The 56476-nt window shown below is 57.0% G+C and carries 56 protein-coding genes (1 of these 56 running past the window's edge); 21 read left to right on the forward strand and 35 right to left on the reverse strand.

The genetic code is table 11. The annotated features are described in order from the left end of the window. The 5 genes from cyoB to ACMWJS_RS12610 form a co-directional block, all read left to right on the forward strand. Positions 1-1185: the 3' portion of a cytochrome o ubiquinol oxidase subunit I gene (cyoB, locus tag ACMWJS_RS12590; RefSeq protein WP_014168864.1), read on the forward strand. Its footprint begins 807 nt before the window's first position; 1185 of the gene's 1992 nt are visible here — the last part of the coding sequence; its start codon lies beyond the left edge, outside the window; the stop codon is at positions 1183-1185. Then, complete coding sequence (locus ACMWJS_RS12595) at positions 1175-1789, forward strand: cytochrome o ubiquinol oxidase subunit III (protein ID WP_008503324.1); 615 nt, start codon at positions 1175-1177, stop codon at positions 1787-1789. The genes cyoB and ACMWJS_RS12595 overlap by 11 nt, the downstream gene beginning before the upstream one ends. Then, positions 1789-2115 carry a cytochrome o ubiquinol oxidase subunit IV gene (locus tag ACMWJS_RS12600; RefSeq protein WP_006176899.1) on the forward strand — a complete coding sequence of 109 codons (327 nt, stop codon included), beginning with the start codon at positions 1789-1791 and terminating at the stop codon, positions 2113-2115. Before ACMWJS_RS12595 ends, ACMWJS_RS12600 begins: the two co-directional genes overlap by 1 nt. A gap of 11 nt (positions 2116-2126) precedes the next feature. Continuing rightward, a complete protein-coding gene (gene cyoE / locus ACMWJS_RS12605; RefSeq protein ID WP_013095848.1) occupies positions 2127-3014 on the forward strand; it encodes a heme o synthase in 888 nt (295 codons plus the stop codon). Between the two features lie 149 nt (positions 3015-3163). Beyond that, positions 3164-4525, forward strand: a complete 1362-nt coding sequence (locus tag ACMWJS_RS12610) for an MFS transporter (protein ID WP_262821209.1) — start codon at positions 3164-3166, stop codon at positions 4523-4525. A gap of 31 nt (positions 4526-4556) precedes the next feature. On the opposite strand, the gene ACMWJS_RS12615 is transcribed toward ACMWJS_RS12610, so the two are convergent. Continuing rightward, positions 4557-5048: a YajQ family cyclic di-GMP-binding protein gene (locus ACMWJS_RS12615; protein ID WP_414747149.1), complete on the reverse strand. Its 492-nt coding sequence runs from the start codon at positions 5046-5048 to the stop codon at positions 4557-4559. A gap of 121 nt (positions 5049-5169) precedes the next feature. Between ACMWJS_RS12615 and panE the strand changes: the two genes are divergently transcribed. Both panE and yajL read left to right on the forward strand, forming a co-directional pair. Further along, positions 5170-6081 (forward strand): 2-dehydropantoate 2-reductase, encoded by a 912-nt coding sequence (gene panE / locus ACMWJS_RS12620; protein ID WP_023616113.1) that lies wholly within the window; start codon positions 5170-5172, stop codon positions 6079-6081. Continuing rightward, entirely contained in the window at positions 6044-6637 is a 594-nt protein-coding gene (gene yajL / locus ACMWJS_RS12625) for a protein deglycase YajL (protein ID WP_048225880.1), read from the forward strand. Before panE ends, yajL begins: the two co-directional genes overlap by 38 nt. Before the next feature lie 120 nt (positions 6638-6757). Here yajL and thiI read toward each other — a convergent pair whose 3' ends face one another. Next, complete coding sequence (gene thiI, locus ACMWJS_RS12630; protein WP_414747150.1) at positions 6758-8206, reverse strand: tRNA uracil 4-sulfurtransferase ThiI; 1449 nt, start codon at positions 8204-8206, stop codon at positions 6758-6760. A 191-nt stretch (positions 8207-8397) separates the two neighbouring features. Here thiI and xseB point away from each other — a divergent pair, with 191 nt between their 5' ends. The 4 genes from xseB (at position 8398) to ACMWJS_RS12650 (ending at position 12463) form a co-directional block, all read left to right on the forward strand. Then, positions 8398-8640 (forward strand): exodeoxyribonuclease VII small subunit, encoded by a 243-nt coding sequence (gene xseB, locus ACMWJS_RS12635; protein ID WP_045909783.1) that lies wholly within the window; start codon positions 8398-8400, stop codon positions 8638-8640. Continuing rightward, positions 8641-9540 carry a (2E,6E)-farnesyl diphosphate synthase gene (ispA, locus tag ACMWJS_RS12640; RefSeq protein WP_045909784.1) on the forward strand — a complete coding sequence of 300 codons (900 nt, stop codon included), beginning with the start codon at positions 8641-8643 and terminating at the stop codon, positions 9538-9540. A 24-nt stretch (positions 9541-9564) separates the two neighbouring features. Continuing rightward, on the forward strand, positions 9565-11427 hold the full coding sequence (gene dxs, locus ACMWJS_RS12645) for a 1-deoxy-D-xylulose-5-phosphate synthase (protein WP_048030083.1): 1863 nt from the start codon (positions 9565-9567) through the stop codon (positions 11425-11427). 61 nt (positions 11428-11488) lie between these two features. Continuing rightward, entirely contained in the window at positions 11489-12463 is a 975-nt protein-coding gene (locus tag ACMWJS_RS12650; RefSeq protein WP_414747151.1) for an aldo/keto reductase, read from the forward strand. Positions 12464-12525: 62 nt separating this feature from the next. On the opposite strand, the gene thiL is transcribed toward ACMWJS_RS12650, so the two are convergent. The 5 genes from thiL to nrdR all read right to left on the reverse strand — a co-directional run bounded on the left by thiL (position 12526) and on the right by nrdR (position 16131). After that, positions 12526-13497 carry a thiamine-phosphate kinase gene (thiL, locus tag ACMWJS_RS12655; protein ID WP_048030082.1) on the reverse strand — a complete coding sequence of 324 codons (972 nt, stop codon included), beginning with the start codon at positions 13495-13497 and terminating at the stop codon, positions 12526-12528. 77 nt (positions 13498-13574) lie between these two features. Beyond that, positions 13575-13994 carry a transcription antitermination factor NusB gene (gene nusB, locus ACMWJS_RS12660; protein ID WP_006809908.1) on the reverse strand — a complete coding sequence of 140 codons (420 nt, stop codon included), beginning with the start codon at positions 13992-13994 and terminating at the stop codon, positions 13575-13577. Between the two features lie 21 nt (positions 13995-14015). After that, positions 14016-14486 (reverse strand): 6,7-dimethyl-8-ribityllumazine synthase, encoded by a 471-nt coding sequence (ribE, locus tag ACMWJS_RS12665; protein WP_006176874.1) that lies wholly within the window; start codon positions 14484-14486, stop codon positions 14016-14018. Between the two features lie 87 nt (positions 14487-14573). Then, entirely contained in the window at positions 14574-15677 is a 1104-nt protein-coding gene (ribD, locus tag ACMWJS_RS12670; RefSeq protein ID WP_196345861.1) for a bifunctional diaminohydroxyphosphoribosylaminopyrimidine deaminase/5-amino-6-(5-phosphoribosylamino)uracil reductase RibD, read from the reverse strand. Between the two features lie 4 nt (positions 15678-15681). Continuing rightward, positions 15682-16131, reverse strand: coding sequence for a transcriptional regulator NrdR (gene nrdR / locus ACMWJS_RS12675; RefSeq protein WP_008503337.1), 450 nt, complete (start codon positions 16129-16131; stop codon positions 15682-15684). A gap of 152 nt (positions 16132-16283) precedes the next feature. Between nrdR and ACMWJS_RS12680 the strand changes: the two genes are divergently transcribed. Together ACMWJS_RS12680 and ACMWJS_RS12685 are read left to right on the forward strand one after the other, a co-directional pair. Continuing rightward, on the forward strand, positions 16284-16823 hold the full coding sequence (locus ACMWJS_RS12680; RefSeq protein WP_045909789.1) for a DUF3251 domain-containing protein: 540 nt from the start codon (positions 16284-16286) through the stop codon (positions 16821-16823). 270 nt (positions 16824-17093) lie between these two features. Next, entirely contained in the window at positions 17094-17972 is an 879-nt protein-coding gene (locus ACMWJS_RS12685; protein ID WP_025912622.1) for a nucleoside-specific channel-forming protein Tsx, read from the forward strand. Between the two features lie 110 nt (positions 17973-18082). Here ACMWJS_RS12685 and ACMWJS_RS12690 read toward each other — a convergent pair whose 3' ends face one another. The 7 genes from ACMWJS_RS12690 to queA form a co-directional block, all read right to left on the reverse strand. Next, positions 18083-18763, reverse strand: a complete 681-nt coding sequence (locus tag ACMWJS_RS12690) for a helix-turn-helix transcriptional regulator (protein ID WP_063620949.1) — start codon at positions 18761-18763, stop codon at positions 18083-18085. Positions 18764-18777: 14 nt separating this feature from the next. Further along, positions 18778-19143 carry a VOC family protein gene (locus ACMWJS_RS12695; RefSeq protein ID WP_024906804.1) on the reverse strand — a complete coding sequence of 122 codons (366 nt, stop codon included), beginning with the start codon at positions 19141-19143 and terminating at the stop codon, positions 18778-18780. A 142-nt stretch (positions 19144-19285) separates the two neighbouring features. Further along, entirely contained in the window at positions 19286-20257 is a 972-nt protein-coding gene (secF, locus tag ACMWJS_RS12700) for a protein translocase subunit SecF (protein WP_048225871.1), read from the reverse strand. Positions 20258-20267: 10 nt separating this feature from the next. Continuing rightward, positions 20268-22115, reverse strand: coding sequence for a protein translocase subunit SecD (gene secD / locus ACMWJS_RS12705; protein WP_072052285.1), 1848 nt, complete (start codon positions 22113-22115; stop codon positions 20268-20270). Positions 22116-22142: 27 nt separating this feature from the next. Further along, positions 22143-22475, reverse strand: coding sequence for a preprotein translocase subunit YajC (yajC, locus tag ACMWJS_RS12710; protein WP_003859109.1), 333 nt, complete (start codon positions 22473-22475; stop codon positions 22143-22145). Positions 22476-22497: 22 nt separating this feature from the next. Then, positions 22498-23625, reverse strand: coding sequence for a tRNA guanosine(34) transglycosylase Tgt (gene tgt / locus ACMWJS_RS12715; protein ID WP_003859110.1), 1128 nt, complete (start codon positions 23623-23625; stop codon positions 22498-22500). A gap of 53 nt (positions 23626-23678) precedes the next feature. Further along, complete coding sequence (queA, locus tag ACMWJS_RS12720) at positions 23679-24749, reverse strand: tRNA preQ1(34) S-adenosylmethionine ribosyltransferase-isomerase QueA (RefSeq protein ID WP_414747152.1); 1071 nt, start codon at positions 24747-24749, stop codon at positions 23679-23681. A 92-nt stretch (positions 24750-24841) separates the two neighbouring features. Here queA and acpH point away from each other — a divergent pair, with 92 nt between their 5' ends. Continuing rightward, on the forward strand, positions 24842-25423 hold the full coding sequence (acpH, locus tag ACMWJS_RS12725) for an ACP phosphodiesterase (RefSeq protein ID WP_414747153.1): 582 nt from the start codon (positions 24842-24844) through the stop codon (positions 25421-25423). A 251-nt stretch (positions 25424-25674) separates the two neighbouring features. Then, on the forward strand, positions 25675-26277 hold the full coding sequence (locus ACMWJS_RS12730) for a peroxiredoxin (RefSeq protein WP_008503347.1): 603 nt from the start codon (positions 25675-25677) through the stop codon (positions 26275-26277). A 43-nt stretch (positions 26278-26320) separates the two neighbouring features. Here the strand turns inward: ACMWJS_RS12730 and ACMWJS_RS12735 are convergent, their stop codons facing one another. The 7 genes from ACMWJS_RS12735 to phoB form a co-directional block, all read right to left on the reverse strand. Further along, positions 26321-27706 (reverse strand): DUF3999 domain-containing protein, encoded by a 1386-nt coding sequence (locus ACMWJS_RS12735; protein ID WP_414747154.1) that lies wholly within the window; start codon positions 27704-27706, stop codon positions 26321-26323. Further along, positions 27703-30318, reverse strand: a complete 2616-nt coding sequence (locus ACMWJS_RS12740) for a DUF2339 domain-containing protein (RefSeq protein ID WP_414747155.1) — start codon at positions 30316-30318, stop codon at positions 27703-27705. The genes ACMWJS_RS12735 and ACMWJS_RS12740 overlap by 4 nt, the downstream gene beginning before the upstream one ends. A gap of 86 nt (positions 30319-30404) precedes the next feature. Beyond that, positions 30405-32222: a maltodextrin glucosidase gene (gene malZ / locus ACMWJS_RS12745; RefSeq protein ID WP_334762028.1), complete on the reverse strand. Its 1818-nt coding sequence runs from the start codon at positions 32220-32222 to the stop codon at positions 30405-30407. 162 nt (positions 32223-32384) lie between these two features. After that, complete coding sequence (gene proY / locus ACMWJS_RS12750) at positions 32385-33758, reverse strand: proline-specific permease ProY (RefSeq protein ID WP_008503261.1); 1374 nt, start codon at positions 33756-33758, stop codon at positions 32385-32387. An 81-nt stretch (positions 33759-33839) separates the two neighbouring features. Next, a complete protein-coding gene (gene brnQ, locus ACMWJS_RS12755) occupies positions 33840-35159 on the reverse strand; it encodes a branched-chain amino acid transporter carrier protein BrnQ (RefSeq protein ID WP_045909798.1) in 1320 nt (439 codons plus the stop codon). Between the two features lie 409 nt (positions 35160-35568). Beyond that, positions 35569-36864, reverse strand: a complete 1296-nt coding sequence (phoR, locus tag ACMWJS_RS12760; protein WP_045909799.1) for a phosphate regulon sensor histidine kinase PhoR — start codon at positions 36862-36864, stop codon at positions 35569-35571. A gap of 21 nt (positions 36865-36885) precedes the next feature. After that, a complete protein-coding gene (gene phoB / locus ACMWJS_RS12765; protein WP_008503265.1) occupies positions 36886-37575 on the reverse strand; it encodes a phosphate response regulator transcription factor PhoB in 690 nt (229 codons plus the stop codon). Positions 37576-37762: 187 nt separating this feature from the next. On the opposite strand from phoB, the gene sbcD reads away from it, so the two are divergent. Next, entirely contained in the window at positions 37763-38968 is a 1206-nt protein-coding gene (sbcD, locus tag ACMWJS_RS12770) for an exonuclease subunit SbcD (protein ID WP_196345855.1), read from the forward strand. Next, on the forward strand, positions 38965-42096 hold the full coding sequence (gene sbcC, locus ACMWJS_RS12775) for an exonuclease subunit SbcC (protein ID WP_414747156.1): 3132 nt from the start codon (positions 38965-38967) through the stop codon (positions 42094-42096). Before sbcD ends, sbcC begins: the two co-directional genes overlap by 4 nt. Before the next feature lie 66 nt (positions 42097-42162). On the opposite strand, the gene mak is transcribed toward sbcC, so the two are convergent. Then, positions 42163-43068, reverse strand: a complete 906-nt coding sequence (mak, locus tag ACMWJS_RS12780; RefSeq protein WP_235400239.1) for a fructokinase — start codon at positions 43066-43068, stop codon at positions 42163-42165. Positions 43069-43191: 123 nt separating this feature from the next. Here mak and rdgC point away from each other — a divergent pair, with 123 nt between their 5' ends. Continuing rightward, complete coding sequence (rdgC, locus tag ACMWJS_RS12785) at positions 43192-44106, forward strand: recombination-associated protein RdgC (RefSeq protein WP_023310540.1); 915 nt, start codon at positions 43192-43194, stop codon at positions 44104-44106. Positions 44107-44154: 48 nt separating this feature from the next. Here rdgC and ppnP read toward each other — a convergent pair whose 3' ends face one another. From ppnP to ACMWJS_RS12810, 5 genes are all read right to left on the reverse strand, one after another. Further along, positions 44155-44442 (reverse strand): pyrimidine/purine nucleoside phosphorylase, encoded by a 288-nt coding sequence (gene ppnP / locus ACMWJS_RS12790; RefSeq protein ID WP_008503270.1) that lies wholly within the window; start codon positions 44440-44442, stop codon positions 44155-44157. A 71-nt stretch (positions 44443-44513) separates the two neighbouring features. Next, positions 44514-45191: an AroM family protein gene (locus ACMWJS_RS12795; protein ID WP_045909804.1), complete on the reverse strand. Its 678-nt coding sequence runs from the start codon at positions 45189-45191 to the stop codon at positions 44514-44516. A 237-nt stretch (positions 45192-45428) separates the two neighbouring features. Further along, on the reverse strand, positions 45429-45620 hold the full coding sequence (yaiA, locus tag ACMWJS_RS12800; protein ID WP_023334675.1) for a protein YaiA: 192 nt from the start codon (positions 45618-45620) through the stop codon (positions 45429-45431). A gap of 44 nt (positions 45621-45664) precedes the next feature. Further along, positions 45665-46189, reverse strand: coding sequence for a shikimate kinase AroL (aroL, locus tag ACMWJS_RS12805; protein ID WP_045909805.1), 525 nt, complete (start codon positions 46187-46189; stop codon positions 45665-45667). A gap of 144 nt (positions 46190-46333) precedes the next feature. Further along, the gene (locus ACMWJS_RS12810) at positions 46334-46792 is read right to left on the reverse strand and encodes a YaiI/YqxD family protein (protein WP_010428006.1); all 459 of its coding nucleotides are present in this window, start codon (positions 46790-46792) and stop codon (positions 46334-46336) included. Between the two features lie 97 nt (positions 46793-46889). Between ACMWJS_RS12810 and proC the strand changes: the two genes are divergently transcribed. Continuing rightward, on the forward strand, positions 46890-47699 hold the full coding sequence (gene proC / locus ACMWJS_RS12815; protein ID WP_032656527.1) for a pyrroline-5-carboxylate reductase: 810 nt from the start codon (positions 46890-46892) through the stop codon (positions 47697-47699). Between the two features lie 16 nt (positions 47700-47715). On the opposite strand, the gene adrA is transcribed toward proC, so the two are convergent. The 6 genes from adrA to ACMWJS_RS12845 all read right to left on the reverse strand — a co-directional run bounded on the left by adrA (position 47716) and on the right by ACMWJS_RS12845 (position 53384). Beyond that, positions 47716-48819, reverse strand: coding sequence for a diguanylate cyclase AdrA (adrA, locus tag ACMWJS_RS12820; protein WP_045909806.1), 1104 nt, complete (start codon positions 48817-48819; stop codon positions 47716-47718). A gap of 102 nt (positions 48820-48921) precedes the next feature. Then, a complete protein-coding gene (psiF, locus tag ACMWJS_RS12825) occupies positions 48922-49242 on the reverse strand; it encodes a phosphate starvation-inducible protein PsiF (protein ID WP_008503278.1) in 321 nt (106 codons plus the stop codon). Positions 49243-49332: 90 nt separating this feature from the next. Further along, entirely contained in the window at positions 49333-50748 is a 1416-nt protein-coding gene (gene phoA, locus ACMWJS_RS12830; RefSeq protein WP_045909807.1) for an alkaline phosphatase, read from the reverse strand. 99 nt (positions 50749-50847) lie between these two features. After that, the gene (gene iraP / locus ACMWJS_RS12835) at positions 50848-51108 is read right to left on the reverse strand and encodes an anti-adapter protein IraP (RefSeq protein WP_023293178.1); all 261 of its coding nucleotides are present in this window, start codon (positions 51106-51108) and stop codon (positions 50848-50850) included. Positions 51109-51317: 209 nt separating this feature from the next. Beyond that, entirely contained in the window at positions 51318-52532 is a 1215-nt protein-coding gene (locus ACMWJS_RS12840) for a multidrug efflux MFS transporter (protein WP_048030063.1), read from the reverse strand. 168 nt (positions 52533-52700) lie between these two features. After that, a complete protein-coding gene (locus tag ACMWJS_RS12845; RefSeq protein WP_325841775.1) occupies positions 52701-53384 on the reverse strand; it encodes an extensin family protein in 684 nt (227 codons plus the stop codon). 103 nt (positions 53385-53487) lie between these two features. Here ACMWJS_RS12845 and ddlA point away from each other — a divergent pair, with 103 nt between their 5' ends. After that, on the forward strand, positions 53488-54588 hold the full coding sequence (ddlA, locus tag ACMWJS_RS12850) for a D-alanine--D-alanine ligase (RefSeq protein WP_032674239.1): 1101 nt from the start codon (positions 53488-53490) through the stop codon (positions 54586-54588). On the opposite strand, the gene ACMWJS_RS12855 is transcribed toward ddlA, so the two are convergent. After that, positions 54585-54821, reverse strand: coding sequence for a DUF2754 domain-containing protein (locus tag ACMWJS_RS12855; protein ID WP_414747157.1), 237 nt, complete (start codon positions 54819-54821; stop codon positions 54585-54587). The genes ddlA and ACMWJS_RS12855 overlap by 4 nt on opposite strands. A gap of 247 nt (positions 54822-55068) precedes the next feature. On the opposite strand from ACMWJS_RS12855, the gene ACMWJS_RS12860 reads away from it, so the two are divergent. After that, positions 55069-55368 carry a DUF2755 family protein gene (locus ACMWJS_RS12860; RefSeq protein ID WP_008503287.1) on the forward strand — a complete coding sequence of 100 codons (300 nt, stop codon included), beginning with the start codon at positions 55069-55071 and terminating at the stop codon, positions 55366-55368. Here ACMWJS_RS12860 and ACMWJS_RS12865 read toward each other — a convergent pair. After that, positions 55365-56462 carry a DUF1615 domain-containing protein gene (locus tag ACMWJS_RS12865; RefSeq protein ID WP_414747158.1) on the reverse strand — a complete coding sequence of 366 codons (1098 nt, stop codon included), beginning with the start codon at positions 56460-56462 and terminating at the stop codon, positions 55365-55367. The two genes, ACMWJS_RS12860 and ACMWJS_RS12865, sit on opposite strands and share 4 nt — an antisense overlap. Between the last annotated feature and the right edge of the window lie 14 nt (positions 56463-56476).

The raw sequence follows: 56476 nt of genomic DNA on the forward strand, positions 1-56476 counted from the left end.
GGCAACATGATGATGTACATCAACCTGATTTGGGCCTGGGGTCACCCGGAAGTGTACATCCTGGTTCTGCCTGTGTTCGGTGTGTTCTCCGAAATCGCAGCAACCTTCTCGCGTAAACGTCTGTTTGGTTACACCTCTCTGGTGTGGGCAACCGTGTGTATTACCGTTCTGTCGTTCATCGTTTGGCTGCACCACTTCTTCACCATGGGTGCGGGCGCGAACGTAAACGCCTTCTTCGGTATTACCACCATGATTATCGCCATCCCGACCGGGGTGAAGATCTTCAACTGGCTGTTCACCATGTACCAGGGCCGTATCGTGTTCCACTCAGCAATGCTGTGGACCATCGGCTTCATCGTGACCTTCTCCGTAGGTGGGATGACCGGCGTACTGCTGGCGGTACCGGGTGCTGACTTCGTTCTGCACAACAGTCTGTTCCTGATTGCGCACTTCCATAACGTTATCATCGGTGGCGTGGTCTTCGGCTGCTTCGCTGGCGTAACCTACTGGTGGCCAAAAGCGTTCGGCTTCACGCTGAACGAGAAATGGGGTAAACGCGCGTTCTGGTTCTGGATCATCGGTTTCTTCGTGGCATTTATGCCGCTGTACGTGCTGGGCTTCATGGGTATGACCCGTCGTCTGAGCCAGCAGATCGATCCGCAGTTCCACCCAATGCTGATGGTTGCAGCGGGCGGTGCCGTGCTGATTGCCTGTGGTATCGCATCTCAGCTGATTCAGTTCTACGTGTCTATTCGCGACCGCGACCAGAACCGTGACCTGACCGGTGACCCATGGGGTGGCCGTACGCTGGAGTGGGCGACCTCTTCTCCACCGCCTTTCTATAACTTTGCCATCGTGCCGCAGGTTCATGAACGCGACGCATTCTGGGAAATGAAAGAAAAAGGTGAAGCGTACAAGCAACCTGCTCATTACGAAGAGATCCACATGCCGAAAAACAGCGGTGCGGGCATCGTGATTGCCGCTTTCGCAACGGTATTTGGTTTCGCAATGATCTGGCACATCTGGTGGATGGCGATTGTTGGCTTCGCTGGCATCGTAATCAGCTGGATTGTGAAGAGCTTTGACGAGGACGTGGACTACTACGTACCAGTCCGTGAAGTTGAGAAGCTGGAAAATCAGCATTTCGACGAGATTTCTAAAGCGGGGCTGAAAAATGGCAACTGATACTCTGGCGCACTCAACTGCCCACGCGCATGAGCATGCGCACCACGATACAGGACCGACCAAAGTCTTCGGTTTCTGGATCTACCTGATGAGCGACTGCATTCTGTTCTGCTGTCTGTTCGCGACCTATGCCGTTCTGGTGAACGGCACAGCGGGCGGCCCGACCGGCAAGGACATCTTTGAACTGCCGTTCGTTCTGGTTGAAACCGCACTGCTCTTATTCAGCTCCATCACCTACGGCATGGCGGCTATCGCCATGTACAAAAACAACAAGAGCCAGGTTGTGTCCTGGCTGGCGTTGACCTGGCTGTTTGGTGCTGGATTTATCGGGATGGAAATCTATGAATTCCATCACCTGATCATGGAAGGCTTCGGCCCGGATCGCAGTGGCTTCCTGTCCGCGTTCTTCGCGCTGGTCGGCACCCACGGTCTGCACGTGACCTCCGGTCTGATCTGGATGGCAGTACTGATGTTCCAGATCTCCCGTCGCGGCCTGACCAGTACTAACCGTACCCGTATCCTGTGCCTGAGCCTGTTCTGGCACTTCCTGGACGTGGTGTGGATCTGTGTGTTCTCTGTTGTCTATCTGATGGGGGCGATGTAATGAGTCATTCTAACGATCATGGCGCTTCCCACGGCAGCGTAAAAACCTACATGACAGGTTTCATCCTGTCGATCATCCTGACGGTGATCCCGTTCTGGATGGTGATGAGCGGTTCTGCGTCTAAGCCGGTTATCCTGGGTGCAATCCTGGTGACCGCGGTGATTCAGATTCTGGTGCATCTGGTTTGCTTCCTGCACATGAACACCAAGTCCGATGAAGGCTGGAACATGACCGCCTTTATCTTTACCGTGATTATCATCGCTATCCTGGTAGTCGGTTCCATCTGGATTATGTGGAACCTCAACTACAACATGATGGTTCACTAAGAGCGGCGAGTATGTTTAAGCAATACCTGCAAGTAACGAAACCAGGCATCATCTTTGGCAACCTGATCTCCGTGATCGGAGGGTTCCTGCTGGCCTCCAAAGGCAGCATTGATTACACCCTCTTTATCTACACGCTGGTCGGTGTGTCACTGGTTGTTGCGTCCGGTTGTGTATTTAACAACTACATCGACATGGATATCGACAAGAAGATGGAAAGGACCAAAAATCGGGTGCTGGTGAAAGGCCTGATCGCCCCTTCCGTCTCGCTGGTGTACGCCACCTTGCTGGGTATTGCTGGCTTTATGCTGCTGTGGTTTGGTGCTAACCCGCTGGCCTGCTGGCTGGGGGTGATGGGGTTCGTGGTGTATGTGGGCGTCTACAGCCTGTATATGAAGCGTCACTCCGTCTACGGCACGCTGATTGGTTCTCTCTCCGGCGCTGCGCCGCCGGTGATTGGCTACTGCGCGGTCACGAATGAGTTCGACAGCGGTGCGCTGATCCTGCTGGCTATCTTTAGCCTGTGGCAGATGCCGCACTCCTATGCCATCGCGATTTTCCGCTTTAAGGATTATCAGGCAGCGAACATCCCGGTTCTGCCGGTCGTGAAAGGCATCTCCGTTGCCAAGAACCACATCACGCTGTACATCATCGCCTTTGCCGTGGCAACGCTGATGCTCTCTCTGGGTGGTTACGCTGGATACAAATATCTGGCGGTAGCGGCTGCGGTGAGCGTCTGGTGGCTCGGCATGGCGCTGCGCGGTTACAAAGTGGAAGATGACAAAGTCTGGGCGCGCAAGCTGTTTGTGTTCTCGATTGTGGCCATTACTTCTCTGTCCGTGATGATGTCCGTGGACTTCATGGTGCCGGATTCACATAACCTGCTGACTTACGTCTGGTAAGCCACAACAGGTGAATAAAGGGGTGCTTCGGCACCCTTTTTTATTCACTGAATCTATTAATAACGCATGTAATATTTGTTAAATAACCCTTTATTTACCCCGCCCCTTCCCCGCACTACACTATGGCCTGCTTTTGAACTGAGGTGGTAATGAACGATTATAAAATGACGCCAGGCGAGCTACGCGCGACCTGGGGCTTAGGGACTGTCTTCTCGCTACGGATGCTTGGCATGTTTATGGTCCTGCCTGTTCTGACCACGTACGGTATGGCACTGCAGGGGGCCAGCGAGGCGCTGATTGGCCTCGCCATTGGCATTTATGGTCTGGCGCAGGCGGTGTTCCAGATCCCGTTTGGCCTGCTCTCTGACCGGGTGGGCCGCAAGCCGCTGATTGTCGGCGGGCTGCTGGTCTTTGTGCTCGGGAGCGTTATTGCCGCCCTCTCCCACTCCATCTGGGGCATTATTCTTGGCCGCGCTCTGCAGGGCTCCGGCGCGATTGCCGCTGCGGTGATGGCGCTGCTGTCAGACTTAACCCGCGAGCAGAACCGCACCAAAGCCATGGCATTTATCGGCGTCAGCTTTGGCGTGACGTTTGCGATTGCGATGGTGCTGGGCCCCATCATTACGCACACATTGGGCCTGCACGCCCTGTTCTGGATGATTGCCGTGCTGGCAACCATCGGTATAGCCTTAACCCTGTGGGTGGTTCCGGACAGCAAAAACCACGTCCTCAACCGTGAGTCGGGGATGGTAAAAGGCTGCTTCAGCAAAGTGATTGTCGAGCCGCGCCTGCTTAAGCTGAATTTTGGCATTATGTGTCTGCACATTCTGCTGATGTCGACCTTTGTTGCCCTGCCCGGCCAGCTTGCCGCAGCGGGTTTCCCGGCGGCTGAGCACTGGAAAATCTATCTGGTTACGATGCTGATTTCGTTTATCTCCGTCGTGCCGTTCATCATCTACGCCGAAGTGAAGCGCAAAATGAAGCGCGTCTTCGTGGGCTGCGTGGCGGTCCTGCTGATTGCCGAGATCGTGCTCTGGGGTGCTGGCCCGCACTTCTGGGAGCTGATTGCCGGCGTGCAGCTGTTCTTCCTGGCATTTAACCTGATGGAAGCCCTGCTGCCGTCGCTGATCAGCAAAGAGTCCCCCGCCGGTTACAAAGGCACGGCAATGGGTATTTACTCCACCAGCCAGTTCCTCGGCGTGGCGATCGGCGGCTCGCTTGGCGGCTGGGTGGACGGACTCTTTGATTCACAAACCGTGTTTCTCGCGGGGGCGCTGCTGGCGACAGTCTGGCTGCTGGTCGCCGGTACCATGAAAGAGCCGCGCTACGTGAGCAGCCTGCGCGTAGAAATTCCGGATGATGTGGAGATTAGCGATGTGCTGAAACAGCGTCTGGAAGCTAAAGACGGGGTCACAGAGGTGCTGATTGTTCCCGAAGAGCGCAGCGCTTACGTCAAAATTGACAGTAAGGTGACCAACCGTTTCGAGGTCGAGCAGGCGCTCAAGGCGTGAAAAAAAGCCCGGTTAAACCGGGCTTTTTATATTAATCGCGGAAGTTTTTAAACTGGAACGGCTGCCCCAGATCGCCGCCGCGCACCAGCGCCATCACCGACTGGAGGTCGTCGCGGGACTTACCGGTCACGCGAATCTCTTCGCCCTGGATCTGCGCCTGCACCTTCAGCTTGCTGTCTTTGATGAGCTTCACAATCTTCTTCTGCACCGCGCTCTCGATGCCCTGCTTCAACTTGGCTTCCACAAACCAGTTCTTACCGCTGTGCACAAACTCTTCTGGCACATCCAGAGACGTCCCTTCGATGCCGCGCTTTAACAGCTTGGTGCGCAGAATGTCGAGCAGCTGATTTACCTGGAAATCAGACTCGCTCAGCACCTTAATGGTCTTATTTGCGTCGTTCAGCTCAAACGACGCCTCAACGCCACGAAAATCGAAACGTGACTCAACTTCGCGGGTTGCGTTCTCAACGCCGTTGCGAACTTCCTGGATATCAACTTCGGAAACAATATCGAAAGATGGCATCTTTTCTTCTCCCTTCACTTTTGTTGCGTTGCATAATACCCGCTACGAGGCATAACTCAACAGAAGCTTAGCTGTATAATTAAGCTGTAACACCTGGCGCAGTTGCAGGTGAGGAGGAACAATGAAAATTACAGTGCTCGGATGTGGAGCCCTTGGTCAGCTATGGCTGACCGCGCTGTGCAAGCACGGACATGAGGTTCAGGGCTGGCTGCGCGTGCCCCAGCCCTATTGCAGTGTAAACCTGATTGGTGAAGACGGAAGCATCTTTAACGAATCCCTCACCGCGAACGATCCTGATTTCCTGGCGCAAAGCGACCTTTTACTGGTGACGCTCAAAGCGTGGCAGGTTTCAGATGCGGTCAAGACACTGGCCGCCCAGCTCCCCCCCACTTCGCCCATACTGCTGCTGCATAACGGCATGGGGACCCTTGACGAGCTGAAAAGCGTTCCGCAGCCCCTGCTGATGGCGACAACCACGCACGCTGCCCGTCGCGACGGCAACATCATCGTGCATGTCGCGAGCGGGGTGACCCACATCGGCCCTGCCAGAACGCAGGATGGGGACTATAGCTATCTTGCCGATGTGTTGCAGAAGGTGCTGCCAGACGTGGCCTGGCATAACCATATTCGTCCACAACTCTGGCGCAAGCTGGCCGTAAACTGCGTGATCAATCCGCTGACGGCGTTGTGGAACTGTCCGAACGGAGAGCTGAAAAATCATCCTCAGGAGGTTGCACTGCTCTGTGCGGAAGTCGCGGCGGTAGTTGAGCGGGAAGGCCTGCATACCTCGGCAGACGATTTGCGCTGTTATGTCGAGCAGGTTATTGAGAGTACGGCTGAGAACATCTCCTCAATGCTGCAGGATGTTCGGGCATTACGCCACACGGAGATCGACTACATCACCGGCTATTTGCTAAAACGCGCCCGCGCGCACGGCATCGCGGTGCCGGAAAACGCCCGTCTGTATGACCTGGTTAAACGTAAGGAGAGTGAATATGAGCGCGTCGGCACTGATCTGCCTCGCCCCTGGTAGCGAAGAGATGGAAGCGGTCACCACCATCGATCTGATGGTGCGCGGCGGCATTAACGTGACAACCGCCAGCGTCGCCAGCGACGGCAGCCTGGCGATTACCTGCTCGCGCGGCGTGAAGCTGCTGGCCGATGCTCCGCTCGTGCAGGTGGCCGACGGGGATTACGACATCATCGTCCTGCCCGGAGGCCTGAAGGGCGCGGAGTATTTTCGCGACAGCCCGCTGCTGGTTGAGACCGTGCGTCAGTTTCATTTATCCGGGCGCATTGTCGCGGCAATCTGCGCCGCCGCCGGCACGGTGCTGGTTCCCCATGACATCTTCCCCATCGGCAATATGACCGGCTTCCCGGGGCTGAAAGACACCATTCCGGAAGATCAGTGGGTGGACAAACGCGTCGTCTGGGATCCGCGCGTCAACCTGCTGACCAGCCAGGGCCCGGGCACCGCGATTGATTTTGGCTTAAAGATTATCGATCTGCTGGTCGGGCGCGAGAAGGCGTACGAAGTGGCGTCATCGCTGGTGATTCCAGCGGGGATTTATAATTACTATGAAGAGTAGGCCATAAAAAAAGCCGGGTGGCGCTAGGTAAAAGCAAAACGGCAACCGTAGGTTACCGTTTTTAATGTTTGCGCCCTCTCCCCGTGGGAGAGGGCCGGGGTGAGGGCATCAGGCCGCACGCTACGGACGATACACCTTCACATTCGCAAAGCCCTGCTCGCGCAGATACAGCGCCTGCAGGCGACTCATCACCCCGCGCTCACACCACAACAGGTACGTTTTGCTCTGGTCGAGGTCGCCAAACTTCGTGCTCAGCTTATAGAACGGCAGAGAAACCACCTCCACGCCATCCACCTGCAGCGGTTTGTCATCCTGCTCGTCAATGGAGCGGATATCCAGAATCGCGTCGTTCGCGCCGAAACCGCTCACGGTCTCCACTTCAACCACGTCCTGCTCGGTCTGCTGGGCAATCTCGCGGATATCAATGTTGGACGCTTCCGCCACCACTTTTTCCAGAATGCTGAAATCGAAGTTCTCTTCTTCCGTTTCGATCTTCGCCTTCACCGCTTTCACCGTTGGGCTTTTTGAGATCACGCCGCAGTATTCCGGCATGGTGCGGGCAAAATCTTCGGTGCCGATTTCGCGCGCCAGATCGATGATGTGTTCTTTATCGTGAGAGATCAGCGGACGCAGGATCAGCGTATCAGACACGTTGTCGATCAGGCGCAGGTTGGTCAGCGTCTGGCTGGAGACCTGGCCCAGCGCTTCGCCGGTGACCAGCGCCTGCACGCCGTAGCGTTCAGCCACTTTGGACGCCGCACGCACCATCATGCGCTTCAGGATAACGCCCATCTGGCCGTCGTCCACTTTCTCCAGAATCTCGCCGACCACCGGTTCGAAATTAATTGCCACGAAACGCACACGGTGGGAGCTGCCGAAGCGGTTCCACAGATAATGCGCCACCTGACGAACGCCGATCTCGTGCGCCGCGCCGCCCAGGTTGAAGAAGCAGTAGTGTACGCGGCAGCCGCGGCGCATCAGCATATAGCTGGAGACGCCGGAGTCGAAGCCGCCGGAGATCAGGGACAGAACATCTTCCTGGGTGCCGATCGGGAAGCCGCCGATGCCTTCATAGCGGCCTTTCACCAGCAGCAGGCGATCGTTTTCGATCTCCAGATTAACGGTTACGTCCGGGTTGGTCAGGCGCACGCGCGCAGACTCGACGTGCTGGTTCAGACCGCCGCCGACGTAACGCTCCACTTCAATGGAGCTGAACTCGTGCTTGCCGCGACGCTTCACGCGCACGCAGAAGGTTTTGCCTTCGATCTGGTCGCGGTACTGGACCAGCGCTTTCTCGAAGATGTCGTGCATATCGCTAAACGGGACATCTTCCACTTCCAGGATATGGTGGATACCTGGAATACGGGTCAGGGCGTCGCGAATATCCTGACGTTTGTTTTCGTCTTTGGCACGGACCTCAACGTGGTCCCAGTGGCGCACCACGGCGAGGGTTTCGTCGTAGTGCTTTAATACGTTACGAATGTTCCCGGTGAGAATTTTAATAAAGCGCAAACGCACAGATTGGCTTTTGATGGTGATTTCAGGGAACAATTTAATGATAAACTTCATGGCGGCAATGTTTCTTAGGCAAGCCTGTTAAGGCTTGTAATGGAAAAGAGTACAGCAGCCCACACCCGTGGCTGCATCCAGGCGCGCAAGTATACCACCATCGCGCCGCTCCTGTGCACATTGCGCGTTATTTGCTTATCCGCCCGAGTCCGTTACCATGTCGGGGCGAAGAATATAAGAGTCAATTCACTATGCCGAAGAAGAACGACGCACCGGCCAGTTTCGAAACTGCGCTGAGTGAACTGGAGCAAATTGTTACCCGCCTCGAGAGCGGCGATCTCCCGCTGGAAGAGGCGCTCAACGAATTCGAGCGCGGCGTCCAGCTGGCGCGCCAGGGTCAGGTTAAGCTGCAACAGGCCGAACAGCGCGTGCAGATCCTGCTGTCCGACAGCGAAGAGGCGAAAACCACGCCTTTCACACCGGACGCCGAGTAAATGGATTTTGCCAACGAGCTTCAGGCGCGTGTCGTGCGCGCCAACGACGCCCTGCGCCGTTTTATTGCGCCACAGCCTTTTCAGAACACTCCACTGGTTGAAGCCATGCACTATGGCGCACTCTTGGGTGGAAAGCGCCTGCGCCCGTTCCTGGTGTACGCCACAGGCAATATGTTTGGTATCAGCGATAACACGCTGGACGCCCCGGCTGCCGCCGTTGAGTGCATCCATGCCTACTCGCTGATCCACGACGATCTCCCGGCCATGGACGACGACGACTTGCGTCGGGGTCAACCCACCTGCCATATCAAGTTTGGCGAAGCGAATGCCATTCTGGCGGGTGATGCCCTGCAGACGCTGGCGTTCTCGATTCTGAGCGACGCGCCAATGGCCGAAGTGGCTGACCGTGACCGTCTGGCAATGATTTCCGAACTGGCCATGGCCAGCGGCGTGGCGGGCATGTGCGGCGGACAGGCTCTGGATCTTGAAGCCGAAGGACGTCAGGTTAATCTGGAACAGCTGGAGCGTATTCATCGCCATAAAACCGGGGCATTGATTCGTTCCGCCGTTCGTCTTGGCGCGCTGAGCGCGGGTGAGCAAGGGCGCAAAGCCCTGCCGATTCTGGACAGATACGCAGAAAGTATCGGTCTGGCATTCCAGGTTCAGGATGACATTCTGGATGTGGTGGGCGATACTGCAACATTGGGTAAACGTCAGGGTGCGGACCAGCAGCTTGGCAAAAGTACCTACCCCGCCCTGCTGGGTCTTGAGCAAGCCCAACGTAAAGCCCGGGATCTGATTGACGATGCCCGCCAGTCGCTGAATCAGCTGGCCGCGCAATCGCTGGATACCTCGGCACTGGAAGCGCTAGCGGACTATATAATCCAGCGTGATAAATAAACTATATATCTCGATGAGCCTTTGATGAGTTTTGATATTGCCAAATACCCGACACTGGCGTTAGTTGACTCCACCCAGGAGTTACGTCTGTTGCCGAAAGAGAGCCTGCCGAAGCTGTGCGACGAACTGCGTCGCTACCTGCTCGACAGCGTAAGCCGCTCCAGCGGCCATTTCGCCTCCGGGCTTGGCACGGTAGAGCTGACCGTGGCGCTGCACTACGTCTATAACACGCCGTTCGATCAGCTGATCTGGGACGTGGGTCACCAGGCTTATCCGCACAAAATTCTTACCGGACGTCGCGATAAAATTGGCACCATTCGTCAGAAAGGCGGTCTGCACCCGTTCCCGTGGCGCGGGGAGAGCGAGTACGACGTATTGAGCGTCGGGCACTCCTCCACCTCTATTTCTGCAGGCATCGGGATTGCCGTTGCTGCCGAAAAAGAGAACAAGCAGCGCCGCACCGTCTGCGTGATTGGCGACGGTGCCATCACTGCCGGTATGGCCTTTGAGGCCATGAACCATGCGGGCGACATCAAGCCGGACATGCTGGTTGTGCTTAACGATAACGAAATGTCGATTTCCGAAAACGTTGGCGCGCTGAACAACCATCTGGCGCAGCTGCTCTCCGGCAAGCTTTACTCCTCGCTGCGTGAAGGCGGCAAGAAAGTCTTCTCCGGCGTACCGCCGATCAAAGAGCTGCTCAAGCGTACCGAAGAGCACATCAAAGGCATGGTCGTGCCGGGCACCCTGTTTGAAGAGCTGGGCTTTAACTATATCGGCCCCGTTGACGGCCATGACGTGCTGGGACTGGTAACCACGCTCAAGAACATGCGTGACCTGAAAGGCCCGCAGTTTCTGCACATCATGACCAAAAAAGGGCGTGGCTACGAACCGGCGGAAAAAGATCCGATTACCTTCCACGCGGTACCGAAATTTGACCCGTCCAGCGGCTGTCTGCCAAAAAGCAGCGGCGGCATGCCGAGCTATTCAAAAATCTTCGGCGACTGGCTGTGCGAAACCGCCGCAAAAGACAATAAGCTGATGGCGATCACCCCGGCCATGCGCGAAGGCTCCGGCATGGTGGAGTTCTCCAGAAAATACCCTGACCAATATTTCGACGTGGCCATTGCCGAGCAGCACGCGGTGACGTTTGCCGCGGGCCTGGCGATCGGCGGCTACAAACCGGTTGTCGCTATCTATTCCACCTTCCTGCAGCGCGCCTACGATCAGGTGATCCACGACGTGGCGATCCAGAAGCTGCCGGTGCTGTTTGCTATCGATCGTGCGGGCATCGTCGGTGCCGACGGCCAGACGCACCAGGGCGCGTTTGACCTGTCGTTCCTGCGCTGCATTCCGGATATGGTGATCATGACGCCAAGCGACGAGAACGAATGTCGTCAGATGCTGTTTACCGGCTACCACTATCAGGATGGCCCAAGCGCCGTTCGCTACCCGCGCGGCAATGCGGTGGGCGTTGAGCTGCAGCCGCTGGAGAAGCTGGCGATCGGTAAAGGTCTGGTCAAACGTCGCGGTGAAAAAGTGGCGATTCTGAACTTCGGCACGCTGATGCCTGAGGCGGCGAAAGTGGCTGAAACGCTGAACGCCACCCTGGTCGATATGCGCTTTGTGAAACCGCTCGACGAATCCCTAATCCTGAGTATGGCTGAGGCGCATGACGTGCTGGTCACGCTGGAAGAGAACGCGATTATGGGCGGTGCGGGCAGCGGCGTGAACGAGGTGCTGATGGCAAACCGTAAAGCCGTTCCGGTGCTGAACCTCGGCCTGCCGGACCATTTCATCCCGCAAGGTACCCAGGACGAAGCCCGCGCGGCGATTGGTCTGGACGCTGCCGGTATCGAAGCAAAAATCCGCGCCTGGCTGGACTGAGCCCTCCCCTTTTCCGCTCCTGCTATGCTTAAACGTATTGTTTAAACAGCAGGAGCGGACCGTGCAATACACAACATTAGGAAAAACAGACCTTAAGGTTTCCCGGCTTTGTCTGGGATGCATGACCTTTGGCGAACCCGATCGGGGAAACCACGCCTGGACGCTGCCGGAAGAGAGCAGCCGTCCGATTATCAAACGCGCCATCGAGGGCGGCATTAACTTCTTTGACACCGCCAACAGCTATTCCGACGGCAGCAGCGAGGAGATTGTCGGCCGCGCCCTGCGTGATTTTGCCCGTCGGGAAGACATCGTGGTTGCCACCAAGGTGTACTATCCGGTGGGCGACCTGGCTCAGGGACTTTCTCGCGCGCAGATCCTGCGTTCCATTGATGATAGCCTCAGGCGTCTGAACATGGATTACGTCGACCTGCTGCAAATTCACCGCTGGGATTACAACACGCCCATTGAGGAGACGCTGGAAGCACTCAACGACGTCGTCAAAGCCGGTAAAGCGCGCTATATCGGCGCGTCGTCTATGCATGCCTCGCAGTTTGCTCAGGCGCTGGATCTGCAGGCGCAGCACGGCTGGGCGCGCTTCGTCACCATGCAGGACCACTACAATCTGATCTACCGTGAAGAAGAACGTGAGATGCTGCCGCTGTGCCATCAGGAGGGCGTGGCGGTCATCCCGTGGAGCCCGCTCGCGCGCGGCCGCCTGACCCGTCCGTGGGGAGAAACCACGGCCCGTCTGGTCTCGGATGAAGTGGGAAAAAATCTCTACGAAGGAACAGAGGCCAGCGATGCCCTGATCGCTGAACGCTTAGCCGGAATTGCCGACGATACCGGCGCAACCCGCGCCCAGGTAGCGCTGGCGTGGCTGCTGGGTAAACGCGGCGTCGCGGCGCCAATTATCGGCACATCCCGAGAAGAGCAGCTTGACGAACTGCTGAATGCAGTGGATATCACGCTGACGTCGGAGCAGGTTGCCGAGCTGGAGACGCCGTATCAGCAGCATCCGGTGGTGGGGTTTAAGTAAGCCCCATCTTTTGTAGGCCGGGTAAGGCGGAACCGCCCCCCGGCAATACAGAGCGCACAACATCACGCGAAGTGATCGTACCCTTTCCAGTCCAGCGTAACCGGCTCACCGTCTTTCACAAACTTCAGCCCTTCACTCTCCGGCATGATCTGCCCGATACAGGTGAATTTCGCGCCGAGGTGCGCTAATGCCACGTCGAGCGTTCCGCGGTTCAGCTCCGGAACGGTAAAGCACAGCTCATAATCTTCGCCACCGGACAGCGCCCAGCGCAGCGCCTGCTCAGGTTCGACATGACGAAGCAGTTCCTCTGACAGCGGGAACAGATCCAGGTCAACGCGCGCGCCGACACCGCTGGCCTTCAGAATATGGCCGAGGTCTGAGATCAGCCCGTCAGAGAGATCGATAGCCGAGCTTGCCCGCTCGCGCAGCGCCTGACCGTGCAGAATACGCGGCGTCGGGCGCAGATGGCGTTTCACCAGATACGCCGCATCGTCGGCATCCTTCACAGTTAAGCGATCCTGGAGGATTGCCAGCCCTGCCGCGCTGTCGCCCGGCGTACCGGTCACATAGATCCAGTCGCCGGGTTTTGCGCCTGAGCGCTTCAGCGCGCGGCCGAGCGGCACATACCCGTGGATCGCCAGCGTCATCGACAGCGGTCCGGCAGTGGTATCACCGCCAATCAGCTGCATATCGTAGTAGTTAAGCTGCTCAAACAGCGCATCGCTAAAGGCTTCAAGCCAGGCTTCGTCTACCTCAGGCAGCGTCAGCGCCAGGGTTAACCACGCGGGATCGGCCCCCATCGCCGCCAGATCGCTGACGTTAACCGCCAGCGCCTTATACGCCAGATCGGCAGGATCGATATCCGGTAAAAAATGACGTCCGCACACTAAGGTGTCGGTGCTGATAGCCAGCGTCTGTTTTTCGGGAATATTGAGAAGTGCACAGTCATCGCCGATGCCGGTTTCAACATCAAGACGAGAGGTTCTGACACGGTCGAAATAACGGGCAATCAGGGAAAATTCGCCGCATGCCATACGTTATGCCTCAGCAAATAAAAGAAAAAACCGGAGCCGCACTGCCCGTCAGGCAATGCAGAACTCCGGTTTGCGGATCACTTTTTGTGGGGACGGATCGCAGGTGCTGCTTTATCAAGTACGCCGTTTACAAACTTGTGGCTGTCTTCAGCACCGAAGGTTTTCGCCAGTTCGATCGCTTCATTAATGGCCACTTTGTACGGCACATCATCACGTTTAGACAGCTCAAACAGCGCGATACGCAACACTGCTTTTTCTACCTGACCCAGCTCTTCAAGCAGACGGGACAGGTAAGGTTTCATCAGACCATCGAGATACGCGCTATTAGTCGCCACTCCCGACAGCAGTTCACGGAAGTACAGAACGTCAACGTCTTTCACGTCCTGTTCTGACAGGAACTGGTATTCAACATCAGCGATGTCGTTCTGGGACAACTGCCAGGAGTAAAGTGCCTGGACGGCACATTCACGGGCGCGGCGACGAGCAGCAGGTTTCACGGAATTCCCCTTACAAAAAAATCAGGCCTTGATGGCTTTCAATACATTGATCATTTCAAGCGCGGTCAGTGCAGCTTCTGCACCTTTGTTACCGGCTTTGGTGCCAGCACGTTCGATGGCTTGTTCAATACTTTCGGTAGTCAGCACGCCGAACGCGACAGGAATTTCAGCATCCTGCGCCACGTGTGCCAGACCATTGCTTGCACCGCCCGCAACGTATTCGAAGTGCGCAGTGCCGCCACGAATAACGGTACCCAGCGCAATCACCGCGTCGTATTTACCGGTTTTCGCCAGCGCGCCCGCCGCCAGTGGCAGTTCGTAAGCGCCTGGAACCCAAACAACGGTAATGTTGTCATCTTTAACCTGGCCGATACGTTTCAGGGCGTCAATGGCACCTTCCAGCAGGCTGTCGTTGATGAAGTTGTTGAAACGCGCAATGGTGATGGCGACGCGAGCGTCCGGGGTAGCTACAGCAGCTTCAATAATGTTCATACTCTTCCTTTACGGGTTCATTTGGCCCCGCAGGGGGGCGGATTTTATCATAATACTTTGCGCACTGCTTCCCTATTTCGGGAGCAATTACGCTGTCGTTAAGTGGAGGCAGACATCCGGACCTACCGGACGAATCTCGCTGAATTTGAGTTGTGGTGCATCGGCCAGTTTTTCAAGGCCGGGCAGCACAAACAGGCCACGCGCGTCGTGACCTAACAGTTTAGGCGCAACGTAAACAAGCAATTCATCCACCAGTCCGGCCTGTAAGAGCGCACCGGCGAGCGTTGGCCCCGCTTCCACCCAGATACTGTTCACCTGTTGCTTGCCGAGCAGCATCATCAGCACCACGAGATCCAGATGGCCGTTATGCTCCGGCACCATGATGCTGCGCACGCCTTCCGGCCATGCGCGCGTATCGTCCTTCGTGCGGGCAATCCAGGTTTCACCCGGCTGCTGGACGATGCGGTGCTCCGGCGTCACCCGGTTCTGGCTATCAATGACAATACGCAGCGGCTGACGCAAGTTCTCCTGCGGGTACAGGGCCTGGGTATCGGCATTCAGCTCGTCCCAGCGCACGGTCATGGCCGGATCGTCAGCCAGAACGGTTTCACTGCTGGTGAGAATAGCATGGCTTTGCGCGCGCAGACGTTGCACATCGCGCCTTGCCTGTGGCGAGGTGATCCACTGACTCTCGCCGTTTGCCATCGCCGTACGACCGTCCAGCGAGGCACCCAGCTTAAGCTGGATATACGGGAACCCGGTACGCATGCGCTTCAGGAAACCTTTGTTGAGCGCTTCCGCGTCCTGCATCATCAGGCCATGGCTGACGTCAATGCCTTCCTGCTGCAGGCGATACAGACCACGTCCGGCCACCTGCGGATTCGGATCCTGCATCGATGCGACCACGCGCGAAACCCCCGCGGCAATCAACGCGTCGCAGCACGGCGGCGTACGCCCGTGATGGCTGCAGGGCTCCAGCGTAACGTAGGCCGTCGCACCGCGCGCCTTCTCGCCGGCCATGCGCAGCGCATGAACCTCAGCATGCGGTTCGCCTGCGCGATAGTGAAAGCCCTCCCCCACGATCTCGCCATCTTTAACGATAACGCACCCGACGTTCGGGTTGGGATGGGTCGTAAAACGACCGCGCTGCGCCAGCTTCATGGCTCGCGCCATGTACATCTCATCGTGCATGAGCTTAATCCTGTAAGCGGGCGATCTCTTCGCCAAACTCTTTGATATCTTCGAAGCTGCGGTAGACCGAGGCGAAGCGGATATAGGCGACCTTATCGAGCTTTTTCAGCTGCTCCATCACCAGGTTACCGATCATTTTGCTCGGCACTTCACGCTCACCCAAACCACGAAGGTAAGATTTTATGTGGTTTAACGCCATCTCCACGTCGTCCGCGCTGACGGGACGTTTTTCAAGGGCCTTCAGCATTCCGCTGCGCAGTTTCTCTTCGTTAAACGGCTCACGCACGTCGTTACTTTTTACCACGCGCGGCATGACCAGCTCTGCCACCTCAAAGGTCGTAAAACGCTCGTTGCACACCAGACACTGCCGACGACGGCGTACAGATGACCCTTCGCCCACCAGGCGAGAGTCGATGACTTTGGTATCCACAGCGGAGCAGAATGGGCAATGCATACGGTATCCCTGTTATCTGGTTAACTGATTTTCATTTTACCCTGATCTGGCCTGACAACAAAGGAAGAGCTTTTTGAGACAAAGGATCTATGTCTGACACAATGATGCTGGCTACCATTAGGACGATCCGTTATTTCAAGGAAATAAACGCAATGACAAGACGTTACCTGAAAATATTGCTGGTGGGGAGCCTCTTCACCCTTAGCGCCTGTGCACAGCAAACCGAAGTCCGCCAGTTGAAACAGAGCGTCAATACGCTCAATACGGCGATGGACAAACTGAACAAAGAAACGGTGAAAATCACCCAGCAAAACGCGCTGAATGCCAAATCCAGCAGCGGGGTTTATCTGCTGCCGGGCGCGAATACGCCTGCGCGTCTCAATAGTCAGATCGGCACGCTAAAAATGTCTCTGGTGAATGTGGCGGCGAATGCAGATGGTACTCGCGCAACATTACGCATCCAGGGAGAGTCCAACGATCCGCTTCCGGCCTTCAGCGGCACCGTCGAGTGGGGCCAGATCCAGGGCACCACGGAGAATTATCAGGAGGTGAACGTGAAGAATCAGCTCTTCACCGCCCCGGCCAGTGTTTTAGCACCAAGCGATGTGGATATTCCGCTTCAGTTAAGCGGCCTTACGCCGGAACAGTTAGGCTTTATCCGCATTCACGACATTCAACCCGCCGCGCACTAATCCCCTCCTTTTTAGCGGAGTGAAATGTCACTCCGCTAACATTTACATTTCGTATGGATTGGCAACATAAATGATTGCCGCTACAATCCCGGCCGTTTAAAGTACGCAAACGTGAACGCAATCGATTACGCGTGTGAGAGATATGTGAAACAACACATATTTTTGTGAGCAGGGATTCCTATAATAGGCACCGCAGAAACACGAAATATTTAGAAACGCAATTCGCGCATTTTTCACTCCCGGAAGGGAATTTCAATCAGTGGCATGATTATGAAAAAAACATTACTCGCAGCTGGCGCCGTGCTGGCACTGTCCTCTTCTTTCACTGTTAACGCAGCGGAAAACGACAAACCACAATACCTCTCCGACTGGTGGCACCAGAGCGTTAACGTGGTGGGCAGCTACCACACGCGTTTCGGACCACAGATTCGTAACGATACCTACCTGGAATATGAAGCCTTCGCCAAGAAAGACTGGTTTGATTTCTACGGCTACATGGATGCACCGGTCTTCTTCGGTGGTAACTCTCAGGCTAAAGGTATCTGGAACCACGGCTCCCCTCTGTTCATGGAAATCGAACCACGCTTCTCCATCGACAAGCTGACCGGCACCGATCTGAGCTTCGGCCCGTTCAAAGAGTGGTACTTCGCGAACAACTACATTTATGACATGGGCCGCAACGAGTCCGGTCGTCAGAGCACCTGGTATATGGGTCTGGGTACGGACATCGACACCGGCCTGCCAATGAGCCTGTCTCTGAACGTCTATGCCAAGTATCAGTGGCAGAACTATGGCGCTGAAAACCAGAACGAATGGGATGGCTATCGTTTCAAAGTGAAATACTTTGTGCCAATCACCCAGCTGTGGGGCGGTAACCTGAGCTATATCGGCTTCACCAACTTCGACTGGGGTTCAGATCTGGGCGATAAGAGCGGTTACGCAGAGAACGGTATTAAGCAGCGTACCAATGACTCCATCGCCTCCAGCCACATCCTGGCGCTGAACTACGATCACTGGCATTACTCCGTTGTGGCACGTTACTGGCACAACGGCGGCCAGTGGAACGACGACGCGAAACTGGTATGGATGAACGAACACGTCCGTTCTACCGGTTGGGGTGGTTACTTGGTTGTAGGTTACAACTTCTAATCTCGCGGTTTTTGCCGGGTGGCGGCTTCGCCTTACCCGGCCTACAAAACCTGTAGGCCCGTGCAAGCGCAGCGCCGCCGGGCAAAAAAGCCAGCTCTTAAGCTGGCTTTTTACTGCCTCACCTTGCGCAAAAAATCCGCCAAAGACCTGTCCGCACTCTCGCTAAACCGCCTTTCCGTAGTCACAATATTGAGGCATCTGTCGAGCCGGAAACAGCGATAGTCATCGCGCCGTTCACACCACGCGGCCAGCAGCCAGCGCTCTCCCCAGAAGAACAGCCCCAGCGGCTGAACCTCACGATTAGACAGCTGTCCTGCTTCATCACGGTAATGCAGCGCCAGCACCTGCTGGGCGGAAATTGCCTGATGAATCCTGTCAAAGTCGCTGCGGGAGTGGCTTTGCATGCAAAAATCCGGGGCGTAGATCCGCGTCTGCTCCGCCTTTCGACGACTTTCATCGGGCAGAATCGCCAGCACCTTTTCCTGAGCCGACTCCAGCTCGCGCGACAGCGATTCCCCACCCCAGGTTTTGAGCAGGCGAATCGCGACGATCAGCGCCTCGGACTCCTTATTTGTCAGCATCAGCGGCGGCAGGTCAAAGCCCGACATGAGGCGATATCCGCTCCCCGCCTCACCTTCCACCGGCACACCGGAAAGCGACAGGTCGCGGATATCGCGATAGACCGTACGCTCGGACACGCCAAGCCGGTCCGCCAGATGCGCTGCCGTTGTCAGACGCCTGCCCCGCAGGATCTGCACAATCTGAAACAAACGGTCAGCGCGTCGGGTCATATCTTAGTCCGCTCTCAGGCAGGTTGATGGAGCCCGACGCGGTTACCCTCGCTGTCGGTAAACAAGGCGATAGTGCCAATGCCATGCGGCAGTTCCAGCGGGCCAAACACGCACTCGCCGCCCGCAGAGGCGATGCGATCGAGCGTGGCCGCCAGATTGTCAGTATGCAGGTAAATAATAGCGCCCTGCAAAGACGGTGTAACGCCGTCAAATTTTGCCAGTGCGCCTCCGGTGGCGGGATCCTCATGCGGGAAAACCGCCAGCTCCGCGCAGTCCATTTTCTCGCGACGCAGTGCAAGCTGCATCACCGGCTCATAAAATTTGATGGCGCGTTCCATATCCGAGACCGGAATTTCAAACCAGTTAATGACGCTTTTCATACATCCTCCTGCCTGTTGTTTGGGTTCAGAAGGAGTCTACGACAGGGCTCCTGACAGCATACTGTCAGGAGTGTTTGTCAGAAGGAGATAAAAAAAATCCCGGTCAACCGACCGGGATTTCGATAACGCGCTAAACGTCGCCTTACGGCAGAATGGACGGCTGATCCGCCCCTTCTTTCTCGACTTTCTGCTGGAGCAGGTGCTCGCGCTTCATGCCGAGTTTCAGTGCCAGGGCAGACGCGACGTAGATAGACGACGCCGTACCGATGGTGACACCAATCAACATGGTCAGCGAGAAGCCTTCCAGTACCGGACCACCGAAGAGGAACAGCATCAGGATCACCATCAGGGTAGTACCGGAGGTGATCAAGGTACGGTGCAGCGTCTGGGTCAACGACACGTTAAAGATTTCGTACGGCGTACCGCGACGGATCTTACGGAAGTTTTCACGAATACGGTCAGATACCACGATACTGTCGTTCAGTGAGTAACCGATAACGGACATCAGGGATGCCACAATCGTCAGGTCAATCTCAATGTGGAACAGAGACAGTATGCCCATGGTGATCACCACGTCGTGCGCCAGGGCGATAACCACACCGGCCGCCAGTCGCCACTCAAAGCGGAAACCGACGTACACCAGGATGGAAATCAGCGCCACCAGCAGCGCCATCGCGCCGGTCTGCGCCAGGTCAGCACCCACGCTTGGGCCGACGAACTCAATACGCTTAACCGCTGCGTTCTGGCTGGTTGTTTCGTTAATCACGCTAACAACCTTACTGCCCAGCTCCTGGCTGCCGTTGGCATCGTGCACCGGCGGCATACGTACCATGATGTCGCGGCTGCTGCCGAAGTTCTGCAGCAGCGGCTCTTCAAAGCCCGCTTTCTGCAGCGATTCGCGCATCTGGTCCATATCGACCGGTTTTTCCAGGGAGATCTCGATGACCGTACCACCGGTGAAATCGAGACCCCAGTTAAAGCCTTTCACGCCCATAATGATGATGGACAGAATCAGCAGGAAACCTGAAATGCCGAAGGCCCAGTAGTCCCAGCGCATAAAGTCCCAGACTTTACGGCCGTGGTTCAATTGTTCAACAGTATATTCCTGTGCCACAACGCACTCCTCAGATAGACAGCTTTTTGACGCGCTTGCCGCCGTACAGCAGGTTCACGATGGCACGGGTGCCGACAATAGCGGTAAACATTGACGTTGCGACACCGATACCGGTTGTAATCGCAAAGCCTTTGATCGCGCCAGTACCCACTGCATACAGGATAAGAACCTTAATCAGTGTTGTTACGTTCGCATCGAAGATAGAGCTGAACGCGCCTTTATAACCTTCATCAATCGCCTGCTGAACAGAGCGACCGTTGCTCAACTCTTCTTTGATACGTTCGTTAATCAGTACGTTGGCGTCGACCGCCACCGCAAGGGTCAGAACGATACCCGCAATACCCGGCATGGTCAGCGTCGCCCCCGGCAGCAGGGACATAATGCCGATAATCAGCACCAGGTTCGCGATCAATGCGGAGGTCGCAATCAGACCAAACTTCTTATAGAAGAAGATCATGAAGAGGATAGAGACCACCAGACCGGCCAGACACGCTTCCAGGCCCTGCTGGATGTTTTGCATCCCCAGCGTTGGACCAATGGTACGTTCTTCAACAATCTGAATTGGCGCAATCAGCGCACCGGCACGCAGCAGCAGAGAGAGCTGACGCGCTTCGTTCGGGTTGCTAATACCGGTAATACGGAAGCTGTTACCCAGACGAGACTGGATGTTGGCGATGTTAATCACCTCTTCCTCTTTCACCAGCACCGCACGACCATTCGCATCTTTCTTACCGCTGTCTTTGTACTCCACGAACAGGGTTGCCATCGGCTTGCCGATGTTGTCCTTGGTGAAGTTAGACATGATGTTACCACCCGCGCTATCGAGCGAGATGTTAACCTGCGGCTGGTTGTATTCGTCCTGGCTCGACGTGGAGTCGGTGATATGGTCACCGGTCAGAATCACGCGTTTGTACAGCACAACAGGCTGACCTTCACGAGTCTGTTTCACTTCGGAATCACCCGGAATACGGCCTGCTGCGGCAGCGGACTGATCGACATTGGAATTGACCAGACGGAATTCCAGCGTGGCGGTCGCCCCCAGAATCTCTTTCGCACGCGCGGTATCCTGGATACCCGGCAGTTCAACCACGATACGGTCAGCACCCTGGCGCTGCACCAGCGGCTCAGCCACACCCAGCTGGTTTACACGGTTACGCAGAATGTTGATGTTCTGCTGAACGGCATATTCACGCGCTTCTTTCAGACGCGCATCGGTCATCACCGCGCGCAGCTGGTTGCTGCCCTGCGAGGAGATCACCAGGTCACGGTGACGTTGGGTCAGGTAATCTACAGCCTGATCGCGCGCCGCGCTGTCGCGGAACGTGATGCTCATGCCGTAGTTATCTTCTTTACGCACGGTGGTGTAAGCGATGCCTTTATCACGCAGATCGCTGCGCAGGCTGTCGATATTCTGTTCCTGCAGCTTGCCAAGCGCGGTATCCATATCCACTTCCATCAGGAAGTGAACGCCGCCACGCAGGTCAAGACCGAGTTTCATTGGCTCTGCATTCATCGCAGCCAGCCAACGCGGGGTTGCAGGGGCAAGGTTAAGCGCCACGACGTATTTATCACCCAGCACGCCCATCAGCGCTTCACGTGCGCGGAGCTGCGTGTCGGTGGTGTCGAAGCGAGCAAGAATTGCCCCCTCTTCCAGAGCCACAGACTTAGCGGTAATTTTTTCTTCTTGTAACGTTTTCTGGACCTGGATCAGCGTTTGCTCACTGGCGGCGACACCGCGCGCGCCAGTGATTTGAACAGCCGGATCCTCACCATACAGGTTGGGAAGCGCGTACAGCAGGCCGACGAGAATCACGACGACCAGCATGATGTACTTCCACAAAGGATAACGGTTTAACACGGCAGTTCCCTTTGGGAAAAGTTGGGATTACAGCGCCTTCATGGTGCCTTTCGGCAGAACGGCAGCTACGAAGTCACGTTTGATGACCACTTCAGTGGTGTCGTTCAGGGCGATAGCAATGTAGCCGTTTTCAGCCACTTTGGTTACGCGACCGACCAGACCACCGTTAGTCAGCACTTCATCGCCTTTCGCAATGGAGTTCATCAGGTTTTTGTGCTCTTTGGTGCGCTTCTGCTGTGGACGCAGGATCATGAAGTAGAAGATCAGACCGAACACAACCAGCATCAGAATCAGAGACATCGGGCTGCCCTGCGCTGGAGCACCTGTTGCCGCTACCGCATCAGAAATAAAAAAGCTCATTCAAATTCCCTCATTATTAAAATTAATCAACGTTCAACGGTGGAACATCCCGCCCCTGACGTTGGTAGAAATCGGTCACGAAGCTCTCTAATTTACCCTCTTCGATAGCCTTACGTAAACCAGCCATTAAGCGCTGATAATAACGAAGATTATGAATGGTATTGAGACGCGCGCCCAAAATCTCATTGCAACGATCGAGATGATGCAGGTACGCGCGAGAATAATTGCGACAGGTATAGCAATCGCACTCGGAATCGAGCGGGCTGGTGTCACTCTTATGCTTCGCGTTACGGATTTTCACCACGCCATCGGTAACGAACAAATGGCCGTTACGCGCGTTGCGGGTTGGCATGACGCAGTCGAACATATCAATGCCGCGGCGTACGCCTTCAACCAGATCTTCCGGTTTACCCACGCCCATCAGGTATCGTGGTTTATCCGCCGGGATTTGCGGGCAGACATGTTCCAGAATACGGTGCATGTCTTCCTTCGGCTCACCCACAGCCAAACCGCCGACAGCGTAGCCATCAAAACCTATCTCTACCAGACCTTTAACCGAGATATCGCGTAAATCTTCGTAAACGCTGCCCTGGATAATGCCGAACAGCGCATTTTTGTTCTGCAGGGAGTCAAAACGGTCACGGCTACGCTTCGCCCAGCGCAGAGACATTTCCATAGAACGCTTGGCGTAGTCCCAGTCGGCCGGATACGGCGTGCATTCGTCGAAGATCATCACGATGTCAGAGCCGAGATCGTACTGAATCTCCATCGATTTTTCTGGATCGAGGAAAATCGGATCGCCGTTGATCGGGTTACGGAAGTGAACGCCCTGCTCGGTGATCTTGCGGATATCGCCCAGGCTGAAGACCTGGAAACCGCCGGAGTCGGTCAGGATAGGGCCTTTCCACTGCATGAAGTCGTGCAGGTCGCCGTGGAGCTTCATGATCTCCTGACCCGGACGCAGCCAGAGGTGGAAAGTGTTGCCGAGGATAATCTGCGCGCCAGTGGCTTCAACTTCTTCCGGCGTCATCCCTTTTACGGTGCCGTACGTACCCACAGGCATAAACGCGGGGGTTTCCACCACACCGCGATCAAACACCAGGCGACCGCGACGCGCGCGACCGTCGGTGGTATCGAGTTCAAATTTCATTTTTTCTCCGACGTCAGAAAAACAGTCCAACGTTGTAACACGGTGCCGCGGACTTATTCCCCGACACGCTCATTCAAAGCCTGCGGATTGTACGTGATAAACATCGCGTCACCGTAGCTAAAAAAGCGATATTTTTGTTCTACCGCAGACTTGTAGGCATTCATCGTATGCTGATAACCCGCGAATGCGGAGACCAGCATAATCAGCGTCGATTCAGGCAGATGGAAGTTGGTCACCAGCGCGTCAATCACCTTGTACTGGTAGCCCGGGTAGATAAAGATCTGCGTATCGCCAAAGAATGGCTCAATAAGATCGTTCTTCGCTGCCTGCGCGGCGCTCTCCAGCGAGCGCACAGACGTCGTACCGACCGCCACGACGCGGCTGCCGCGCGCTTTCGCCGCCAGCACCGCGTCCACCACGTCCTGAGGCACTTCAGCATACTCAGAGTGCATGATGTGATCTTCAATGCTGTCCACGCGCACCGGCTGGAAGGTACCCGCGCCGACGTGCAGCGTCACGAACGCCATCTCAATGCCTTTCGCGCGCAGTTTTTCCAGCAGCGGCTCATCAAAGTGCAGACCTGCCGTTGGGGCCGCGACCGCGCCAGGCTTCTGGCTGTAGACGGTCTGATACAGCTCGCGGTCGGCCTCTTCGTCCGGGCGCTCAATATACGGCGGCAGCGGCATGTGGCCGATGGCATTCAGGATATCAAGCACCGTGCGCTCGTCGTTAAACTCCACTTCGAACAGCGCGTCGTGGCGCGCGGTCATGGTCGCCTTGATGCTCTCATCATCGCCCAGCAGCAGCTCCGCGCCCGGCTTCGGGGCTTTGGAGGCGCGAATATGTGCCAGAATACGTTTATCATCGAGCATACGTTCGACCAGCACTTCAATCTTGCCGCCGCTGGCTTTACGGCCGAACAGGCGCGCCGGGATCACGCGGGTATTGTTAAAGACCAGCAGATCGCCAAGGTTGAGCTTGTCGAGCAAATCGGTGAAAGTACCGTGCGTCAGCTCGCCCGTTGGCCCATCCAGTGACAGTAAGCGACAGCTGCTGCGCTCAGGCATGGGATAGTGAGCAATCAGGGATTCAGGTAGTTCAAAGGAGAAATCGGCGACGCGCATGACGTATACTCGTGACTTAAAAACAGGCGGCATAGTCTAGTGCTCACACCCTTTTGCTGCAACAACTAGCCGCCCCCGGACAAATAAAACGCATGAATTTTCTCGCTCACCTGCATCTCGCGCACCTCGCTGACAGCTCCCTCTCGGGCAATTTGCTGGCCGATTTCGTACGCGGTAATCCCGCAGAAGACTACGCCCCTGAGGTTGTCGACGGGATTTTTATGCACCGCCGCATCGACGTGCTGACGGATAAACTGCCGGAAGTGACGGAAGCCAAAGCGTGGTTCCGCCCTGAAACGCGCCGCGTTGCGCCGATCACGCTCGACGTGATGTGGGATCACTTCCTGTCGCGCCACTGGGCACAACTCTCGCCGGAGCTATCCCTGCCCGAATTTGTGCGCTATGCCCACCAGCAGGTGTCGATCATTCTGCCCGACTCGCCGCCGCGCTTTGTCAATCTGAACAACTATCTGTGGTCGGAACGCTGGCTGGAGCGCTATCGCGAGATGGACTTCATCCAGAACGTGCTGAACGGAATGGCAAGCCGTCGACCACGGCTTGATGCGCTGCGCGACTCCTGGTATGACCTGGATGAACATTACGATGCGCTGGAGACCCGCTTCTGGCAGTTTTACCCGCGCATGATGGTACAGGCGAAAAACAAACAACTTTGAATACACGTCATCCTTCAAGCTGCCTCTGCGTTGGCTACGTCTGCTCACCCCGGTCACTTACTTAAGTAAGCTCCCGGGGATTCCCAGCCTTGCCGCCTTGATGCAACTTGAATGATTTTGTGTATAAAAATGACATTGATAGGTAAAAGCTGGCGGAACGATTGTCACCACCTCTTTGTCTTATCCATGAACACTCTCTATACTGGCTCGCGTTGCGTTCCAAATAACCTTAGTATCTACAGGAGAATCATATGGTTCTGGTAACTCGTCCGGCTCCGGATTTTACAGCTGCAGCAGTTCTGGGCAACGGTGAAATCGTTGAAAACTTCAACTTCAAACAGCACACCAACGGTAAAGCGACCGTTCTGTTCTTCTGGCCAATGGACTTCACTTTCGTTTGCCCGTCTGAGCTGATCGCGTTCGACAAACGTTATGAAGAATTCCAGAAGCGTGGCGTAGAAGTGGTTGGCGTCTCCTTCGACTCTGAGTTTGTACACAACGCATGGCGTAACACCCCTGTCGACAAAGGCGGCATCGGTGCGGTGAAATACGCAATGGTTGCGGACATCAAACGCGAAATCCAGCAGGCTTACGGTATCGAACATCCGGACGCTGGCGTTGCGCTGCGCGGTTCCTTCCTGATCGACGCGAACGGCATCGTTCGTCACCAGGTTGTGAACGATCTGCCGCTGGGTCGTAACATCGACGAAATGCTGCGCATGGTTGACGCGCTGCAGTTCCACGAAGAGCACGGCGAAGTGTGCCCGGCTCAGTGGGAAAAAGGTAAAGAAGGTATGGCTGCTTCCCCAGACGGCGTGGCTAAATACCTGTCTGAGAACGTATCCAGCCTGTAATCGGCACGGTTTACGAGAAAGGCCCGCTTATGCGGGCCTTTTTTTATGCCTTACGCTGCGTTTCCCGCCAGATGCGCCAGGCCATGCCCGCCAGCAGGAGCACGCCCGCAATCAGCACGCCCCACACCAGCAGGGCGTTCATCCAGCTCGCCCGATCGGCCGCAGAGGTGGCGGTCAGACGCCCCTCGCCGCCTAACGCAACGTCATCCACTATGTCGGCCTGCGGCAGGTTCGCCATAGCATAGGTCTTACGCAGATCGGCGGGGATCAGCATGTCGGGCTCCACGCTGGCAGGCTTTGCGGCGCCGTTGCCCCAGGCAAGCACGTACGGCGCTTTCCCCTGCGCGTTGAACACCAGGTCATAGCGATCGCGATGCCCCGTGACGCTCGGCAGGTATTCTGGCAGACGCGCATTCAGCGTCGTGATTTTCACGGCCTGCACCAGGCCCCCGCTAAGCGAAACCGGTCCGGACGTTTTTCCCTCCAGACGGTAAATCACCTCTTTTTTCAGGGGGTGCCATGCGTCTTTTTCCGTACTGCGCCACGCGATCTCCACGGGAAGGACACCATCACCGTTCAGCGAAATGCTGACAGCACTCAGCGGCTGCGGGCGCACCCAGCGCCACTGCGCTTCGCTTGTCGATAGCGGCTCCCCTTCTCCCTCAAGATTGATCTCTTCCGGGGCCGCCTGCGCAGGTGCGCTGATTGCGTTTACGCCAGTCAACGTTATCCCCTTGCTCTGCGTATTCAGCACCACCATGAGATAGCGATTCGCCTCGGGAGATAAAACCGTATCGGTATCGATCCGATCGAGCTTAAGGCGATCCTGACCGCTGGCGACGTCCAGCAGCGGCATATCTTCGCGCAGGGTATACCAGCGCTTAAGATCCTCGCTGTAATAGACCGACGCCGTTCCCTGCCAGGGCGACTGCGGGGTATTCCAGAGCAGCTGCAGCTGGGATATGGCCAGCTCACCCGTCGTCTGCTCCGGCAAGGTCAGCAGGTAATGTTGCCCGGCTGCGGCGGCTTTTTGCCCCTCCAGCACAATCTCAACGCCGTTTCGGGAACGGAGCAGGATCTTATCGCTGTCACCGGCGTCTGAGCCAGCCGCGAGCGGCGAGGCATCCAGCGGAAAGAGACGCAGCGCCGTGGAGTGCGCTGTGTCCTGCGGGCGCGTTGCGGCGATCAGGCTAAAGGGAACCGGCTCGCCCGACTGGTTAAAGACGCGAACATCATGCAGATCCGCTGACGCGCTCTGCTCATAGACGGCAAGCGGCAGCATCACCCGATACCACCGGGAAGGAACGGACGTGTCGAGTGAACGACCAAAGGCATAGTCCCGGGGCGATTCCACGGGTACCTCGTCGCAGAACGCCGGGCCGGAAAGCGCCAGCAGCGCGGTACACGCTACCGCTTTCATCCATTTCATTTTTCATCTCCTGTTTTTGGCGGTAGCGGCGAGAAATAGCCCACTATCAGCACCAGTATCGCCACGCCGATAAACGCCACCGCGCGCGACAGACCGCCTCCGCCCGCGCTGTCCACCAGCATCAGCTTAACCATCACCACACCCAGCAGCGCGGCACCGCAGAGCCACTCCTGCCGGGAAGCCCGACGGGTGGCATGGATCATGACTACCAGCGCGCTCAACATCCAGAACAGGGCAAAGCTGGTCTGGATAAGCCGCGAATCCCATAGCGATGCCATATTCCAGGCCACGTCGCCGTACCAGGCCAGGGCGCGCATCAGCGCACCGTTTAGCCACCAGAAGCCAAACGCCATGAGCGCAACGGCAGGCCACGGGCGCGCTTGCGCAAGCCACGCCGGGTAGTAGCGATCCACCGCCCGATAAAAGACCACCAGACCCAGCAACGCGAACGCGGCACCTTCCTCAAGCGGGTTCACCAGCGGCAGCCAGGTCTGACGATAGACCACGCCGTCCTGGAAATTGGTCACCACCAGCAATACCAGCAGCGCCACGACTACGGGAATCGGTGCCAGGCAGGCGTAGAGCGCAGGCCACTCCCGGAACGGCCACACGCGACGCCGTACCGCAGCAGAGAGCACCATAATCATCCCGCCGCCTGCAGCCATCGCCAGTCCGCTGCCCCAGGCCGCCATGCCCCACGGCAGGGACCGGGCAAACCAGTAAAGCTCGGCGGCCAGCGCCAGTAAAATCATCCACAACAGCGACAGATGCAGCCCCATCGCGATGCGCGGCAGGAGTCTTTCACCGTCGCGCCGCAGCAGCATTAGCGCGGCAGGAAGCGCAACGCACCAGGCCAGGTTTGACCAGCCGGCGGAGGCGATCTGCTGGTGCCAGAGCTGATAACCCACCATCAGCAGCATAACCGGCCAGAGCAGCCATTTGCTGGCGTCCAGCTCTCGCCACGCCAGACGAGCGGCCACCTGCCGCCAGCCCCAGGCCGACGCCGCCGTCAGCGCCAGCACGCCCGCCAGAATCGGTAATTCCTTCGTCAATGCCAGCCGCGATGCGCCCAATAGCGCCACGAGCCAGAACAGCAGACCACCTGCCAGCAGCGCCCAGCTGACCGGCAGGAAGAGAGTCCGCCACAGCCAGGCCGCAGCCAGCCAGCAAAGGCTAAGGATGGCGAAGATAAGGAGCAGGCTCAGCGGCGTAACGCCGTTTGTTTGCGCCCACAGCGCGCTGCCGAGCGCCAGCACCAGCAGCGCCGTCCCGCTATAGCTCATCCGCCGCTGCTGCTGTTGCACGCCCAGCCAGAGGATACCCAGCCCCTCCAGCGCCCAGGCCATTGCCGTCCAGCGCGCCGACAGCGCCAGCGGAATGGCGAGCGTGGCAAACCCGCCGCCGATCGCCAGCGCCGCCATGACCAGCGGCCGTCCGAGGGAGGGATAGCGCCGCAGCGCGAGGTACGCAAGGGTGAGATAAAATGCGCCGTATCCCAGCGCGCTAAGCGCCGGGCCATATTCCCAGTGTCGGGTCATGCCGTACTGCATCCCGAAGCCGATCAGCGGCGGGGCAAACAGCAGCACACCGTCAACGATCTGCTTCCCTTTCTCCTGCGCCCGCAGCGACAGCGCCACGCTCAGCACGCCGAATATCAGCGTATTGGCTATCAGGAACAGCTGGCAGATCCAATAGTCTTCAGGCTGGTAGTCATTCAGCCCCCACAGGCCGCCCACGCCGAACGTGAACAGCAGCCCGAGCAGGTTCAGCTCGCGCCAGTGCTGCCAGATGCTGATAGCAAGAATGCCGATGGACAGCAGGAGGTAGAAAGAGAACAGCGCGACAGAGCTGCCGCCCCCGGTAGACAAGAGGAGCGGCGCAAGATAGCCGCCGAGGCTCGCCAGCATGGCAAGGCTCAGCGCCTTCTGCAGCACCGCCAGCCCGACGCTCGCCGCGCAAATCACCACCAGCAGCGCAAAAGCCAGCGTCATCGGCAACATTTGCCAGAGCCGGAAGGCGCCAAACACCGTCAGGTAGAGCACGCCGGTCGCCCCGCCCTGGAGGATCAACGCATAGACGCGCTGCCTGTGCCGCAGTCGCCACCCGACAGCCAGCAGAACAATGGCAAACAGCGCGGTTGCCACGAGGCGCAGCTCAAGCGGGAACAGGGAATGTTCGACGGTATAGCGCAGCAGGAAAGAGAGGCCGAGGAAGAGCAGCAGGATCCCCAGCTTCGCCAGCGGATTACCCTGCATGAACCAGCGCGCCAGCGACGTCAGGATGCCGCCAAAGGCTGAAGGCTGTTTTGCCACTGGCGCAGGAGCCTGAGCGGGTTCTGCCACCGCAGCGGGAATATCGGGGCGCCAGGGATCGACAGACGCGGGAGCGTCCTCCACCACCGGCGCGGTCATAGCCACCGGCGCGGCGGTCTGCACCGGCTCCGGCGCGTTCTCAGGCACGCCGCGCTGCTCAAGCGCCTCTATGCGCTGGCGTAGCCGGGCGATCTCCTGCTGCGCTGCCGTACTTCGGTTAAACCCGATAACCGCAAGCACGGGCGCAACCAGCAGCGCAAAAACCAGGAATAAACAGCCAAGGATGTAAAGCTCGTCCATGTTTCCACCTTCACCGTAAACGATCCGTTAAGATTGACACAAATCGTTGCATTTGCGCCATCTTAAAAGGTGGAAACATTAGCGCATTAGCTGCCGAACCAGATCGTCGCGGATATTGCAGGCAGCGCCAGCACGCCGTCCTGTATCGTCGCCTTGCCCTCTTTGCTCTTCCACGCAGCCACCTTCAGCAGCGGTGAATCATCCAGCACCACTTCGCAGGCCTCGCCCCGGTTGATCGCCACCAGCACGCGCTGCTGGTTATAGACGCGAGCAAACACCACCACGTTATCGTGGGCGTACACCACCTGACAGCCGCCGTAGCGCAGGGCGAGACTCTGCTTACGCAACTTCGCCAGGCGCTGATACAGGCTGAACAGCACCTTGTCCTGTTTCTCCGGCGCCCACGGGAAGGTTTTGCGACAGAACGGATCGTTGTTGCCGTCCAGCCCCACCTCGTCTCCGTAGTAGATGCACGGTACGCCCGGCCAGGTGAAGAGCCAGGTCACCGCCAGCGGCAGACGCGCGACATCCTTGCCGAGCAGGGATTTAAAGCGCGCGGTGTCGTGGCTATCGAGCTGGTTAAACATCCGCAGCTGCTGCTGATGCGACAGACCGGCGCGGTAGTTCTCCATCCACGCCATGCAGGTTTCAGCGTCGATATGATTCGGATCGTAGGAGATATCGGTGTTGGCGAGGAATCCCCACAGCGGGAAGGTAAAGCCGCGATAGTTCATCGCCGCATCTTCCGCATCGTTCTGCAGCCACTGGCGCGCGTCGCCAAAGTGCTCGCCAAAGACGAACGCCTCCGGCTGGGCCGCTTTTGCCGAGCGCGTAATCCCGGCGACGTGCTGAAGGTTATTCCGCGCCCCGCCCGCTTCGCCGAGCATATGCACTACGTCCAGACGCCAGCCGTCCATATTCCACGGCGCCTTCAGCCAGTGGCGCACGATGCTGTCTTCCCCGCCGTAAATCTCGTTCACAAGCGTTGGCGACTGGAAATCCAGCTTCGGCAGGCTCGGGTAGCCCAGCCAGTCCAGCGCACGCCCCTCCTCATTAAAGCTATACCAGTCGCGCTGCGGCGAATCCGGGTTATGACATGCCCCGCCCATCGACTGGTTATGCCGATCAAACCACGCATGCGAATCTCCGCTGTGGTTGAACACGCCGTCCAGAATGAGACGCATGCCTTCGTTTTGGGTGTTCTTACGCAGGCGCAGCAGCGCCTCGTCACCGCCAAACTGCGCGTCAACGTGGCGATAATCTTCGGTATCGTATTTATGTACGCTCGGGGCCTTGAACACCGGGTTGAGATAGAGCGCCGTCACGCCCAGTTTTTTCAGGTACGGCAGCTTTTCGCTGATGCCGTCGAGATCGCCCCCGTAGAAGGTCGATCCGCCCGCCTGCGCGGTCAGCGGCTCATCCCACGCTTTTAGGATAATGTCATGGCCCGCGGCATGGTGGTAGTAGACCTTATCCTGGTCGGCAGTGCGCTTTTCGCTGCGCGCAAAACGGTCCGGGAAAATCTGGTAAAAGACCTGATCGTTAACCCACTGCGGGCCGTTATCCGGGTAATCCACAGCAAACTGCTCCAGCCGTGCGGGCGGGAAACGGCTAAACCCCTGCGGGGTAAACCACAGCTGACGGTTGTTCCACAAAAGCTTGAAGCTGTAGCGGCGACGCGGCTGTCCGCTACGCAGGTCGATATTCGCCCGCCAGGCGGTGATCCCCGGCTGCGGCTGGCTGCGCAGCTTGTGCATTTTCAGCCCGGTCTCTTCATTATCGATTTCGGCGCGGAGCGTCACGCGTTCAGGCTGATTTTCACCCGCCAGCCAGAGCGTAATCACCAGGTTGTCTTTGTTTTGCTTAACAAATGGGGCAACCGGAAGGTGCCAGGCGTTTAACATCACGAATCCCCTTTGATGAAATTGACGTCACCTTGCCACAGGGTGGTTAAGGATAGCTCACCATGATGGGATTTATTGGGGGAGGAGGACGGGGGAGGAGGCATCAGTGCGGCCTGATGCCCTCACCCTAACCCTCTCCCACAGGGAGAGGGGATAAGGATGTTACTGCGCTTCCGCCAGCTGACGGTCGCGGCGGCATTTAAACACCCAGCCCACCAGCAGCAGCACGATCCACGCGCAGCCCACGTAGAGCGAAATGCGGGTGTCCGGATGGTAGCCAATCAGGCCAATGATAAACACCAGGAAGATCAGCCCCACGACGGTGGTCGCAACGCCGCCCGGTACTTTGAACTTCAGCGCTTTCGCCTCATCCGGTGACAGGCGACGGCGGAAGGCAATCTGCGACAGCAGGATCATGATCCACACCCACACCGTCGCGAAGGTTGCCAGGGACGCAATCACCAGGAAGACGTTCTCCGGCATGATGTAGTTCAGGTAAACCGAGAACAGCAGCGCCACGGTCATCACCACGACGGTCACCCACGGCGTGCCGCGGCGTGAGGTTTTGGCGAACACCTTCGGCGCACTGCCCTGCTCCGCCATGCCGTGCAGCATACGGCCCACGCCAAAGACGTCGCTGTTGATCGCCGAAAGCGACGCGGTCAGCACCACAAAGTTGAGAATGCTGGCCGCAAACGCAATGCCCATATGCTGGAAGGTCAGGACAAACGGGCTACCGTTGGTGCCTACCTGGTTCCACGGGTAGATGGACATGATCACGAACAGCGTACCCACATAAAACACCAGAATACGCATCGGCACCGAGTTGATGGCGCGCGGAATGGATTTCTCCGGGTCTTTCGCTTCCCCGGCGGTGATACCGATAATCTCGATACCGCCGTAGGCGAACATCACCATCTGCAGCGACATCACCATCCCGAGCCAGCCGTTGCTGAAGAAGCCACCGTTACTCCAGAGGTTGTGGATCCCGGTCGGCTGCCCGCCGTTGCCAATCCCCCAGATGATAATCCCGAAACCGGCCACAATCATGATGATGATGGTGGCGACCTTGAAGAAGGAGAACCAGAACTCCAGCTCGCCGAACACCTTCACGCTCATCAGGTTGACGGCGCAAATGATCAGCACCACGCTCAGCACCCAAATCCAGTGCGGTACCGCCGGGAACCAGACGCCCATGTAGATGCCAAATGCCGTCACGTCGGCAATCGCCACAATCAGGATTTCGAAGCAGTAGGTCCAGCCGGTGATAAACCCGGCCAGCGGGCCGAGGTTTTCCTGCGCGTAGCGGGAGAATGAGCTGGCGGAGGGGTTGTGAACCGACATTTCGCCGAGGGCGCGCATGATGATATACGCCGCCACGCCGCCGATGATGTACGCCAGCAGCACGCTGGGACCGGCCATTTTGATGGCATCTGCCGAGCCATAAAAAAGACCGGTGCCGATAGCCGAGCCCAGCGCCATAAAGCGGATGTGGCGCGTGCTCAATCCACGTTTAAGTTTGTTAGTGCTTTCCATTTAAATCTTGCCATTCAACACGAAAAAAACAAAAAACCACGGGGCCTTAAGCCCCGTGGTTAAACAGTTTGTTGCCGTTGATTAATGGGCGTTCGATGCGACCTGACGCCCTGCGGCACGGTCCCAGATAATCGCCAGAACCAGCGCAACAACGGTAGGCATCAGCCAGGCCAGACCCTGCTCGGACAGCGGCAGACGCTGTGTCCAGGCTGGCAGAACTTCCGCGAACGCTGATGCTTTAATCCCGTCAAGGATACCAAAAATCAGGCTGATAAACATGGCTGGCGCAATAATTCGTGAGGAGTTGTTCCACCACGGGCGGGTGAAGCTCAGCACCACCAGCACGATGCACGGCGGATAAATCGCCGTCAGTACCGGAATAGAGACCTGAATCAGGTGGCTCAGACCGAGGTTGGACACCGCCATGGAGAAGATACCAAGGATAAACACCAGGGTACGGTAAGAGAGCGGCAGATACTGCGCAAAGAACTCAGCACAGGCGCAGGTCAGGCCAACGGCGGTAACCAGACAGGCCAGGAAGATGAGCGCCGCCAGCAGCATACTGCCCGCACCACCGAAGGTGTGCTGAACGTAGGCGTGCAGGATAGCCGCACCGTTGGCGTTCTGATCGACCAGCATGGCACTATCGGAGCCCAGACGGAACAGCGCCAGATACAGCAGCGTCAGCCCTACGCCAGCCATCAGACCGGCCCAGATGGTATAGCGGGTCAGCAGACGCGCTTCGGTCACACCGCGGGAACGCGCGGCGTTAACGATAACGATACCAAACACCATCGCGCCCAGCGTATCCATCGTCAGGTAGCCGTTCACGAAGCCGTTAGAAAACGCGGCGTTTTTATAGGCGTCCATCGCGTCGCTAATCGGGCCGGCGGGCCAGACGATGGCCGCTACCGCCAGAACAATCAGCGCCACAATTTTCAGCGGAGCCAGGAAGTTACCCACGGTATCCAGCAGCTTGCCAGGATAGAGGGAAACCAGAATCACGATAGCGAAGTAGATCAGGCTGTAGATGAACAGCGGCATCGCGCCGTCACCGGTCAGGGGAGCAATCCCCACTTCGAAGGAAACGGTCGCGGTACGCGGGGTGGCAAACAGCGGCCCTACGGCCAGATAGCAGACGGTTGCCAGCAGAACGCCTGCCACTTTGCCGATCGGGGAGCTGAGGCTATCCACACCGCCACCGACTTTCGCCAGCGCGATGACGGTCAGTACCGGCAGACCCACGGCAGTAATCAGGAAACCAAACGCGGCGGTCCAGACGTGTTCACCCGCCTGTAAGCCAACCATTGGAGGGAAAATGATGTTGCCTGCGCCAACGAACAGCGCAAATGTCATAAAGCCCAGCGCGATGATGTCACGCGATTTTAAGTGATGGGTCATAAAACCTTACTGCCTGTGGATGTGGTGTTGAAAACATTGAGATTTTCGATATCCCTGACGGGACGATACAGCCGAAAATTTGCTCAATTTCAGCGGGAAATGCTCCCGTCCTGGCGTGGAGAAGAATAGTTTTTCGATTTACCACGCAAATACAGTCGGTCTGACAGTATCTGGGGCGCAATTTAAACGCTTATAACGTTTAAAGGCAAGGTGGGATCGTAAAACCAGAACAATATGCCAGCATGAAAATACGCACCAGCACAATACGCTGTTTATAAGAAAAACCCATGGCTAATCATGCGAACAAAAAACAGCCAGCCGTATAAAATTCATCCGCGTTTCGCTTGACTGCAAAGCAAACGGGCCAGCGATGGCTGACCCGTGGAAAGGTAAAATGACACGCCCGCCGTCAGGCGATCTTTTTGGCAATTAATCGTTCCGGGATAACGAAGCTGAAGCGGGTTCCTTTACCCAGGGTACTCTGAATATCGAGACGGCTTTCATGGTGGTTGACCGCGTGTTTCACAATCGCCAGCCCGAGGCCACTTCCGCCCGTCTGGCGCGATCGCGCTTTATCCACACGGTAGAAGCGCTCGGTCAGACGCGGAATATGCTCCGGCGCGATCCCCGGCCCGTTGTCCTCCACGCTAAACTCGGCCCCCGTTGGGGTATGGTGCCAGCGCACCACGATATCCGTCCCTTCCGGCGTATGATTCACCGCGTTATACACCAGGTTGGAAATGGCGCTGCGCAGCTCATCTTCGCTGCCTAATACCTTCAGCGTGTTGTCGACGTCAAAGGTCAGGTGATGCTTTTTGTGGCTTAACGTCTGCGCTTCACGCTCCACGACCCGCAGCATCATCGGGACATCAATGGTGTCATTCAGCGCGAGCGTTGGCGCCGCTTCAATCTTCGAGAGCGTCAGCAGCTGCTTCACCAGGCCTTCCATCCGGTGCGTTTGCTCGCGCATGGTGTGCAGCGCTTTTTCACGCGGCGCACCTTCCAGCGTTTGCTCCTGCATCATCTCCAGGTAGCCCTGCAGCACGGTCAACGGGGTTCGCAGTTCGTGGCTGACGTTGGCGAAGAAGTTACGACGCGCCCCTTCCAGCTGGTGCATCTGGGTGACATCGCGCGCCACCATCAGCCACTGCTTATCGCTGTAGGGCATCACGCGGATCTCCAGATGGCGACCATTATTGAGCTTGAGATTGTGCGGACGGGTGAAATCACGCTTTTTCAGGTACAGCGTGAACTCGGGATAACGCAGAAGGTTGAGGATATTCTGTCCATTGTCATCCGGCCAGCGCAGGCCCAGCAGCTGCTGCGCCAGGCCGTTACACCAGAAGATCGTCCCTTCTTCGGTCGTCAGGATCACGGCATCCGGCAGCGACTCTGCACCGCTGCGAAAACGCTTAATCAGGCTTCCCAGCTCGCGGCGGCGCTTTTTATTACGCATCTGCATCTGATGCAGACCGTACAGCAGCGGCTCCCAGCTGCCGCTTCCCGGCGGCGGCGTCATGCTTCGGTCAACCCACAGCCACCAGGAGAGGCGCAGCAGGTTCCAGAAATGCCAGATGAGCAGCCCGGTGACCGACGCCAGCAGAAACCACGGCAGGTGTCCAAGAAAGGCCCCCAGAATGAAGGCCGGAATACAGCATAAGATCAGTTCAAAGACGAGCCTTTTCCATGACAGACGTTCCAGCACGCGTCACACTCCTGTCATTGTTCAGAAACGGGTAGAAAAACGATAACCCGTGCCGCGGACCGTCTGCACCATGCGATCGTGGCCGCTCAGTTCCAGTGCTTTTCGCAGGCGGCGGATATGTACGTCAACCGTCCGGTCTTCGACATACACGTTAGTTCCCCAGACGTTATTCAGCAACTGCTCGCGGCTGTACACGCGCTCCGGGTGGGTCATAAAGAAGTGCAGGAGTTTAAATTCGGTAGGCCCCATGTCGAGGGGATTTTCACCGGTCATCACGCGGTGAGACGTCGGATCAAGGCTCAGCCCCTGCATTTCGATCACCTCTTCCACCGCCATCGGCGAAATACGGCGCATTACGGCTTTAATGCGGGCCACCAGCTCTTTGGGGGAGAACGGTTTGGTAATGTAATCGTCCGCGCCGGTCTCCAGACCACGCACGCGATCCTCTTCTTCTCCGCGCGCCGTGAGCATCACAACCGGTATATCGCGTGTCAGCGCTTCACGCTTCAGGTGTTTGATAAACTGCAGTCCGGAGCCGCCGGGCAGCATCCAGTCCAGCAGAATCAGATCGGGCCAGGGTTCATTCAGCTGGTTCACTGCACTGTCATAATCTTCTGCTTCAACCGGCTGGAAGCCATTTTGTTCGAGCACGAAGCACACCATTTCACGAATTGGAGCTTCATCTTCTACGACCAGAATACGTCTCGCCATACTTTGCCCTGTCTTATCTTATTTACGTTACAAGTTTGTAATTCGGCGCCATTATGCGTCAGATTTATGACAGATTTATGAAAAACAGTACCACGTTAACGGGCAAACCGTTGTTTTATTACAGCGGTTATTTTCCCTTCTCTGAACGTTTATAATCCTGCTTTCTCTTTTTTGCCACGGATCAGCTATGCGCATACTTCACACCTCGGACTGGCATCTGGGTCAAAATTTTTACAGCAAAAGCCGTGCGGCTGAACATGAAGCGTTCCTGGGCTGGCTGCTGGAAACGGCCCGGACGCACGAGGTGGACGCGATTATTGTGGCGGGTGACATCTTTGATACCGGCTCGCCGCCGAGCTATGCGCGCGAGTTGTATAACCGCTTCGTGGTGAATCTGCAGCAAACCGGCTGTCATCTGGTGATTGTCGCCGGCAACCATGATTCCGTCGCAACGCTGAATGAATCCCGCGACATCCTGGCGTTTCTCAATACCACCGTCGTCGCCAGCGCCGGGCACGGCCCGCAGATCCTGAAAAAGCGCGACGGGTCGCCGGGAGCGGTGCTGTGTCCGATACCGTTTTTACGTCCGCGCGACATCGTGCAAAGCCAGGCGGGGCTGTCGGGCGCGGAAAAGCAGCAACATTTATTGCAGGCCATCACCGACTATTACCACCAGCAGCACGCCGAAGCCTGTGCCCTGCGCGGTGACCAGTCGATCCCGGTGATTGCGACCGGGCACCTCACCACCGTCGGGGCCAGTAAAAGTGACGCCGTGCGTGACATCTATATCGGCACGCTGGACGCCTTTCCGGCGCAGCACTTCCCACCCGCCGACTACATTGCGCTCGGACACATTCACCGGGCGCAGATCGTCGGCGGCTGCGAGCACATCCGCTACTGCGGCTCTCCCCTTTCGCTCAGCTTTGACGAAACGGGCAAAGCCAAATCCGTACATCTGGTGACCTTCTCCGACGGAAAACTCAGCGCCGTCGACACGCTGGAGGTGCCCGTTACTCAACCGCTGGCGGTGCTGAAAGGCGATCTCGATGCCATCACCGCACAGCTGGAGCAGTGGCGCGGCGTCGAGCAAGATCCCCCCATCTGGCTGGACATCGAAATCACCACCGACGACTACCTGCACGATATGCAGCGAAAAATCCAGGCGCTGACCGAAGATTTGCCGGTTGAGGTCTTGCTGGTGCGCCGCAGCCGCGAGCAGCGCGAGAAAATCCTGTTAAGCGCTCAACGCGAAACGCTCAGTGAACTGGGGGTCGAAGAGGTGTTTGAACGCAGACTCTCGCAGGAGGAAATCGACGAGGCGAAGCGCGCAAGGCTCAGCGAACTGTTCAGCCATACCCTGCATGCGCTCAATGATGAGGAAGAAAACGCGTGAAAATTTTGAGCCTGCGACTGAAAAATCTTAACTCCCTCAAGGGCGAGTGGAAAATTGATTTTACCGCTGAGCCGTTTGCCAGCAACGGGCTGTTTGCCATCACCGGTGCGACCGGGGCAGGTAAAACCACCCTGCTCGACGCCATCTGTCTGGCGCTTTATCACGAAACGCCGCGACTGCAGAAGGTCTCCCAGGCGCAAAACGACCTGATGACGCGCGACACCGCCGAGTGTCTGGCGGAAGTGGAGTTCGAGGTAAAAGGCACTGCCTATCGCGCCTTCTGGAGCCAGAACCGCGCGCGCAACCAGCCGGACGGGAACCTTCAGGCGCCGCGCGTGGAGCTGGCGCGCTGCGAAGATGGCAAAATCCTGGCCGACAAAGTGACGGATAAACTGGAGCAAACCGCCGCGCTCACCGGGCTGGACTATGGGCGATTTACCCGCTCCATGCTGCTTTCACAGGGGCAGTTTGCTGCCTTTCTCAACGCCAAACCGAGCGATCGCGCCGAGCTGCTGGAAGAGCTGACCGGCACCGAAATCTACGGTCAGATTTCCGCCATGGTGTTTGAGAAACACAAAGCCGCCCGCGGCGTGCTTGAAAAGTGCGAGGCGCAGGCGGCGGGCGTCGTGCTGTTGAGCGAAGAACAACAGCAGCAGTTACAGCAAAGTTTGCAGGCACTTACTGACGAAGAGAAAACCCTGCTGGAACAGCAGCAAAACCAACAGAAAGATTTTCAGTGGCTTACGCGCCATGATGAGCTCGTGCGCGAGCAACAGCGCGTCACCGCGATGCAGCAGCTGGCGCAACAGGCGCTGACGGACGCTGCGCCTGAACTGGCAAAACTGCAGCTTGCTCTCCCCGCCGCCCAGCTTCGGCCGCTTTGGGATCATCAGCAGGAGCAAAGCGCGCGCCTGACGCAAACCCAGCAGCGAATTATCGAAGTAAATACTCGCTTACAGGCCAGAACCGCGCTGCGTTCGCGTATCCGCAATACCGCCCTGCGTGACCACGAGCAGCGACAGGCCGAACTGTCGGCGCTGGCGCAGTGGCTGGCGGAGCACGAGCGCTATCGTCTGTTAGGCCAGGAGATTGCAGGCTGGCGTGCCCAGTTCTCGCAGCTTAACCGCGATAAAACGCAGTTAGCCTCGCTTGCTGCGCGGATAGGTGAATTACGCAACAGGCTGGCTGCGATGCCGGAAAATGCGCTGACGATGACGGCGGATGAGGTCAGCGCGGCCATGGAGCAGCAGTCCCGGTTACGCACGCTGCGCCAGCAGCTGACGTCGCTGCATGTCCGCTATCAGCCGCTGCAAAAGCGCCTGCGCCAGAGCAGTGAAAGCGTGCAGAAGGCGCAGGCTGAACAAAGTAAGCTTAATGAAACGCTGACGCTGCGCCGCCAGCAGTACAAAGAGAAAAACCAGCACTATCTGGATCTGAAGGCCCTGTGCGAAACCGAAGCAACAATTAAGAAGCTGGAGCATTACCGTTCCCAGCTTGAGGCGGGCAAACCCTGTCCGCTGTGCGGTTCCTGCGAACATCCGGCCGTTGAGCAATATCAGTCGCTTGAGCTGACGGATAACCAGCGCCGCCGTGATGCCCTGGAAAAAGAGGTCGCCGCCCTTAAAGAGGAAGGCCTGCTGGTGCTGGGACAGGTCAATGCCCTGACTCAGCAGATCCAGCGCGAGACAGACGACGCGCAAACGCTTTCTCAGGAAGAGCAAGCGCTCACTAAAGAGTGGGTGGCGGCCTGCACGTCCCTGAACATTACCTTGAATATTCAGTACGATATCGCGCCATGGCTGAACGAACAGGAACATTACGAGCGCCAGCTTTATCAGCTCAGTCAGCGGCTGACCCTGCAGAACCAGCTGAGCGAACAGGAAGCGCAGGAGCGGCAGTATCAGCAGCAGCTGGCGGCTACGCGGCAGGCGCTGGAGCATGCCCTGCTCGCGCTCTCACTTAACGCACCTGAAGAGGGTCAGGAAGCCGCCTGGCTTCAGGCCCGTGAAGCTGAATTCGCGCAGTGGCAGGAGAAACAAACGCAGCACGGCGTGCTTCAGGAACGTATAAACGCCCTGAAGCCACTGCTCGACGCGCTTCCGGCAACGAACAGCGAAGACGCCGAACCGGTTATTCCTGATAACTGGCGCGCCATCCACGACGAGTGCGTGTCGCTGCAAAGCCAGCTGACCGCGCAACAGCAGCAGGAAGCGCTGGAGCGAGAGCGTCTGCAGCAGTCGCAGACGCAGTTCACCGCGGCGCTCTCGGCGAGCTGCTTTGCCGACCAGGACGCGTTTCTTGCCGCCCTGCTGAATGATGATGCCATTCGCCACCTCGAACAGCGAAAGCAGTCGCTGGAAAACCAGATACAGCAGGCCGCGGCGCTATGCGGGCAAGCGAACCAACAGCTGCAGTCTCATCTGGCGCAGAGGCCGCAAGGGCTCAACGCCGATGTACCCACGCTGCAAAGCCAGCTGCAGCAGCTGGCGCAACAGCTGCGCGAGAACACCACGCATCAGGGCGAGATCCGCCAGCAGCTTAAGCAGGACAGCGATAACCGGCAGCACCAGCTGGCGTTGATGCAGCAAATTGAAGAGGCCGCGCGCCAGGCGGATGACTGGGGGTACCTGAACGCGCTGATCGGCTCCAGCACCGGTGACAAGTTCCGTAAGTTCGCCCAGGGGCTGACGCTGGACAATCTTGTCTGGCTTGCTAACCAGCAGCTTAACCGTCTGCACGGGCGTTATTTATTGCAGCGTAAGGCCAGTGACGCGCTGGAGCTGGAAGTGGTGGATACGTGGCAGGCGGATGCGGTCCGCGATACCCGTACCCTCTCCGGCGGCGAGAGCTTCCTGGTCAGCCTGGCGCTGGCGCTGGCGCTTTCCGACCTGGTGAGTCATAAAACGCGGATCGATTCGCTGTTCCTGGATGAAGGGTTCGGGACGCTCGACAGTGAGACGCTGGATACCGCGCTGGATGCGCTCGACGCGCTGAACGCCACCGGGAAAACCATCGGCGTGATCAGCCATGTAGAGGCGATGAAAGAGCGTATTCCGGTGCAGATCAAAGTGAAGAAGATTAACGGGCTGGGGTATAGCAAGCTGGATAAGGTATTTGCGGTGGAATGAATGGGGGGAGCGTGCGGTCTGATGCCCTCACCCTGACCCTCTCCCACAGGGAGAGGGAATGAACGTTTATTCTGGCCACAGCCACGCCGCGCCGCGCACGCCGCTGGAGTCCCCGTGCAGCGCTTTGCGGATCGGGGTTTCACACTCGCCGCCGAAGACCCACTGCTTCACCAGGTTCGGCACCGTGGCGTACAGCCGATCGACGTTGCTCATGCCGCCGCCGAGCACTATCACATCAGGATCGAGAATATTCACCACGTGGGCCAGCGATTTCGCCAGCCGCATTTCGTAGCGGCTAAGCGCCAGCTCCGCCACCGGGTCCTGCGCTTCGACCAGACGCATGATCTCGTTACCCTTGAGCGGTTGGCCGCTCAGGCGATGGTAGTCGGTCGCAAAACCGGTACCGGAGATAAACGTCTCAATACAGCCCTGTTTTCCGCAGTAGCACGGGACTTCAGTGCGGTATTTGAGTTCGTCTTCATCCATCCACGGCAGCGGGTTGTGTCCCCACTCGCCCGCCGTGCCATTACCGCCGATATGGGCACGCCCGCCTAACGCCACGCCCGCACCGCAGCCGGTACCGATGATCACCGCAAACACGGTCTGGGCACCGGCCGCCGCACCGTCGATGGCCTCAGAGACGGCGAGGCAGTTGGCATCGTTGGCCAGACGCACTTCCCGGTTCAGGCGCGCGCTTAAATCTTTATCAAACGGCTGACCGTTGAGCCAGGTGGAGTTAGCATTTTTAACCACGCCGGTATACGGCGAGATCGACCCCGGGATCCCCATCCCGACGCTGCCGGTTTGTCCTGTGGCCTGCTCGGCCATCTCAACCAGCCTGGCAATGGTCTCGATCGTCTGGTGATAATCATCGCGCGGCGTAGGCAGACGGTGGCGGAACAGCTGTTCCCCCTGCTCGCTTAGTGCGATAACTTCTGTTTTGGTGCCGCCCAAATCAATGCCAATACGCACAAGACTCTCCTCATTATTTTGATTATCAACAGAGTAGAAGCACGCATCCCGATTAGCAATGCAAGCGATGCGACAATTCGTTATCATGCCCGCTGATTTAACGACAAGGCCGTGGAAATTATCATGCTGTGGTTCAAAAATTTGATGGTTTACCGTCTCAGCCGCGACGTTTCGCTGCGTGCAGAAGAGATGGAAAAACAGTTAGCCGCTTATACCTTTTCCCCTTGCGGTAGCCAGGATATGGCAAAAACCGGTTGGGTTCCGCCAATGGGTTCACAAAGCGATGCACTGACCCACGCCAGCAGCACGGGTCAAATCATCGTCTGCGCCCGTAAAGAAGAGAAGATTCTGCCCACGCCGGTGGTTAAGCAGGCGCTCGAGGCGAAAATTTTCAAGCTGGAAGCCGAGCAGGGCCGCAAGCTGAAAAAGACCGAAAAAGATTCGCTGAAAGACGAAGTGCTGCACTCTCTGCTGCCGCGCGCCTTCAGCCGCTTCAGCCAGACCATGATGTGGATCGACACCGTTAACGGGCTGATCATGGTGGACTGCGCCAGCGCCAAGAAAGCAGAAGATACGCTGGCCCTGCTGCGCAAAAGCATCGGCTCGTTACCGGTCGTTCCGCTGGCGCTGGAAACGCCAATTGAGTTAACGCTGACCGAATGGGTACGCAGCGGTGCTGCGGCACAGGGTTTCCAGATCCTTGATGAAGCCGAGCTGAAAGCCCTGCTGGAAGATGGCGGCGTGATCCGCGCGAAGAAGCAGGATCTGGTCAGCGACGAGATCGCCGTACACATTGAAGCGGGTAAAGTGGTCACCAAGCTGGCGCTCGACTGGCAGCAGCGCATCCAGTTCGTGATGTGCGACGACGGCTCCGTGAAGCGTCTGAAGTTCTGCGACGAGCTGCGCGATCAGAACGAAGATATCGACCGGGAAGATTACGCCCAGCGTTTTGACGCGGACTTCATCCTGATGACCGGCGAGCTGGCCGCGTTGATTCAGAATCTGGTGGAAGGTCTTGGCGGCGAAGCGCAGAGATAACGGGTAAAACGTAGGCCGGGTAAGCGTTAGCGCCACCCGGCTAATTTTTTATTTCAGGTAGCGGCATAGATAAGAGGTAGGTTCAGCCACCTGCAAATGAAATTCGCTGTGGCCAGGGACGTTGAAAACTTGCCCGGCAGCGTAAACTTTCCATTCCGTTTCACCCGGCAGCAGGACGTTCAGCGCGCCGCTGACCACCGTCATCTCTTCCGCTTCCGCCGTGCCAAAGGTGTATTCCCCTTCCGCCATTACGCCAACGCTGGCGCGGCCAGTGCTGCTGCTGGTAAAACCAATGGATTTCACTTTACCGGAAAAGTATTCGTTACTCTGAAGCATGAACTGGCCCTTATATTTTTAGATAAAAATTCACTATAGGGGCCATGCTCATCACCTGTCACGCAAAATCATTACATGAGCAGTTCCGAGGCCAGGCGAGCCATCAGAACGTTGGATAACAGCACCGGCACATCCAGCGCTTTTTGCAGCAAATCACGATGATGCTGGTGGAAACCCAGGCAGTCCAGAATCAGGACATCAGCCCCTCTTTCCAGCAGTTCCTTCCCGGCAGCAATGAGTTTGGCCTCACTGTCCCAGAACGGATTGGCCAGCGCGTACAAGGGCACTTTTTCCAGCACGTGCCATTTTGCCTCCTGGTTATCCATGAGCTCCTCAATGGGGACAATCACCCCCACCTGATGACCATCCACGATGGAGGCCACCAGCGGCGGAATGATGCGCATCGGTTCCAGCAGAATCGCATTGCGCGCCATGAGCCCCTTAATGGGGGCCGTGCTCATCAGCAAAATAACGTCATAACCTTGATTATCGAGCACTTCTATTACGCCCTGCAGCGAGCGCTCGATTTTCTGGCGTGAAACATGCGCCAGTTTACCGTCACTTAATAACGTCGCCAGGGGATCCTCCCCCGCCTCGACAGCGTAGTCCTCCATGACCTCTTCCCGACTCATCTTCCCCAGCAGGCTCAGATGCGTTATCTGTTGTTCAGATACATGCTCGGTTAAGAGCGGTAACACTTCGCTTACAGGGACCACACCAATGGTGAGGATCGCCAACGTTGCCTTCATCTTTATCGCCTTCCATTACTCCAACATCGTGCACACAGGTACAGGCTCACTACGCTGCACAGTTCATTTTTTCAACAAAACAGCACCAAGCGTAGCAGGTGATCCCGACATCGAAATGTAAAGATCGCCTGCCGATACCAGAGTTACTTGTAATAACTAAATATTAACTCCTGCTTAACTTTCACGATGAGTAAAAAGTGTGATTCAGGCACGATCCTGGATCGTTTAGGAAAACATTCATGTTATGTCGGGATCTTCGTAGCGCCGTTTCGCATCCAGCGCTTCCTGTTCAGTCTCGTGTTCACTGATCAGCGAGTCCGGTTTTGGGTGATCGGCACGCAGTTGATACCAGGTCACGGTATGACCCGTATGGCCTTTTTCAACGGTAACAATGCGCGCTTCACGCGGATAGGGAGGTCTGGTTGGCATAGCTCATCCTTTTTTTATGTCTGAGCTATAAGTATAGACGCCGCTTAGCTGGCACAAGCCAAACGCAGGGCGGTAATAATCTGAATCACAACGTCTTCGGGAGAGGCTGACGCATCCACCACGTGGTGAGCCGCCTCGCGGTATAGCGCATCGCGTTCCGCCAGCACTTCACTCACCTCTTCGTTCAGAGGCCTGGAGGTTAGCGCAGGACGTTGCCCCTCTTCCGGAAAGGCTTCCAGACGCCCAACCAGGGCCGACACCGGCGCGCTGAGGTAAATCACAATCCCTTTTTCGCGCATAAACTGACGGTTACACTCCGCCAGAACAATGCCACCCCCGGTCGCAATCACCGCAGACGGGGTGGTGACCGCTTTCAGCGTGGCCGTTTCGCGCGCGCGAAAGCTTTCCCATCCCTCTTGTTCAACAATCTCAGCGATGGTTTTTCCAGCCTCGGTTTGCAGCCAGTGGTCGGTATCCACAAACTGGCGATGACACACGCGTGCCAGCTCCAGGCCAACGGTGGTTTTCCCACAGCCGCGGGGGCCAACTAAAAAGATGGGTTGGGTCATAGCCAGGTGTTCCCCTTGATGCCGGATGGCTGAAGAGTGTAAAGAAATAATTGCAGAAGATGTTGCGATTACTTTACTGCAAAGCGGTACGGGATGACAACCCTGTGGAGGCCACACTGTACCACAAAGTGACAATAATTATCATTACGCTGTGCGGCGCTTCACTTCCAGCAGCCATTTATCCAGTTCGGCAGCAAACTGCTGGCGATCGCGCTGTGACAGGCTATCCGGCCCACCGGTCTGCACGCCACTGGCCCGCATCGTATCCATAAAATCGCGCATAGTGAGCTTCTCGCGAATGGTCGACGGCGAGTATCGCTCTCCGCGCGGATTGAGCGCCGCCGCCCCTTTCTCCAGCACTTCGGCAGCCAGCGGAATATCCGCCGTGATCACCAGATCCTCCGCGCTGCACAGGCGGACAATTTCGTTATCCGCTACGTCAAACCCGGCCGGCACGCGTAAAGAGCGGATGAAGCGCGAAGGCGGTACGCGAATATTCTGGTTCGCCACCAGCGTCAGCGGCATCTGAACGCGCTCGGCGGCACGAAATAAAATCTCTTTAATCACATTCGGACACGCGTCCGCATCAACCCAAATCGCCATATTGTCTCCCCTTAATAACTCTGCCGACTATTGTCGCCTGCATTTCGTTGTTAAGCTATCAATCAGAGAAAACAACGCATAATGACGGAGAATCGTGATGGACAAGAAAATCGGGTTTATCGGCTGCGGTAACATGGGCAAAGCCATCCTGGGCGGTCTGATCGCCAGCGGGCAGGTGTTGCCGGGTCAGATTTGGGTCTATACCCCGTCACCGGACAAGGTCGCCGCGTTGCGCGATCAGTACGGGATCAACGCCGCCGAAAGCGCGCAGGAAGTGGCCCAGGTCGCCGATATCGTCTTTGGCGCCGTCAAGCCGAACATCATGATCAAAGTGCTGAGCGACATCACCTCCAGCCTGAATAAAGAGACGCTGGTGGTGTCGATTGCCGCGGGCGTCACGCTCGATCAGCTGGCGCGCGCGCTCGGCCACGACCGCAAAATCGTCCGTGCGATGCCAAACACCCCTTCACTGGTCAACGCCGGCATGACCTCCGTCACGCCTAACGCCCTGGTGACCTCAGAAGACGTGGCGGATGTACTGAACATTTTCCGCTGCTTCGGTGAAGCAGAAGTGATTGCCGAATCGATGATCCATCCGGTAGTCGGCGTCAGTGGTTCTGCGCCTGCGTATGTCTTCATGTTTTTAGAAGCGATGGCCGATGCCGCCGTGCTTGGCGGAATGCCGCGCGCCCAGGCGTATAAGTTCGCCGCGCAGGCCGTCATGGGCTCTGCCAAAATGGTGCTGGAGACCGGCAAACACCCGGGTGAACTGAAAGATATGGTCTGCTCCCCTGGCGGTACCACCATCGAAGCAGTGCGGGTGCTGGAAGAGCGCGGATTCCGCTCGGCCGTCATTGAGGCCATGACAAAATGCATGGAAAAATCAGAGAAGCTGAGTAAATCCTGATTGCTTCAGTCGGGCGTCAGGCGGCCACTTCGGTGCGGCTGCGCCCGGCATTTTTCGCTCTGTACAGCGCCACGTCAGCCGCCTTTAGCCATTCCCGATAATGTCCAAACTGCGGCCCCCAGGGGGCAACGCCTACGCTGATGCGCAGCGCCTCTTTTGGCGCGCACGGTAGCGACAGCGTTTCCAGCCGCTCATGCACCCGGGACATCACGGCGATCGCGCTTTCCGCCGCGGTCTGCGACATAATCACCGCAAACTCATCCCCGCCAAACCGGCCGATGGCATCACCTGACCGCACCGACATCTGGAGCTGGCGCGTGATGGCAATGATCGCCTCATCCCCCACGGCGTGCCCCCAGGTATCGTTGATATTTTTAAAGTGGTCGATATCAATCAGCAAAATCGTGGCGGTGCAGTGGTCACGGCGGCAATGCTCAAATTCATTTCGCAGCAGCATTTCCCAGTGACGTCGATTAAAGACCCCGGTCATGCCGTCGCGGGTGCTCATCATTTCCAGCCGCTGCTTGTGCTCAGCAAGCCTGACGGCGGTGCGGTGGCTGAGCCAGGCAAACAGCATGGGATAAAGCACCAGCACCGGCAGCGTTAACCCCCACTCCACCGGGTCGGGGTTAAAGACGGCCACGCGGCCGACAAGCGGCAGCGTCACCAGCGCGGAGAGCAGGGTCAACAGGATCCCCGGAATAAACAGACGACAGCCCCCGGAGCCCATCATATTCATCCCTACCATCATCACCAGCGCTGCCGTGGGTAACGCGCTCATCCCCATCACGCCGATCCAGAGCCCGGCAATGATGGCATCGATCTTAAGATTGAATACTTCCTGCTGATGAGGTGACGCGGCCCGGCAGGATAACTGCCAGGCGAAATGGGGCCAGACGAACGCCCAACCGACCAGTAAAAGCCACCAGCCTCCGGGTAAAAAATGGGTGACCAGCATTCCTGCAACCGGGAAAAACATCGCTGCCAGCCCCACGGCGCGCGCCAGCCGAACCCGCCGGGCAAACTGAATGCCGGCGCGGTGAGGGTCATCCTGAGAAAGGGTTAAATTCCACTCTTCCCGAATGCGCTTTTTGTTGTAATACGTTTCATCATTCATCATTTTTGGGAATATTCTGAAACATTTTCCCAAATTATAGAGAGGGGGTCTGCGGGGAAAGTATGAAATTTCGGGTGAGCCGCCGGAGCCGCTCACCCGTTCGAACTACACTTTTTTCTTCAGGCAGGCACTCATAAACTTGCTGCGGTCATCCCCTTTCAGAGACTGTTCGGTGGCCTTGGCATTACACTCGCGCATCTTTTGCTGCTGAGGCGTCAGGCTTTTTTCAGCTGGCTTCGAGGCGCCGTTTTTGAGGCAGTCGCTCATGTAGGTCTTGCGAGCATCGCCCTTCAGACTCTGAGACGTCGCCTGTTGATTACAGGTGGTCATACGCTGCTGCTGCGGCGTTAACGTTTTCTCTTCCGCGTTCGCCGAGGCGACCAGGAACAGGCCGGAGAGCAGAGTAACCAGTAATGTTGTTTTCATTGCACCATCCTTTTGTGAACATTCCCTGTAAGTCTGGTTCGTGACAGGAAAAAAACCACCCGGCAGATGTGATTTCCACCGGGATTTTTATCATTTCAGACCCAGCGCCGCCTTCATGGTGTAGAACAGATCCGTTTGATCCGTCAGGCCTACCACGTTTGCCGCGTGCGGGCCGTAGGCGGCAATGCGCAGCTGGGTGCCCGTGTGCTCCATGGACTCTTCTTCAGAGTTACCGTAGCTCATCACCATGACAGCACCATCTTTGGTGTTCAGCGCCTGCGTCAGGCCAGGGGCTTTGGTATCTGGCGGAATGATCTGGCTGGCGTGCGCGTGGTCCGCGGTGACGATGACCAGGGTGTTACCGTCTTTTTTCGCGAACGCGAGCGCCTTCTGCACCGCTTCGTCCAGATCGACGGTTTCGCCAATCTGACCGCACGGATTCGCCGCATGATCCTGCTTATCGATTGACGCGCCTTCTACCTGCAGGAAGAACCCTTTTTCGCTCTTGCTCAGCAGAGAGATCGCTTTATCAGTCATCGCCGCCAGCGTTGGTACGCTGTCCGTGCGTTTCGGGTTTGGCGTACAGGTCACCGCAGGCTTATCGATATTGCCGTGATACGAGGCTTTTGGACCTTCCCAGCGCACGGGCATGTTACCGTCAGAGAACAGCCCCAGCAGCGGCTTGTCCTGGTTCGCCTCGCTTATCGCCGCCAGAGCATTTGCGTCACTCACCAGCTGATAGCCGCGAGCCTGCGCCTGCTCGCGCAGCGTTTTGCCCTGCCATTCGCCCGCCGTCGCGGTTTCCGCGAAGGTTTTCGCGCCGCCGCCCAGCGTCACGTCAGGACGTGCGTTCAGCAGTTGTTCCGTAATCGAGCCTTTCCCGCCTTTTTCCAGCGCATTTGTAGGGCATTTTTCGCTGGTCACTGACGGGCCATAGCACTTACGCGAGGTCACGTGTGCCACCAGCGCCGCAGGCGTCGCATCCTGAAGTTCAGCGGTGGAGACGTTGCCGGTCGCCAGGCCCGCCGCTTTTGCCATCTCCAGAAGGGTTTGATGATCATGTTCGTGAATATCCACGCCCAGCGCACCATTATAGGTTTTCACGCCGGTGGACCACGCCGTGGCAGAGGCCGCGGAATCCGTTACGTAATCCGGTTTACCGGTTTTTTTATCCAGCGCGTAGTGGGTATATTGTCCGGTCAGCGGTAAGGCGTCGATACCTTTAAAAAAGCCGCCCGCTCCCTCGGCATAATTTCGCGCCGCCGTGATTTCGGAATCGCCCATTCCATCGCCAATCAGCAGAATAATATTTTTTGCCGGTTTCTCATTCAGCGAAGCGCGAATAGCGGCCGTTTGATCTTCTGATAAACGGCGCGCGCCGCCAGGCTGGGTGATATCCCCTTTTGCCGCACGATTATCCAGCACGCTGGTTTGCGTCGTATCTGCATAAATGGCAGGGGTAATTAACAGGGGAAGTAATGCAATGAAAAGTGCGCTCTGTTTCAATTTATTTTCTCCATGTACAAATACATAAAAATAAAAACAGAGCGACTATAGGCATCCTGCATGACAATTCTATGACACGTCGTTACGTCCTGTGGCGGTTTAGCTGCGCGGATGCCTTAACAGCTTCTTTACGTACTGGTGAAGCATCTCCGCATCCTCTACCGGTACCTGCGATTCAGGCCTGACGCTCTCCAGCGCGCCTTCCACGCTCTCAATCAACGCCTGCTGATCGGTTTTCGCCATTTGTCGAAGCAGCGCGGTGACCACAATCTCGAGCGCTTCGACCTGAGCCACCAGCTCTTTTGACTCTTCTTCCTTTTGTGCCAGCTTGACCAGCAATTCAGCAATGAGGTTTTTCATCGTGCCAGTTCCTTTTCAGTTTTGTCTGACGTTATCACTCTGAATCCCTATTGCAAAGAGAAGAAATTAATTATGGTATGCAAAAGTGACACAGGAACGGAAATAAAGAGGTAGCGCCGTGAGCGAAACGTTTTTCTATAAAAAGACTCCGCATTTTGTTATATAAAAATGCGGCTACCATAAGAATATATAATACATCTACTAAAGTGTTATCTCGCCGATTTGGCCTCCGCCATTTGTCGGCGGCGTCGCAGCGCAATAGCCAACTGGATAATATTGATTAAAACAACAATCGCTGTCGCCGCAAATACCCAACGAAAACCGGCCATTGCGGAAACGGATGCGCCAATAAGCGGACCGGCAACATTCCCCAGATACATAAATGACTGGTTATATCCAAAAATTCGCCCCGTCACCTGGTCGCTGGAATATTTGACCAGCAGAGTCTGTACCGCAGGCAACATGGCGCCGTCAGCAAAGCCGAGCAGAAATCGCAATATGCCAAGCTGAAGCGGAGAAGTGACAAACGACATCGCGAAGAAGAGCACCACCGCAAAGATCAGCGTCGCCATCAGGATGCGCGCCGTGCCGATCCTGTCCCCCAGTTTACCCAGACGCGGCGCGGAAATCAGGGCGGATACGCCCGGCACGGCGGCAATCATGCCGCTCAGAAAAGCGATATTCGTGCTCTCCGGCTCCATCGACTTGATAAACAGCGCCAGAATCGGACCGACCGAACCGTTACAGAGCTGGATCACCATGGTGGTCACAAACAGGCTGATCATCAGACCCGGATAAGGCAGCGAGGCGAAAACGGCCTTGCCGCTGAGGCGTTCAGATTTACTGATAACCGGGCGGCCTCCTTCTTTAATCAGAAAGAGCGTGACCAGAAAACTGACCACCAGCAGGATCGCGGTGATAATAAATACCGCGCGCAGCCCGACGTGGTCCGCCAGAAAGCCCCCCAGCAGCGGCCCGCCGATGACGCCGCTGATCTGTGCCGTGGAGAGCGTACTCAGCGCCCAGCCGCTTCGCTCGCGCGGCACCTGAGAGGCGACCAGCGCCATGGCGTTTGGAATATACCCGGACGTCAACCCCATCACCGCCCGCAGGAAAAACAGCTGCCAGACGTTGGTGGCGAAGGCCTGCAGCAGAATAGCAATCGCCATCCCGAGCGAGGCGCGCAGCAGCATCAGTTTACGGCCTTTTCGATCTGCCAGGCTGCCCCACATCGGTGACACAATGGCGGAGACCAGAAACGTGACGCTGAACGTCAGACCGGACCACATGGAAAGCGCTTCATGCGAGGTCACCCCCAGCTGCGACACGTACAGCGGCAGGAACGGTAAAATCTGGCTGATGGCCAGCCCGGTAAAGAAGCAACCGAACCAGACCGAGATAAGATTAACTTTCCAGGATTCCATAACGAAATAGTCTTCATTTTTAGGCGAATTCGCCGACAGATTAGCAAGTTACGCGTGTCAACGTCGCACCAGAGATGCGGCCCGACAGACTTTGGTGTTTTATCTTCCCAGTCATCATATTTGTGAAATAAGTCACAATTCATCCATTTTCTGGCGGAATATTATGCTTTACCGGCAGAGACCAAAACCGCGCATTCCCAGATGAAAATGGTTAGCATGCGCCGCGTTATACTCCGGCCCCAGGCCGTTCCCGTAGTAGCCACAGCTCGCCGCCAGCATGGCCTTCAGCCAGGGCTGCGTTGTTGTCGCCTTCCAGCCATTCAGCACCGTGACGCGTTCACCGTTCGCCAGACGAAAAGCGGCAATATCCAGCGCCTCCGCCGTGGCATGTTCACTGCGGCGCGCGTCAGGGCGGTGATAAATATTGCGGCAGGCAAAGCTGCCAAGGTGGTCGATACGCACGAGCTCGCTGCCCGTATAGCGTTTTGTCAGCGGCCGGGCCTGCTGGCTGATAAAGAGGGCTGAGCTGAGCGCCAGCGGACAGCTGGCAAGAAAGCTGCTGTTCAGGCCGACAGGGCCGAAGTCACGCACGCGCACGACGTTGTTAAGGGGACACGCGCCGCCGCTGTCCGCTACCGGCTGGGTGCGGATGAGATCGCGTTGGTTAGCCTGTAACAGCAGGCTCGCGCACGCCTCGGGAGTTAAACGCCGAAGCTTATACTGAGTGATTCGGCCTGGCGGATCGTCAAGCGTCAGCGGCGTGAAAGGGTTGTAGTAAGGCGGCAACCAGCGGTAACCCAGCGTTGCGATGGTCAAAATGATAAATCCGGTCAGCAGCGTTTTTCCTCTCACTCTCCCCCCTCAACATTCCCCAAAACATTATGGCAGAAGGCCGCGAAACACGCCGGGCATCGTGGTATGTTATTGGCTTTTCGTCAGACTGGAAGAGAGTGAGATGGCTAAGCAGCGCGTAGGTATTGTCTTTGGGGGAAAATCAGCGGAGCACGAAGTGTCATTGCAATCGGCTAAAAATATCGTTGATGCGATCGATAAAAGCCGTTTCGACGTGGTGCTGCTGGGCATTGATAAACAGGGCCAGTGGCACGTTAACGATGCCAGCCAGTATCTGCTGAATGCTCACGATCCGGCACACATCGCCCTGAATCCTTCAGAAGTGAGCGTCGCCACCGTACCCGGCGTCGTGAAGGGGCAGCTTATCGACGCCGGCAATGCACAGGCTCTCGCCCAGATCGACGTCGTCTTCCCTATCGTTCACGGCACACTGGGGGAAGATGGTTCCCTGCAGGGAATGCTGCGCATGGCCAACCTGCCGTTCGTCGGCTCGGACGTCCTCGGCTCTGCCGCCTGCATGGACAAAGACGTGACCAAACGCCTGCTGCGCGATGCAGGGCTGAATATTGCGCCATTCGTTACGCTCACCCGCGCCAACCGCGACAAACACACCTTCGCGCAAATCAGCGGAGAGCTGGGTCTGCCGCTGTTTGTGAAGCCAGCAAACCAGGGCTCCTCCGTGGGCGTCAGCAAAGTGACCAGCGAAGCTGAGTTCACGCAAGCCGTCCGACTGGCGTTTGAGTTCGACCATAAAGTGGTGGTTGAGCAGGGCATTAAAGGCCGTGAAATTGAGTGCGCCGTGCTGGGCAACGATTTTCCACAGGCGAGCACCTGCGGCGAAGTGGTCTTAAACAGCGACTTCTACTCGTACGACACCAAATACATTGATGATAAAGGCGCGCAGGTTGTCGTGCCTGCGGATCTCGATCCGGCGGTTAACGATAAGATCCGGGCGATCGCCATTCGCGCTTATCAGACGCTCGGCTGCTGCGGCATGGCGCGCGTGGATGTGTTCCTGACGGCGGAAAACGAGGTGGTGATCAATGAAATTAACACGCTGCCGGGGTTCACTAACATCAGCATGTATCCGAAGCTGTGGCAGGCGAGCGGCCTGAGCTACCCGGAATTGATCACCCGCCTGATCGAACTCGCGCTGGAGCGTCACGCCGCCGACAGCGCGCTTAAAAGTTCCGTAAACGGTTAATCGGCGCCCTTCGCCGACTCTGCCTCATCCGCTGTCGTCTCTTTAGGACGGCGGCGGATAATCAACCCCGCCAGCCAGAAACTGATAACCCAGGTCACCAGCCCGACGGCATAGGTTTGCCAGCCTTTTGCCTCAAACCCTAACAGGCCCACGACACCGTTAAGAATAAAGATCAGCCCGATAGCGAAGGCGTAGTAGTGCCAGTCACGGCGTAGTTTGGACGTGAGCTTCATAACAACTCCGGCAGGAAAAAAAGACATCCTCTCACAGTTTTACGACCAGGTCTGTGGCAGATACGGAAATTCTGAAACACGACGCAATTTCACTTAAGTTAATAAATTGTGACGTGCTGCAGAAATCAACAATCCAGGAGGATTCCGTCGCGTAAATTACCACGATTCTGATATTGACAAATGCGATGACCTGTCAAACTCACCCTGTACGAAGCGTATTAACAGAGCGATTTATCCGGAGGTCATCATGGCTGACTTTACATTGTCGAAACCGATTTTTGGCGGAAAACCAAAAACCTCCACGGCGGGTAATATCGCGTATGCCCTGTTTGTCCTGTTCTGCTTCTGGGCTGGCTCGCAGCTGCTCAATATGCTGGTCCATGCGCCTGGCGTTTATGAACACCTGATGCAGGTGCAGGATAACGGACGCCCGCGAGTTGAGATTGGTTTTGGCGTCAGCACCCTGTTCGGCCTGATTCCCTTCCTCGCGGGATGTATGATTCTGGGCGTTGTGGCATTAGTGCTGCGCTTTCGCCGCCGCCGTTAAAGCCCCATACAGCGAGCCCGGCGATCGTCCACGCGTTTTGCGAACCACGCGGTGGTCAGGTTACGCGTGATCTTCGGGCTTTCCAGCTGAATACCCGGCAGGATAGCCCTCGGTAACGTTTTCCCGCTTTTCTGCTCTGCAAGCGCAAACACCTTCTTGTACAGATCCGTTTTCTCAAAGGCCAGACTATCGCCTTTCTCAAGCTGGCGGCGAATGTCGCTGTTGCTCAAGCCAAGCGTTGCCGATAATTTCCGTACGGCAAGCTCGGTGCTTCCCGCCTCGCTGCTGCCGTAAGCGATGAGATCGCCGTCAAGCGCCAGCTTAACGCCGCTTGCGCGGCTGACCGCACTCTGGAATGCCGCATTACGGCTGGCATACCAGCCGGCGTTAAAGTCGGCAAAGCGATACAGCGGCTCATCGTAGTTTGCCGGGTAGTTCAGCAGGTGATACGTGCCGAACCACAGTCCGCCGCGCAGGGAGAAGACCTCCTGGCGCACCGTACCGTCGATTTTCCACGGATAGCCGTCGGTGTGTTTCTCCGCGAACGCGATGCTTACCTGCATTGGGCCACCGGTATGGACCGGGTTCAGTGAGCCAAACAGCTTTTGCCCCATTGGGACCATGCTGATGAAATCATCAAAGATGGCGCTAAGCTGTTTTTCGGTTTTCACCGTATCCAGCCGTTCGCTGTAGCTTTTGCCGTTCGGCGAGGTGATTTTAAGCGCGGTATGCACGAGGAACACCGGGATATGCATGGACTCCGCGCGGCGGTCGATCTCTTTCCAGGCGATTTTATTCAATCCCGGCACAGCCGGATCTGACTGGTACATCGACTCCTGCTGTGCCACCGCCAGCACCGAACAGATATTCTCCTCGGTCGGCGCGATCTTTTGGCTTTCAAAGGTTTTTGCCAGCGCGTTTGCCCACGCATTGCGATCTTTCACGCTGGCGGGCATTTTCTGCCGCACAACGCTCGCCACATCAACGGGCTTCTCGCCCTTTTTGAGCGGAGCGGCCCCCTTTTCGGCACAGCCTGCCAGCACAAAAGCGGCCAGAATGGTCAACGGTAACGCGCGCGGTACGGCAAAAGGCATAGCAACGTCCTGTA

Source organism: Enterobacter sp. HK-058-C-ECC (genome assembly GCF_047531125.1).
GTDB lineage: Bacteria > Pseudomonadota > Gammaproteobacteria > Enterobacterales > Enterobacteriaceae > Enterobacter > Enterobacter quasiroggenkampii.

What these genes read in the sequence shown, in the direction of transcription:
- proY (WP_008503261.1), bottom strand. Translation starts at nt 33,758, where the DNA reads ATGGAAAGCACTAACAAACTTAAACGTGGATTGAGCACGCGCCACATC.
- xseB (WP_045909783.1), top strand. Translation starts at nt 8,398, where the DNA reads ATGCCGAAGAAGAACGACGCACCGGCCAGTTTCGAAACTGCGCTGAGT.
- ACMWJS_RS12860 (WP_008503287.1), top strand. Translation starts at nt 55,069, where the DNA reads ATGGCTGACTTTACATTGTCGAAACCGATTTTTGGCGGAAAACCAAAA.
- ACMWJS_RS12810 (WP_010428006.1), bottom strand. Translation starts at nt 46,792, where the DNA reads ATGGCGATTTGGGTTGATGCGGACGCGTGTCCGAATGTGATTAAAGAG.
- ACMWJS_RS12840 (WP_048030063.1), bottom strand. Translation starts at nt 52,532, where the DNA reads ATGGAATCCTGGAAAGTTAATCTTATCTCGGTCTGGTTCGGTTGCTTC.
- ispA (WP_045909784.1), top strand. Translation starts at nt 8,641, where the DNA reads ATGGATTTTGCCAACGAGCTTCAGGCGCGTGTCGTGCGCGCCAACGAC.
- dxs (WP_048030083.1), top strand. Translation starts at nt 9,565, where the DNA reads ATGAGTTTTGATATTGCCAAATACCCGACACTGGCGTTAGTTGACTCC.
- phoB (WP_008503265.1), bottom strand. Translation starts at nt 37,575, where the DNA reads ATGGCGAGACGTATTCTGGTCGTAGAAGATGAAGCTCCAATTCGTGAA.
- yajC (WP_003859109.1), bottom strand. Translation starts at nt 22,475, where the DNA reads ATGAGCTTTTTTATTTCTGATGCGGTAGCGGCAACAGGTGCTCCAGCG.
- ACMWJS_RS12730 (WP_008503347.1), top strand. Translation starts at nt 25,675, where the DNA reads ATGGTTCTGGTAACTCGTCCGGCTCCGGATTTTACAGCTGCAGCAGTT.
- ACMWJS_RS12600 (WP_006176899.1), top strand. Translation starts at nt 1,789, where the DNA reads ATGAGTCATTCTAACGATCATGGCGCTTCCCACGGCAGCGTAAAAACC.
- ACMWJS_RS12795 (WP_045909804.1), bottom strand. Translation starts at nt 45,191, where the DNA reads ATGAAGGCAACGTTGGCGATCCTCACCATTGGTGTGGTCCCTGTAAGC.
- panE (WP_023616113.1), top strand. Translation starts at nt 5,170, where the DNA reads ATGAAAATTACAGTGCTCGGATGTGGAGCCCTTGGTCAGCTATGGCTG.
- ribD (WP_196345861.1), bottom strand. Translation starts at nt 15,677, where the DNA reads ATGCACGATGAGATGTACATGGCGCGAGCCATGAAGCTGGCGCAGCGC.
- ACMWJS_RS12865 (WP_414747158.1), bottom strand. Translation starts at nt 56,462, where the DNA reads ATGCCTTTTGCCGTACCGCGCGCGTTACCGTTGACCATTCTGGCCGCT.
- ACMWJS_RS12685 (WP_025912622.1), top strand. Translation starts at nt 17,094, where the DNA reads ATGAAAAAAACATTACTCGCAGCTGGCGCCGTGCTGGCACTGTCCTCT.
- aroL (WP_045909805.1), bottom strand. Translation starts at nt 46,189, where the DNA reads ATGACCCAACCCATCTTTTTAGTTGGCCCCCGCGGCTGTGGGAAAACC.
- thiI (WP_414747150.1), bottom strand. Translation starts at nt 8,206, where the DNA reads ATGAAGTTTATCATTAAATTGTTCCCTGAAATCACCATCAAAAGCCAA.
- proC (WP_032656527.1), top strand. Translation starts at nt 46,890, where the DNA reads ATGGACAAGAAAATCGGGTTTATCGGCTGCGGTAACATGGGCAAAGCC.
- ACMWJS_RS12595 (WP_008503324.1), top strand. Translation starts at nt 1,175, where the DNA reads ATGGCAACTGATACTCTGGCGCACTCAACTGCCCACGCGCATGAGCAT.
- ACMWJS_RS12615 (WP_414747149.1), bottom strand. Translation starts at nt 5,048, where the DNA reads ATGCCATCTTTCGATATTGTTTCCGAAGTTGATATCCAGGAAGTTCGC.
- ACMWJS_RS12695 (WP_024906804.1), bottom strand. Translation starts at nt 19,143, where the DNA reads ATGAAAAGCGTCATTAACTGGTTTGAAATTCCGGTCTCGGATATGGAA.
- yajL (WP_048225880.1), top strand. Translation starts at nt 6,044, where the DNA reads ATGAGCGCGTCGGCACTGATCTGCCTCGCCCCTGGTAGCGAAGAGATG.
- ACMWJS_RS12680 (WP_045909789.1), top strand. Translation starts at nt 16,284, where the DNA reads ATGACAAGACGTTACCTGAAAATATTGCTGGTGGGGAGCCTCTTCACC.
- adrA (WP_045909806.1), bottom strand. Translation starts at nt 48,819, where the DNA reads ATGATGAATGATGAAACGTATTACAACAAAAAGCGCATTCGGGAAGAG.
- ribE (WP_006176874.1), bottom strand. Translation starts at nt 14,486, where the DNA reads ATGAACATTATTGAAGCTGCTGTAGCTACCCCGGACGCTCGCGTCGCC.
- ACMWJS_RS12690 (WP_063620949.1), bottom strand. Translation starts at nt 18,763, where the DNA reads ATGACCCGACGCGCTGACCGTTTGTTTCAGATTGTGCAGATCCTGCGG.
- tgt (WP_003859110.1), bottom strand. Translation starts at nt 23,625, where the DNA reads ATGAAATTTGAACTCGATACCACCGACGGTCGCGCGCGTCGCGGTCGC.
- sbcD (WP_196345855.1), top strand. Translation starts at nt 37,763, where the DNA reads ATGCGCATACTTCACACCTCGGACTGGCATCTGGGTCAAAATTTTTAC.
- yaiA (WP_023334675.1), bottom strand. Translation starts at nt 45,620, where the DNA reads ATGCCAACCAGACCTCCCTATCCGCGTGAAGCGCGCATTGTTACCGTT.
- queA (WP_414747152.1), bottom strand. Translation starts at nt 24,749, where the DNA reads ATGCGCGTCGCCGATTTCTCCTTTGAACTACCTGAATCCCTGATTGCT.
- iraP (WP_023293178.1), bottom strand. Translation starts at nt 51,108, where the DNA reads ATGAAAAACCTCATTGCTGAATTGCTGGTCAAGCTGGCACAAAAGGAA.
- ACMWJS_RS12855 (WP_414747157.1), bottom strand. Translation starts at nt 54,821, where the DNA reads ATGAAGCTCACGTCCAAACTACGCCGTGACTGGCACTACTACGCCTTC.
- ddlA (WP_032674239.1), top strand. Translation starts at nt 53,488, where the DNA reads ATGGCTAAGCAGCGCGTAGGTATTGTCTTTGGGGGAAAATCAGCGGAG.
- brnQ (WP_045909798.1), bottom strand. Translation starts at nt 35,159, where the DNA reads ATGACCCATCACTTAAAATCGCGTGACATCATCGCGCTGGGCTTTATG.
- acpH (WP_414747153.1), top strand. Translation starts at nt 24,842, where the DNA reads ATGAATTTTCTCGCTCACCTGCATCTCGCGCACCTCGCTGACAGCTCC.
- cyoE (WP_013095848.1), top strand. Translation starts at nt 2,127, where the DNA reads ATGTTTAAGCAATACCTGCAAGTAACGAAACCAGGCATCATCTTTGGC.
- ACMWJS_RS12735 (WP_414747154.1), bottom strand. Translation starts at nt 27,706, where the DNA reads ATGAAATGGATGAAAGCGGTAGCGTGTACCGCGCTGCTGGCGCTTTCC.
- psiF (WP_008503278.1), bottom strand. Translation starts at nt 49,242, where the DNA reads ATGAAAACAACATTACTGGTTACTCTGCTCTCCGGCCTGTTCCTGGTC.
- malZ (WP_334762028.1), bottom strand. Translation starts at nt 32,222, where the DNA reads ATGTTAAACGCCTGGCACCTTCCGGTTGCCCCATTTGTTAAGCAAAAC.
- thiL (WP_048030082.1), bottom strand. Translation starts at nt 13,497, where the DNA reads ATGGCATGCGGCGAATTTTCCCTGATTGCCCGTTATTTCGACCGTGTC.
- ppnP (WP_008503270.1), bottom strand. Translation starts at nt 44,442, where the DNA reads ATGCTTCAGAGTAACGAATACTTTTCCGGTAAAGTGAAATCCATTGGT.
- rdgC (WP_023310540.1), top strand. Translation starts at nt 43,192, where the DNA reads ATGCTGTGGTTCAAAAATTTGATGGTTTACCGTCTCAGCCGCGACGTT.
- ACMWJS_RS12610 (WP_262821209.1), top strand. Translation starts at nt 3,164, where the DNA reads ATGAACGATTATAAAATGACGCCAGGCGAGCTACGCGCGACCTGGGGC.
- nrdR (WP_008503337.1), bottom strand. Translation starts at nt 16,131, where the DNA reads ATGCATTGCCCATTCTGCTCCGCTGTGGATACCAAAGTCATCGACTCT.
- ACMWJS_RS12740 (WP_414747155.1), bottom strand. Translation starts at nt 30,318, where the DNA reads ATGGACGAGCTTTACATCCTTGGCTGTTTATTCCTGGTTTTTGCGCTG.